General features: G+C 56.5%; 39 protein-coding genes, 1 other RNA gene, 23 pseudogenes, 1 riboswitch and 1 other annotated feature. Of the genes and pseudogenes, 44 read left to right on the top strand and 19 right to left on the bottom strand.

Annotation, left to right across the window (positions count from 1 at the left end):
• A partial coding sequence (locus JCM13995_RS03290; RefSeq protein WP_156314298.1) for a 2,3-bisphosphoglycerate-dependent phosphoglycerate mutase occupies nt 1-302 on the top strand: 302 nt, incomplete at its 5' end.
• Nucleotides 303-363: 61 nt separating this feature from the next.
• Here the strand turns inward: JCM13995_RS03290 and JCM13995_RS03285 are convergent.
• Together JCM13995_RS03285 and JCM13995_RS03280 are read right to left on the bottom strand one after the other, a co-directional pair.
• Nucleotides 364-1,709 (bottom strand): annotated as a pseudogene (locus JCM13995_RS03285) (C1 family peptidase).
• 128 nt (nt 1,710-1,837) lie between these two features.
• Nucleotides 1,838-2,128 (bottom strand): GNAT family N-acetyltransferase, encoded by a 291-nt coding sequence (locus JCM13995_RS03280; RefSeq protein WP_054662431.1) that lies wholly within the window; start codon nt 2,126-2,128, stop codon nt 1,838-1,840.
• A 130-nt stretch (nt 2,129-2,258) separates the two neighbouring features.
• On the opposite strand from JCM13995_RS03280, the gene JCM13995_RS03275 reads away from it, so the two are divergent.
• The 9 genes and pseudogenes from JCM13995_RS03275 (at nt 2,259) to JCM13995_RS03235 (ending at nt 12,117) form a co-directional block, all read left to right on the top strand.
• Nucleotides 2,259-2,798, top strand: a complete 540-nt coding sequence (locus JCM13995_RS03275; RefSeq protein ID WP_054662428.1) for a dCTP deaminase/dUTPase family protein — start codon at nt 2,259-2,261, stop codon at nt 2,796-2,798.
• Nucleotides 2,799-2,830: 32 nt separating this feature from the next.
• Nucleotides 2,831-4,207: pseudogene (radA, locus tag JCM13995_RS03270) on the top strand (DNA repair protein RadA).
• Nucleotides 4,204-5,391, top strand: coding sequence for a PIN/TRAM domain-containing protein (locus tag JCM13995_RS03265; protein WP_054662425.1), 1,188 nt, complete (start codon nt 4,204-4,206; stop codon nt 5,389-5,391). The pseudogene radA and the gene JCM13995_RS03265 overlap by 4 nt, the downstream one beginning before the upstream one ends.
• Before the next feature lie 137 nt (nt 5,392-5,528).
• A pseudogene (gene gltX, locus JCM13995_RS03260) lies at nt 5,529-7,020 on the top strand (glutamate--tRNA ligase).
• 120 nt (nt 7,021-7,140) lie between these two features.
• Nucleotides 7,141-8,907 (top strand): annotated as a pseudogene (recQ, locus tag JCM13995_RS03255) (DNA helicase RecQ).
• Nucleotides 8,908-8,996: 89 nt separating this feature from the next.
• Nucleotides 8,997-10,401, top strand: a pseudogene (gene cysS, locus JCM13995_RS03250) (cysteine--tRNA ligase).
• Nucleotides 10,398-10,826, top strand: coding sequence for a Mini-ribonuclease 3 (locus tag JCM13995_RS03245; RefSeq protein WP_054662422.1), 429 nt, complete (start codon nt 10,398-10,400; stop codon nt 10,824-10,826). Before cysS ends, JCM13995_RS03245 begins: the two are co-directional and overlap by 4 nt.
• Nucleotides 10,798-11,632 (top strand): annotated as a pseudogene (rlmB, locus tag JCM13995_RS03240) (23S rRNA (guanosine(2251)-2'-O)-methyltransferase RlmB). The gene JCM13995_RS03245 and the pseudogene rlmB overlap by 29 nt, the downstream one beginning before the upstream one ends.
• Nucleotides 11,593-12,117, top strand: coding sequence for an NYN domain-containing protein (locus tag JCM13995_RS03235; protein ID WP_054662419.1), 525 nt, complete (start codon nt 11,593-11,595; stop codon nt 12,115-12,117). Before rlmB ends, JCM13995_RS03235 begins: the two are co-directional and overlap by 40 nt.
• An 88-nt stretch (nt 12,118-12,205) precedes the next feature.
• Here JCM13995_RS03235 and JCM13995_RS03230 read toward each other — a convergent pair whose 3' ends face one another.
• From JCM13995_RS03230 to JCM13995_RS03210, 6 genes are all read right to left on the bottom strand, one after another.
• Nucleotides 12,206-13,174, bottom strand: coding sequence for an aliphatic sulfonate ABC transporter substrate-binding protein (locus JCM13995_RS03230; RefSeq protein WP_054662416.1), 969 nt, complete (start codon nt 13,172-13,174; stop codon nt 12,206-12,208).
• Nucleotides 13,164-13,466, bottom strand: coding sequence for an AMP-binding enzyme (locus tag JCM13995_RS17485; RefSeq protein WP_369385592.1), 303 nt, complete (start codon nt 13,464-13,466; stop codon nt 13,164-13,166). Before JCM13995_RS17485 ends, JCM13995_RS03230 begins: the two co-directional genes overlap by 11 nt.
• A gap of 87 nt (nt 13,467-13,553) precedes the next feature.
• Nucleotides 13,554-14,693: an AMP-binding protein gene (locus tag JCM13995_RS03225; protein WP_369385591.1), complete on the bottom strand. Its 1,140-nt coding sequence runs from the start codon at nt 14,691-14,693 to the stop codon at nt 13,554-13,556.
• Nucleotides 14,690-15,874: an acyltransferase gene (locus tag JCM13995_RS03220; protein ID WP_225350687.1), complete on the bottom strand. Its 1,185-nt coding sequence runs from the start codon at nt 15,872-15,874 to the stop codon at nt 14,690-14,692. The genes JCM13995_RS03225 and JCM13995_RS03220 overlap by 4 nt, the downstream gene beginning before the upstream one ends.
• Nucleotides 15,867-16,592, bottom strand: coding sequence for an ABC transporter ATP-binding protein (locus tag JCM13995_RS03215; protein ID WP_054662410.1), 726 nt, complete (start codon nt 16,590-16,592; stop codon nt 15,867-15,869). Before JCM13995_RS03215 ends, JCM13995_RS03220 begins: the two co-directional genes overlap by 8 nt.
• Nucleotides 16,585-17,346, bottom strand: coding sequence for an ABC transporter permease subunit (locus tag JCM13995_RS03210; protein WP_054662407.1), 762 nt, complete (start codon nt 17,344-17,346; stop codon nt 16,585-16,587). The genes JCM13995_RS03215 and JCM13995_RS03210 overlap by 8 nt, the downstream gene beginning before the upstream one ends.
• A gap of 547 nt (nt 17,347-17,893) precedes the next feature.
• On the opposite strand from JCM13995_RS03210, the gene JCM13995_RS03205 reads away from it, so the two are divergent.
• A complete protein-coding gene (locus JCM13995_RS03205) occupies nt 17,894-18,436 on the top strand; it encodes a sigma-70 family RNA polymerase sigma factor (protein WP_082397691.1) in 543 nt (180 codons plus the stop codon).
• Nucleotides 18,437-18,485: 49 nt separating this feature from the next.
• Here the strand turns inward: JCM13995_RS03205 and JCM13995_RS03200 are convergent, their stop codons facing one another.
• The 4 genes and pseudogenes from JCM13995_RS03200 to JCM13995_RS03185 form a co-directional block, all read right to left on the bottom strand.
• Nucleotides 18,486-19,463 carry a polyprenyl synthetase family protein gene (locus JCM13995_RS03200; RefSeq protein ID WP_054662401.1) on the bottom strand — a complete coding sequence of 326 codons (978 nt, stop codon included), beginning with the start codon at nt 19,461-19,463 and terminating at the stop codon, nt 18,486-18,488.
• A complete protein-coding gene (locus JCM13995_RS03195) occupies nt 19,460-20,023 on the bottom strand; it encodes a Gx transporter family protein (RefSeq protein WP_054662397.1) in 564 nt (187 codons plus the stop codon). Before JCM13995_RS03195 ends, JCM13995_RS03200 begins: the two co-directional genes overlap by 4 nt.
• Nucleotides 20,020-20,431 (bottom strand): annotated as a pseudogene (locus tag JCM13995_RS03190) (NusG domain II-containing protein). The gene JCM13995_RS03195 and the pseudogene JCM13995_RS03190 overlap by 4 nt, the downstream one beginning before the upstream one ends.
• Before the next feature lie 142 nt (nt 20,432-20,573).
• Nucleotides 20,574-22,472, bottom strand: a pseudogene (locus JCM13995_RS03185) (FAD-dependent oxidoreductase).
• Between the two features lie 318 nt (nt 22,473-22,790).
• Between JCM13995_RS03185 and pplA the strand changes: the two are divergent.
• The 18 genes and pseudogenes from pplA (at nt 22,791) to rplL (ending at nt 34,808) form a co-directional block, all read left to right on the top strand.
• Entirely contained in the window at nt 22,791-23,714 is a 924-nt protein-coding gene (pplA, locus tag JCM13995_RS03180) for an extracellular electron transfer flavoprotein PplA (protein ID WP_054662394.1), read from the top strand.
• Between the two features lie 105 nt (nt 23,715-23,819).
• Nucleotides 23,820-24,894 (top strand): annotated as a pseudogene (locus JCM13995_RS03175) (FAD:protein FMN transferase).
• A 15-nt stretch (nt 24,895-24,909) separates the two neighbouring features.
• Complete coding sequence (locus JCM13995_RS17985; protein WP_439645194.1) at nt 24,910-25,071, top strand: hypothetical protein; 162 nt, start codon at nt 24,910-24,912, stop codon at nt 25,069-25,071.
• Nucleotides 25,053-25,856, top strand: coding sequence for a UbiA family prenyltransferase (locus JCM13995_RS03170; RefSeq protein ID WP_439645195.1), 804 nt, complete (start codon nt 25,053-25,055; stop codon nt 25,854-25,856). Before JCM13995_RS17985 ends, JCM13995_RS03170 begins: the two co-directional genes overlap by 19 nt.
• Nucleotides 25,853-26,846: pseudogene (locus tag JCM13995_RS03165) on the top strand (UbiA family prenyltransferase). Before JCM13995_RS03170 ends, JCM13995_RS03165 begins: the two are co-directional and overlap by 4 nt.
• Nucleotides 26,847-26,899: 53 nt before the next feature.
• A complete protein-coding gene (gene rpmG / locus JCM13995_RS13605) occupies nt 26,900-27,028 on the top strand; it encodes a 50S ribosomal protein L33 (protein WP_225350686.1) in 129 nt (42 codons plus the stop codon).
• A gap of 12 nt (nt 27,029-27,040) precedes the next feature.
• Nucleotides 27,041-27,208: pseudogene (secE, locus tag JCM13995_RS13600) on the top strand (preprotein translocase subunit SecE); the annotation flags it as partial.
• Nucleotides 27,209-27,310: 102 nt separating this feature from the next.
• Nucleotides 27,311-27,590, top strand: a pseudogene (locus JCM13995_RS17480) (transcription termination/antitermination NusG family protein); the annotation flags it as partial.
• 36 nt (nt 27,591-27,626) lie between these two features.
• The gene (locus tag JCM13995_RS17475; protein WP_369385593.1) at nt 27,627-27,857 is read left to right on the top strand and encodes a KOW motif-containing protein; all 231 of its coding nucleotides are present in this window, start codon (nt 27,627-27,629) and stop codon (nt 27,855-27,857) included.
• A gap of 1 nt (nt 27,858) precedes the next feature.
• Nucleotides 27,859-28,683, top strand: coding sequence for an alpha/beta hydrolase (locus tag JCM13995_RS03150; RefSeq protein ID WP_054662388.1), 825 nt, complete (start codon nt 27,859-27,861; stop codon nt 28,681-28,683).
• A 128-nt stretch (nt 28,684-28,811) separates the two neighbouring features.
• Nucleotides 28,812-29,237, top strand: coding sequence for a 50S ribosomal protein L11 (gene rplK, locus JCM13995_RS03145; protein WP_054662385.1), 426 nt, complete (start codon nt 28,812-28,814; stop codon nt 29,235-29,237).
• 89 nt (nt 29,238-29,326) lie between these two features.
• Nucleotides 29,327-30,015, top strand: a pseudogene (gene rplA, locus JCM13995_RS03140) (50S ribosomal protein L1).
• A 179-nt stretch (nt 30,016-30,194) separates the two neighbouring features.
• A pseudogene (locus JCM13995_RS03135) lies at nt 30,195-31,406 on the top strand (betaine/proline/choline family ABC transporter ATP-binding protein).
• Nucleotides 31,399-32,039, top strand: a pseudogene (locus JCM13995_RS03130) (ABC transporter permease). The pseudogenes JCM13995_RS03135 and JCM13995_RS03130 overlap by 8 nt, the downstream one beginning before the upstream one ends.
• Nucleotides 32,036-32,960 (top strand): annotated as a pseudogene (locus tag JCM13995_RS03125) (osmoprotectant ABC transporter substrate-binding protein). Before JCM13995_RS03130 ends, JCM13995_RS03125 begins: the two co-directional pseudogenes overlap by 4 nt.
• Nucleotides 32,960-33,619 (top strand): ABC transporter permease, encoded by a 660-nt coding sequence (locus tag JCM13995_RS03120; RefSeq protein WP_054662379.1) that lies wholly within the window; start codon nt 32,960-32,962, stop codon nt 33,617-33,619. The pseudogene JCM13995_RS03125 and the gene JCM13995_RS03120 overlap by 1 nt, the downstream one beginning before the upstream one ends.
• 92 nt (nt 33,620-33,711) lie before the next feature.
• Nucleotides 33,712-33,831, top strand: a sequence feature (ribosomal protein L10 leader region).
• A gap of 33 nt (nt 33,832-33,864) precedes the next feature.
• Nucleotides 33,865-34,370, top strand: a pseudogene (gene rplJ / locus JCM13995_RS03115) (50S ribosomal protein L10).
• A gap of 66 nt (nt 34,371-34,436) precedes the next feature.
• Entirely contained in the window at nt 34,437-34,808 is a 372-nt protein-coding gene (rplL, locus tag JCM13995_RS03110; protein ID WP_054662376.1) for a 50S ribosomal protein L7/L12, read from the top strand.
• 87 nt (nt 34,809-34,895) lie between these two features.
• Here the strand turns inward: rplL and JCM13995_RS03105 are convergent, their stop codons facing one another.
• Nucleotides 34,896-35,705 carry a hypothetical protein gene (locus JCM13995_RS03105; protein ID WP_054662373.1) on the bottom strand — a complete coding sequence of 270 codons (810 nt, stop codon included), beginning with the start codon at nt 35,703-35,705 and terminating at the stop codon, nt 34,896-34,898.
• A 187-nt stretch (nt 35,706-35,892) separates the two neighbouring features.
• Here JCM13995_RS03105 and mprF point away from each other — a divergent pair.
• The 4 genes and pseudogenes from mprF (at nt 35,893) to ffs (ending at nt 39,685) form a co-directional block, all read left to right on the top strand.
• Nucleotides 35,893-38,474 (top strand): annotated as a pseudogene (mprF, locus tag JCM13995_RS03100) (bifunctional lysylphosphatidylglycerol flippase/synthetase MprF).
• A pseudogene (locus JCM13995_RS03095) lies at nt 38,471-39,066 on the top strand (class I SAM-dependent methyltransferase). Before mprF ends, JCM13995_RS03095 begins: the two co-directional pseudogenes overlap by 4 nt.
• A 9-nt stretch (nt 39,067-39,075) precedes the next feature.
• Nucleotides 39,076-39,582 (top strand): tRNA adenosine(34) deaminase TadA, encoded by a 507-nt coding sequence (gene tadA / locus JCM13995_RS03090; RefSeq protein ID WP_054662370.1) that lies wholly within the window; start codon nt 39,076-39,078, stop codon nt 39,580-39,582.
• A 16-nt stretch (nt 39,583-39,598) separates the two neighbouring features.
• Nucleotides 39,599-39,685, top strand: an RNA gene (ffs, locus tag JCM13995_RS13595) — signal recognition particle sRNA small type.
• 64 nt (nt 39,686-39,749) lie between these two features.
• Here the strand turns inward: ffs and JCM13995_RS03085 are convergent.
• The 3 genes from JCM13995_RS03085 to JCM13995_RS16645 are packed head-to-tail and all read right to left on the bottom strand — an operon-like array spanning nt 39,750 to nt 41,411.
• The gene (locus JCM13995_RS03085; protein ID WP_054662367.1) at nt 39,750-40,403 is read right to left on the bottom strand and encodes an ATP-binding cassette domain-containing protein; all 654 of its coding nucleotides are present in this window, start codon (nt 40,401-40,403) and stop codon (nt 39,750-39,752) included.
• A gap of 41 nt (nt 40,404-40,444) precedes the next feature.
• On the bottom strand, nt 40,445-40,840 hold the full coding sequence (locus tag JCM13995_RS16650; protein WP_054662364.1) for an ABC transporter transmembrane domain-containing protein: 396 nt from the start codon (nt 40,838-40,840) through the stop codon (nt 40,445-40,447).
• A 40-nt stretch (nt 40,841-40,880) separates the two neighbouring features.
• Nucleotides 40,881-41,411: an ABC transporter transmembrane domain-containing protein gene (locus JCM13995_RS16645; RefSeq protein ID WP_054662361.1), complete on the bottom strand. Its 531-nt coding sequence runs from the start codon at nt 41,409-41,411 to the stop codon at nt 40,881-40,883.
• A gap of 598 nt (nt 41,412-42,009) precedes the next feature.
• Here JCM13995_RS16645 and dnaX point away from each other — a divergent pair.
• The 10 genes and pseudogenes from dnaX to JCM13995_RS03025 all read left to right on the top strand — a co-directional run bounded on the left by dnaX (nt 42,010) and on the right by JCM13995_RS03025 (nt 48,927).
• A pseudogene (gene dnaX, locus JCM13995_RS03070) lies at nt 42,010-43,688 on the top strand (DNA polymerase III subunit gamma/tau).
• 17 nt (nt 43,689-43,705) lie between these two features.
• The gene (locus JCM13995_RS03065) at nt 43,706-44,011 is read left to right on the top strand and encodes a YbaB/EbfC family nucleoid-associated protein (RefSeq protein ID WP_054662434.1); all 306 of its coding nucleotides are present in this window, start codon (nt 43,706-43,708) and stop codon (nt 44,009-44,011) included.
• Nucleotides 44,012-44,019: 8 nt separating this feature from the next.
• A pseudogene (gene recR / locus JCM13995_RS03060) lies at nt 44,020-44,617 on the top strand (recombination mediator RecR).
• 12 nt (nt 44,618-44,629) lie between these two features.
• Nucleotides 44,630-44,890 (top strand): YaaL family protein, encoded by a 261-nt coding sequence (locus tag JCM13995_RS03055; RefSeq protein ID WP_054662358.1) that lies wholly within the window; start codon nt 44,630-44,632, stop codon nt 44,888-44,890.
• Between the two features lie 109 nt (nt 44,891-44,999).
• Nucleotides 45,000-45,644 (top strand): dTMP kinase, encoded by a 645-nt coding sequence (gene tmk / locus JCM13995_RS03050; protein ID WP_054662355.1) that lies wholly within the window; start codon nt 45,000-45,002, stop codon nt 45,642-45,644.
• 49 nt (nt 45,645-45,693) lie between these two features.
• A complete protein-coding gene (darA, locus tag JCM13995_RS03045) occupies nt 45,694-46,023 on the top strand; it encodes a cyclic di-AMP receptor DarA (RefSeq protein WP_054662352.1) in 330 nt (109 codons plus the stop codon).
• Nucleotides 46,023-46,997, top strand: coding sequence for a DNA polymerase III subunit delta' (gene holB, locus JCM13995_RS03040; RefSeq protein ID WP_054662349.1), 975 nt, complete (start codon nt 46,023-46,025; stop codon nt 46,995-46,997). Before darA ends, holB begins: the two co-directional genes overlap by 1 nt.
• A 4-nt stretch (nt 46,998-47,001) precedes the next feature.
• On the top strand, nt 47,002-47,337 hold the full coding sequence (locus JCM13995_RS03035; protein ID WP_054662346.1) for a DNA replication initiation control protein YabA: 336 nt from the start codon (nt 47,002-47,004) through the stop codon (nt 47,335-47,337).
• The gene (rsmI, locus tag JCM13995_RS03030) at nt 47,337-48,206 is read left to right on the top strand and encodes a 16S rRNA (cytidine(1402)-2'-O)-methyltransferase (protein WP_054662343.1); all 870 of its coding nucleotides are present in this window, start codon (nt 47,337-47,339) and stop codon (nt 48,204-48,206) included. The genes JCM13995_RS03035 and rsmI overlap by 1 nt, the downstream gene beginning before the upstream one ends.
• 13 nt (nt 48,207-48,219) lie before the next feature.
• The gene (locus tag JCM13995_RS03025) at nt 48,220-48,927 is read left to right on the top strand and encodes an acyl-[acyl-carrier-protein] thioesterase (RefSeq protein WP_054662340.1); all 708 of its coding nucleotides are present in this window, start codon (nt 48,220-48,222) and stop codon (nt 48,925-48,927) included.
• A gap of 65 nt (nt 48,928-48,992) precedes the next feature.
• Here JCM13995_RS03025 and JCM13995_RS15580 read toward each other — a convergent pair whose 3' ends face one another.
• The 3 genes and pseudogenes from JCM13995_RS15580 to JCM13995_RS03015 all read right to left on the bottom strand — a co-directional run bounded on the left by JCM13995_RS15580 (nt 48,993) and on the right by JCM13995_RS03015 (nt 50,599).
• Complete coding sequence (locus tag JCM13995_RS15580) at nt 48,993-49,361, bottom strand: hypothetical protein (protein WP_225350684.1); 369 nt, start codon at nt 49,359-49,361, stop codon at nt 48,993-48,995.
• On the bottom strand, nt 49,361-49,612 hold the full coding sequence (locus JCM13995_RS15575; protein ID WP_225350683.1) for a hypothetical protein: 252 nt from the start codon (nt 49,610-49,612) through the stop codon (nt 49,361-49,363). Before JCM13995_RS15575 ends, JCM13995_RS15580 begins: the two co-directional genes overlap by 1 nt.
• 16 nt (nt 49,613-49,628) lie before the next feature.
• Nucleotides 49,629-50,599: pseudogene (locus JCM13995_RS03015) on the bottom strand (asparaginase).
• A gap of 288 nt (nt 50,600-50,887) precedes the next feature.
• Nucleotides 50,888-50,985: riboswitch (THF riboswitch) on the top strand.
• 34 nt (nt 50,986-51,019) lie between these two features.
• On the opposite strand from JCM13995_RS03015, the pseudogene JCM13995_RS03010 reads away from it, so the two are divergent.
• A pseudogene (locus JCM13995_RS03010) lies at nt 51,020-51,540 on the top strand (folate family ECF transporter S component).
• The last annotated feature ends 580 nt before the right edge of the window (nt 51,541-52,120 follow it).

Here is a 52,120-nt window from a genome sequence, read left to right as displayed (position 1 = left end):
CGCGGCGCAGCCGGGCCTACCAGAGCTTTCCGGTGACCATCATTCCCCGGGGTGAAAGCCTCAAGGACGCGGAGCGGCGGCTCATTCCGTACTGGCTGGATGAAATCGCCCCGCGGCTGCTTGCTGGAGAAAATCAACTGGTGGTCGCCCACGGGTCCACCCTGCGGGCACTCATCAAGTACCTGGAGCAAATCTCCGACACTGGGATCGACCGCGTCGAGGTCGCAAACGCCCAGCCCATTATTTACACGCTGGACGCTCAGCTGAACATCTTGGCCAAAGACATTCTGACCGTCTCATGATTTTAGGCAAAGAAAAACTGCGAACACATTTAAAGTGTTCGCAGTTTTTTGGTGGGTTGGCTTACTTGGAAGCCAAAGCGCCCATCGGATCCCAAGGCTTCAGGACGGTTGGGTGATCGTATTCAGCCTTGATTGTGGCCTGTTCGTCAGCGGACAAATACTTCTTGTTGACGACGACTTGGTAAACGAATTCGGAGAACCATTCGTCGGAAGCAACGAAGTAGCCGTTTTGGCCGGCTTTTTCGCCCCAAGAGTTTTCGACCTTCCACTTTGTCGGCTTGCCGTCAACGATGTCGACACCAGTCAGGACCATCGCGTGGGTCATCAGGCTTTCGCCGTAATCCAGACGCTCAGCCTTGGTCATGTCAAAGCTGGTGTTGAAGAGGGCGTTCTTGTCGTACAGCTTTGGATCCATGATGCCAAGCTTGCTATCAGAAGACTTGCCGACATCAGAGCCGAACCAGACCGTTTCGCCGGCTTCAAGCTGCTTGATGGCCAGTCGCTTCATTTCTTCGGAAGTAACGTTGAAGTGACGGACTTCGCGGCCGCCGACAACGTTGCCGAGCATTTCGACCGTGTACAGGTGGTTAAATGGCTTGTCGGCGGTTGGGCCGTTGATCAGTGACTGGTAGGAATCAGTGTCCCAGCCCACGTACTTGGCGAAGAACGCCTTGGGAGTCAGGTCGCGGTCGATGTGGTAATTCTTGTCATCGTCGCGGTACTCGAAGTCGAACTTGGTCGGTGGCACACCCAGCGTGTAGGCCAGGATCCGGTAGTCTTCGGACAACATCTTGTCCTTGGCTGATTCGATGTCGGCGTCGGAAGCCTTGTCTTTCACCAACTTGCGCAGGGTGACAGCGTCTTTGCGCAGCTTCAGGTTCAAGACCGAATTCATTTCGTTGGACTTGCTGGAGGAGTATGTTTCAGGCATCACAGACTTCGGCACGATCCCGTATTTGTCGATGAGGCCGTCAGCATATCCCACTGACCGCCATCGCCCTGAGGGTTGGCCATCAGCCAAGCCACCTTGCGTGAATCGATGTCCTGGTCGGCCGTCTTGATGACATTTTCATAGAAGTAGTTCGACTTTTCAAACTTGTCCCAGAAGAATGTGTAGTTCTGGGAAAGCTCGAAGTCCTTAATCTTGAACTGCTTTTGAATGCTGTGGCGCATGGTGTTCAGCGCGGCAAACATCCAGCAGCGCCCAGACTGTTTCTGGTCCGCAACCTTGCCAGTACTCAAATCAATGGAGAAGGTCTGAGTCATCGTGGTTTGACTTGCAGTGTTCTCGGCACTTTTCAACACCCCATTGTTCATGACCGCTTTTTGAATCGCGGCAGAAGCGGGGGTCTTTTCAAGATCCTGTTGGTACTTTGCGAGGTCTTCAGCAGTAACTGCCTTTGACATATGCACTTCACTCCTTTTTCATTAGAAAATGATGAAATATTAACAGACTTCCACATTTTAGCATAACGCCCTCACAGTTTGAAGAGGGGCACTCAAGAAAAGGCCGACCACCGCAGCGGTCGACCTGATCAATCTGTCGGGGTGGGGCGCAGGACGTCAGCGTACGCCTCTTTGGTGGCGAACTCGTGGCGGGCAAAGGTGCACAGGGGTTCAATTTTCTTGCCTGTGGCCCGCGCCTCGTCGACGACCGCCCGCACGAGCTTACCGGCGATGCCTTGGCCGCGCAGCACCGGATCCACAAAGGTGTGGTCGATCACGAAGTTCTGGCCATCGTCAATCTCCTGGTAAGTGACTTCAGCAATCAGTTTGCCGTTTTCGTCGTTCATGAAATACCGGCCTGGTTCATGTTGAAACGCCATTTTGCCACTCCTCTCTTAATGACAATAATTATATCAATTCCTTAGGATTAAGCCAAGAAACCGCTTCAAAAAGCCGCCGAGGCGACGTAAGGTGGTATGATAGATTCACACTGAAAAAATGGAGGGGACTATGCGCACTCGAGGATTTGAGATTGTTTCAGCCTACCAAAATGCCGGGGTCAAGTTGCCCGCACGGCAGACAAAAAACGCGGCGGGGTACGACTTTTTCGCGCGTGAAGACTTTGTGCTGAAAAGCATTTGGCGCTACGACTTTATTCGACTGTTTCGGCTGATCAAAAACGAGCATCCGCTGACGGATAGTGACTTGCAGCGGGCAGGCAAGATTCTGAAGCCCCTGCTCGTGCCGACTGGCGTTAAGGCTTACATGCAGCCCAATGAGGTGTTGATCCTGGCCAATCGCTCCAGCAATCCGCTGAAGCGCGGACTGGTGATTCCCAACGGGATCGGCGTGATTGATGCGGACTATTACGGGAATCCCGACAACGAGGGCGAAATTTTTATCCAGATGGTGAATTTTTCTCCGCGCGACGTCGTGATCGAGCAAGGAGAGCGCATCGGCCAAGGCATATTCATGCCGTATTTGCTTGCCGATGGGGACACCGGCACCGGCGCTAAGCGAATTGCCGGGTTTGGGTCGACTGGGCGATAAGCGGCTCACAAAGAATAGGAAGAAGGCGGCCCATGGCCAAAGTTAAAACTCAGTACGTGTGCCAGAACTGCGGTTACATTTCAGCCACCTTTCTTGGCCGTTGCCTAATTGCGGGGCCTGGAACTCTTTAGTGGAAGAAACCCAAAGTCAGACACCGGCGAAGGCCGCCGCGACGCCGCGCCGGACCAGTGCGGGTGACAAGGTCAAGCCGATGCTGATGAGCGCAGTGTCGATGCAGAAAGAGCCGCGAGTCAAAACAGATCTCGGGGAACTCGACCGCGTGCTGGGCGGTGGCATCGTGCCTGGGTCATTGATTCTGATCGGCGGCGATCCTGGCATTGGCAAGTCGACGCTGCTGACTCAGGTCTCTGGTCATCTTGCCAGCAAAGGCGCCAAGGTGTTATACGTTTCCGGGGAGGAAAGTGCCGCCCAGATCAAGCTGCGCGCGACGCGGCTGGGCGTGGGTAATTCAGGCATGTACCTGTATCCGGAAACGGACATGCCAAGTATTTCCCAGGCAATAGACGACATGCAGCCGGATTACGTCATCATTGATTCCGTGCAAACCATGAACGTTCCCGAGATGAATTCGGCAGTCGGCTCAGTCAGCCAGATCCGCGAGGTGACGGCAGAGCTGATGAAGATTGCAAAGACCGAGCAGATTACCATTTTCATCGTCGGCCATGTCACTAAGGAAGGCGCGATCGCCGGGCCCAAGATCCTTGAGCACATGGTAGACACGGTGCTGTACTTTGAAGGCGACATGCATCACACTTACCGGATGATCCGCTCGGTGAAAAACCGTTACGGGTCCACCAACGAGATCGGCATTTTCGAGATGCACCAAGACGGGCTGGAGGAAGTTGCCAACCTTCGGAGCTGTTCTTGGACGAACGGCTGCCCAACGCAACGGGCTCGGCCGTGGTGGTGTCGATGGAAGCACCCGGCCGATCTTGGTAGAGATTCAGGCACTGATGACGCCAACCATGTATGGCAACGCCAAGCGGACGAGCAGCGGCCTGGATCACAACCGGGTGTCGCTGATCATTGCAGTGCTGGAAAAGCGGGCCAATTTAATGCTCCAGAATCAGGACGCCTACCTGAAGGCGACCGGCGGGGTGCGGCTGGACGAGCCGGCCATCGATTTGGCCATGGCCATGGCAATCGCCAGCTCGTACCGGGACAGCGAGATTTTACCCACTGATTGTTTCGTCGGGGAGATTGGGCTGACTGGCGAGGTGCGGCGCGTGAACCGCATCGAGGATCGCATTAAGGAGGCTGCCAAACTCGGGTTCAAACGGATTTTTATCCCGAAGAATAACCTGCAGGGGCTGCCGACGCGTGATAAAATCAAAGTAATCGGTGTGGCGAGCGTTGCTGACGCGCTGGACCGCGTGTTTATAAAATAAAAAGAAAGGAGGAACGATATGAAAAAAAACGTGTAATCAACATTCTGTTCGCGTTGATCGGGATCGGCGTTGGGGCCAGCGTAATGCCACTGCTGTGGGGGCTGGTCAAGCTCGATCAGATCGCGTGGTTGAATAATGTCATTGTTGACAGTTTGATTGGCATTGTTGTGTTCTTGATGCTCTCTGAGCTGCTTTCCGGCTGGATTCTGCGCAAGCTTGACCAAGCCGAGAAAGCCATGAACGCAAAGTCACCATCGTTCCTGTTGTTTGGCAGTTTAGGTACCATCATTGGCCTCGTGTTTGCAGCCATTATTTCGCTTTTCTTTTCCAGACTTCCTGCGCCTCTGGGCACCATCCTGCCGCTGATTTTGATGCTGATTTTCGGCTACTTCGGGTTTCGCATCGGCACGACGCGTCGTGAGGAATGGCGCCGGTTGTTCGGTGTGCGCAACCGGGACAGAAAGCCGGATGACAACAGTCAGTCCGTACTGGATCGCAAGGCCGGGGAAAACTTTCACAAGTATAAGCTCCTTGACACCTCGGTCATCATCGACGGTCGGGTGCAGGCCATTGCCAAGACGGGCTTTTTGGAAGGCACGTTGCTGGTGCCGACCTTCGTTGTGCACGAGCTGCAGCTGATCTCCGACTCCGCCGACGCGTTAAAGCGCGGCCGCGGCCGGCGCGGCCTGGACATCATTAACTCGATGAAGGAAGATCCTGAGATCAACGTCGAGATGTACGACGGGGATTTTGAGGACATGACCGAAGTCGATTCGAAGCTGTTGAAGCTGGCCAAAATGCTGGACGGGGTGGTCGTCACCAACGACTTCAACCTGAACAAGGTTGCCCAGTTCCAGAATGTGCCAGTGTTCAATATTAACGAGCTGGCTAACGCCTTGAAACCCGACTTAATTCCTGGTGAAGGCATGACCGTCACTGTCATCAAGTCAGGCACTGAGCGTCAGCAAGGGGTCGCCTATCTAGAGGACGGCACGATGGTCGTCGTTGAGGACGGCCAGTACTTCATGAATAAGCCGCTGGAGGTCATCGTGACCTCGGCCATTCAGACCGCTGCCGGCCGGATGATTTTTGCTAAACCTGCCCATCAGCAGCAGTCGCTGAAAGCTGAGGATGAAAAGCACGAGGCGAAGTCTGGCTCTAAGAATGGTAAGGGCAAAAAGTAAACTGAAAGTCCGCCTGGCGCGGGCTTTTTAAGTTGGTGCACTGAAAGGCCCTGCGCCTTGTGGTACACTAGCAATGCATGTTCTGGGCGCAAACTCGGGACGGTTACAAGACACACAAAAAATGGAGGCATCATATTTTGTCAGATCGACCAATTCGGGTGCGTTACGCACCAAGTCCAACCGGCCACTTGCACATCGGCAACGCCCGCACGGCGCTTTTCAACTACTTGTTCGCCCGTCACTACAACGGGACAATGGTGCTGCGGATCGAAGACACCGACACCAAGCGCAACATTGCGGATGGTGAAAAAAAGTCAGATCGATAACCTGCACTGGCTTGGCATTGATTGGGACGAAGGCCCTGACAAGGGCGGCGACTTCGGCCCGTACCGGCAGTCTGAACGCAAGGACATTTACCACAAGTACATCCAAGAGCTTGTGGCCAAGGGTGACGCCTACGAGTCCTACAAGACTGAGGAAGAGCTGCAGGCCGACCGCGACGCCCAAAAGGCCGCTCACGAGGCTCCGCATTACGTTTACGAATACGAAGGGCTGACTGAGGCCGAAAAGCAGGCCAAAATCGCCGAGGCGAAAGCCAAGGGCTTGAAGCCAGTGATTCGCTTCCACATTCCAGCGGATCACACGTACGAGTGGAACGACATCGTTAAGGGTGACATTTCGATCGATGGCAACACTATTGGCGGCGATTTTGTCATCGAAAAGGCTGACGGGATGCCGACCTACAACTTTGCCGTGGTCATCGATGATCATTTGATGCAGATTTCCCATGTGCTGCGCGGCGACGACCACATCGCCAACACGCCAAAGCAAATGGCGATTTACGAAGCTTTTGGCTGGCAGCCACCAGTCTTTGGTCACATGACGTTGATCATCAACGGGGCCACGGGCAAGAAGCTCTCCAAACGCGACGAGTCTGTGCTGCAGTTCATTGAGCAGTACAAAGAACTCGGTTACCTGCCAGACGCGATGTTCAACTTCATCACCCTGCTTGGCTGGTCGCCAAAAGGTGAAGATGAGATCTTTACGCGCAAGGAGTTCATCAAACTGTTTGACGAAACTCGCCTGAGCAAGTCGCCTGCCCGCTTCGACCAAAAGAAGCTGGAATGGGTCAACAACCAGTACATCAAGAAGACCGATCCCAACGAGCTGACGGCGCTGGCCGTGGATAACTTAATCGAGTCCGGCCGCCTGGCTAAGGACCCGGATCCTTCGACCATTGAGTGGGCACGTCAGCTGATTTCCTTGTACATCCCGCAAATGAGTTACACCGGGCAGATCAGTGACCTAGCGACTATTTTCTTCGAACAGCCGAAGGAACTGGATGAGAAAGACATGAAGGAGCTTGCTGACGACAATGCTCTTCAGGTGCTCAAGCTGACACAGGAGAAGTTGCGTGCTTTGCCGACGTTCTCCGCTTACTACATTAACCAGGCCGTCTACCACGTGCGGCTTGAAACCGGCGTGAAGGGCCGCAAGCTTTACATGCCCGTCCGCATCGCCACCACGCGCGAAATGCACGGGCCGCAGCTCGCCGAGACCATCGAACTGATGGGCCGCGAGAAAGTGCTTGCCAACATGGATTACGTCATCAACGCCCTGGAAAAATAAGTTTTGGCTTTGCCGCTTGCCCACGGGTGAGCGGTTTTTGCGTGCAATGACGGAATCTGTCAGGTGTACAGGGCCACTTTTCACGGGTAAAATGGTGAGATACGAACAGGGGGATGGACCATGGCAGCGGCAACTCCGCAAAGCATTTTAAAAGAAAAATTCGGGTATGACGACTTTCGCCCGGGCCAAGGCCGCGCGATCAAGCGGGTGCTCAACCATGAAAACACGCTCGTGATTATGCCGACAGGTGGGGGCAAGTCGCTGTGTTACCAGATCCCGGCGCTGCTGCAAGACGGCCTCACGGTGGTGGTGTCGCCGCTGATTGCGCTGATGAAGGACCAGGTCGACGCGCTGAACGCAAACGGGATCCCGGCCACTTACATCAACTCGACTGTCGATCCGCGCGAGGCGGATTACCGGTTAGACCTTGCGGGGCGCGGGGAGTACAAGCTGCTCTACGTGGCACCGGAACGGCTCGAGCTCAGCGGCTTTTTGCAGGAGCTGGGCGGGCTGCGGATCGACCTGCTGGCGGTGGACGAGGCGCACTGCATTTCGCAATGGGGTCACGCTTTCCGCCCCAGCTACCTGGAACTGACGCGTATCGCGCAGGAGCTGCCGTCACACCCCACGGTGATCGCGCTGACGGCCACAGCCACGACCCGCGTCGCAGAAGATATTGGCCAGCGACTGAGCATTCCACCGGCCGGGTTCATCAACACCGGGTTTGCGCGGCCCAATCTCAGTTTTCAGGTGGTCAAGGGGCAGGATAAGGACGCTTACCTGCTCGATTATCTGAAACTGAATAAGGACCAAAGCGGCATTGTTTACTGCGCCACGCGCAAGGAGGTCGAGCGGCTGTACCTGCTATTGGACCGCCACGGCATCAGCGTGGCCAAGTACCATGCGGGCATGCCGGAAACTGAGCGCAACGACAATCAGGAGGATTTTCTGTTTGACCGCAAGCTGGTGATGGTCGCAACGAACGCGTTTGGGATGGGCATCGACAAGAGCAACGTGCGTTTTGTGATCCACGCGCAGGTGCCTGGCGACTTGGAATCCTACTATCAGGAGGCCGGGCGAGCCGGTCGTGACGGCCTGGACTCTGAGGCCATTCTGCTATACGCGCCCAACGACTTGGGCATTCGCCGATTTTTCATCGATCAAAGTGACGGCGACGAAGACTATAAGCAAAATGAGTACCGCAAACTCCAGGTGATGAACCAGTATGCCAACACCGGTGATTGCCTGCAGCAGTTCATCCTCCGCTACTTCGGTCAGGCCTCTGAGCCGTGCGGGCGCTGTTCGAACTGTTTGGACACGCGCGAGGCGGTGGACGTCACCGAGTCCGCACAAAAAGTCCTGTCCTGTGTCGTGCGGCTGCACGGCCGTTTTGGTAAGGGCATGGTCACCGACGTTCTGGCTGGCTCGAACAATCAGCGCATCCGGCAGTTTGGCTTTGCCGAGTTGTCCACGTACGGGCTGATGGCCAGCATGCGCAAAAAGGACATTGCCAGTTTTATCGACTTTCTGACCGCAGGCGGGTACCTGGAAGCGCAAGGCGGCCAGTATCCGACGCTCGGGGTCACCCAGCTCGGTGCCGATGTGCTGCGCGGCGGCGCCAAAGTCTCGCGCAAGCAGGCAGTGAAGGCGCGGGCGAGCGTCGCCGTGGATGACGACCTGTTCCAGAAACTGCGGGCACTGCGTTACGAGTTGGCGCAGAAGCAAGGCGTACCGCCTTACGTCATTTTTTTCCGATGACACACTGCGGCAGTTGGCTCTGCTTCAGCCGCAGGACGAGGCCCAAATGCTCAACGTGAAAGGGGTCGGCGAGGCTAAGCTGAAAAAAAATACGGCAAAGTCTTTCTCCAGGCGCTGGCGGCAAGCTAGTCACACCAAGGTTTATCGCGTAGAATAAAGAAGGCTGCTCAAGCGAGCGCAGCGCTGGCTTGAGCGCGACTAAAGGAAGGGGCCATTTTATGCTTCAGCTCTACAACACATTAACGCGGCACAAAGAGCCGTTTAAACCGCTGGTGCCAGGGGAGATCAAAATGTACGTCTGTGGCCCCACGGTATACAACTACATCCACATTGGGAACGCCAGAAGTGCGATCGCGTTTGATACGATCCGCCGCTACTTTGAGTACCGCGGCTACAAGGTAGATTACGTCTCAAATTTCACCGATGTGGATGATAAGATCATCAATGCCGCGCACGAGACCGGCGAGGCGCCGCTGGCTTTGGCGCAGCGCTTCATTGACGCGTACATGGCAGACACGGCCAAGCTGAACATCGAGCCGGCGACGGCACACCCGCGCGCCAGTGAGATGATTCCTGAGATCATCACGTTTGTCGCAGACTGATCAAAAAAAAGGGTACGCGTACGAAGCCGATGGTGACGTCTACTATCGTGCGCGGAAATTTGCCCGTTATGGGGAGCTCTCAAACAAGAAAGTCGATGAGCTGGAGCAGGGCGCCTCGCAGCACGTGGCCGATGAGGAAACCGCACGCAAGGAGGATCCCATCGACTTTGCCCTGTGGAAGGCGGCCAAGCCTGGTGAGATCTCCTGGGATTCTCCCTGGGGGGCTGGGCGGCCGGGCTGGCACATCGAATGCTCGGTGATGTCCACGACGCTGCTCGGCAAGACCATTGACATTCACGGCGGCGGTCAGGACCTGGAATTTCCCCACCACGAAAACGAGATCGCCCAAAGCGAGGCCGAAACCGGTCAGAAGTTCGTTAATTACTGGATGCACAACGGGTTTGTGACCATTGGCGAAGACGACGAGAAAATGAGCAAGTCGCTGGGCAACTTCATCACGGTGCATGACATTGTGAAGACAGTCGACCCCCAGGTCCTACGCTTTTTGATGGCATCAACGCAGTACCGGCGGCCGATTCGTTACTCCGAGGCCGGGCTGAAAGAGGCCGAGCGCAACTTGGAGCGGCTGAAAATCGCGCGCGATGCGGTCAGCTACCGGCTCAAAAATGCCGCGGCTGGCACCGATGCCGCGCTGGAGGCCAAGCTGAACGGGCTGGAAAATGATTTTGTCGCGGCAATGGATGACGACATCAACGTGCAAAATGGGCTGGCCGTGGTTTACGAGCTAGCCAAGTTGATGAATGAAACAGCGGCTGCCAATACGGTCGCCCAAACGACGCTTCAGCACATGTTGGCCAAGCAGGCCGCGTGGCTGGCCATTTTCGGGATCGCGTTCAAGCAAGACCTCCTGGATGCCGACGTCGAAGCGCTGATCAAAGCCCGCAATGACGCGCGCGCGGCCAAGGACTTTGCCAAGAGTGACGAAATTCGCGATGAGTTGCAAGCGCAGGGCATTTTACTAGAAGATACCGCACAAGGAACGAGGTGGCGCCGCAAATGAGCGCAGATGCAAAACAATTGAACGGGATCGCCCTGGCTTACCTGGGGGATGCCGTGTGGGAAGTTTATGTGCGCCAGCACTTGCTGGACCGCGGTTTGGTGCGGCCCAATCAGTTGCAAAAGGCGGCGAAGTCCTTCGTGTCGGCCAAGGCCCAGGCTAAGCTGATCGATGGCATGGAAGCGCAGTCGCTGCTGTCGGAGACGGAATGGGACTATTACAAGCGTGGGCGCAACGCCAAAAGCTATACGCACGCCAAGCACACTGACGTGGTGACTTACCGTATTTCGACCGGCTTTGAGGCGCTGTTCGGCTACCTGAAGCTAACCGGGCAGGCCGACCGCATTGAGCAGCTGGCGGTTTGGTGCATTGATTACGTTGAAGAAGGAGGCACTGGCCATGGTCAAATCAAACCCGCGGAAAAATGATCCGCGCCGCGATCAGCCGACCGATGAGGCGCACCAGGACGAGTTCGTGTTCGGCCGCCACGCGGTCGAAGAGGCACTGCGCGAGGGGTCGAACAAGACCATCAACAAGTTGTTTGTGCAAAAGGATCTCAATTCTGATCCCGTGCGCGTGATCGTCGAAAAGGCCAAAAAGCAAAAGATTCTGGTCTCGCAGGTGCCTAAAGTTAAGCTGGACCTGCTGACGGATGGCGGTAATCACCAGGGCGTGATGGTGGCCATGGCCCCGTATGCGTATGCGACCATTGATGAGCTGTTCGCGCACGCCGAAGGCCACGACCCGTTTTTCTTGATTCTCGACAATCTCGAGGACCCGCAGAACCTGGGGTCGATCCTGCGCACCGCCGATGCGGTGGGCGTGGATGGTATCATTATCCCCAAGCACCGCGCGGTCGGGTTGACCAGCACAGTCGCCAAGGTCTCTACCGGCGCAATCGAGCACGTCCCGGTGGCTCGGGTCACAAACTTGGCGCAAACCATCAAAACGCTCAAGGAGCGCGGCCTGTGGATCTTTGGCACCGCAATGGACGGCCAGGACTTTCGGCAGTGGAACGCCAAGGGAAAGGTCGCCTTGGTGATTGGCAACGAGGGCAAGGGCATCAGCGGGCCTGGCCAAGCTGATGGATGCGACACTGACCATTCCGATGGTGGGCCATGTGCAGAGTCTCAACGCTTCAGTGGCGGCGGGGATCCTGATGTATCAGGCTTTACCAGCCGCGGAGGCAAGTAGATGCGCCGGCACCTGCTGCTCGTGGACGGGTACAACGTGATCGGCAACTGGCCTGAGCTCGCCAAGCTCAAGGCTACCGGTCACTTTGACGCCGCGCGCGACCGGCTGCTGGACATTCTGGCGGAGTACCGCGCCCATGAAAATGCGGACATGATCGTGGTGTTTGACGCCATGTACGTACCAGGCATCGGTGAGAACTACTCGAAGTGGAACCTCAAAGTGGTGTTCACCCAGCAGGACGAAACTGCCGATTCCTACATCGAGCGGCTGGCCAACGACCTGAATGGCCCGCTGGTGCAGTTGTCGGTGGTGACCTCGGATCAGGCGGAGCAGTGGACCGTGTTTTCTCGCGGGGCGCTGCGGATCTCCTCGCGCGAATTTTACCAGGAGATTCGCCGCTCGGAGCGCGAGTTTAATCACTCCACTGACCCGTTCATCATGCGTGAGCCTAAGCGTAACCAAATCTGGAGCAAGGACCAGCTGAAAAAAACTCGACCACGCCCGGCGCAAACTGACGCGCCGTGAAGCCGAAGACAAAAAGAATGGCCATAAATAACAATGGCGGCGCCTCGCAATCGCGAGGCGCCGCCATTTTGCATCAGTTGGGCGAGCGTTATTTCAGCAGCGCGTCCTTGACCTGGATCTTCTTTTTGATCAGGCCTTGTTCATAAAAGACGTCGGCAATCTTTTGCTGTTCCTTGACGATGTCGTCGGTGACCGGTGTCATGGAGTAGGTGCGCCGCTCGACGTCCATCTTGATGATGGGTTTCGAGAGCTTGAGCGTCTTGCTCAGCATGTTGATCAGTTGAGTGTGATGGGTGCGGGCCCATTTCATGTCCTGGCTCATGTACTTGATCAGCGCCTTGGAAATCGCCGTGTGTTTGGTGGCGTAGCTGCGGGTGGAAACCACAAAGTCGCGGTTTTTCGCCAGGCCCTTGGCATTGGTCAACAGCTTGGCGTTTTGCTGCACCTGCGCGGTGGCGGTGTAAGGATCCCAGGTGACCCAAGCGTCGACGCTACCCTTGGCAAACGCGACTGAGGCCGCGCCCTGGTCCATGTTGACGAGTTTGACATCGTTCAGGGATAGCCCGGCCTTGGCCAACGTTTGGATGATGGCGAACTGTGCCGCGGTCCCCTTGGCGTAGGCGATGCGCTTGCCTTTCAGGTCGGCCAGGGTGTTGATGCCGCTATTTTTCTTGACCAGCACGCCGGTCCCGTACTCTTTCGAGGCGCCGGCGCCGATGTAGACGAGGTCGAGTCCGTTGGCCTGGTTGACGACCGGTGGGGTGTCACCAAGCCGTGCGTAGTTGATGTTGCCGGACTTTAAGGCGGTCATGAGCGCGGCCCCGTCCTGGAACTCCTTGAAGACGACCTGGTAGCCGTCAGCCTTCATCTTCTTCGCTAACTCACCGTGCTGACGGGAAATGTCAGCGGGATCGGCTTTCTGGTAGCCGATGACGACCCGGGTGAGCTGGGTCTTGCTGCTGCTGGGGCGGGTTTGGGTGTAGCCGTAGCCGGCCACGCCCAGCCAGGCCGCGAGCAGCACCAGCAGAATACTGACTTTGACACGTTTAGATTTCATGCTTACCCTCCGCGATCCATTGCTTCAGCTGCGGCCGCAAGACCTTGCCAGTTTGATTGCGCGGAAAATCATCCAGGAAAATGACCCGGGTCGGCGTTTCAAATTTAGCCAGGTGGTTGCGGCCATAGTCGAGCAGGGCTTTGCGCTGGGCGTCCTCATTGGCCCCAGGCGTGGTGGACACGATGACTGCGGTCACTTCTTCACCGTAGAGCTTGTCCGGCGTGCCGATGACGCAGAGCTGGGCGATAAAGTCGAGTTCGTCGAGCACGTTTTCCACGTGCGCAGGGGCCACTTTTTTCACCGCCGTGGGAAATGATTTCCTTGGTGCGGCCCTTCACGAACAGGTAACCGTCTGCGTCGAACTCGCCCAAATCGCCCGTCAGGAACCAGCCATCCTTAAAAGAATCCGGATGCGGGTCAAGGTAGGCATCAATGACGTGATCGCCGCGGATCGCGATTTCACCCACTGTGCCGGGAGCGGCGGAAAAGCTGCCATCGGCGTGGTGAATGGCAACGTCGGTGCCGACTGGCTTGCCGGCCGAGCCGATTTTGGCGCGTCAAACGGGTTGATGGTGCACTGACTGGAAGCTTCGGTCATGCCGTAGCCTTCGATAATGCGCGTGTTAAACCGATTCTGGAACTCGACCAGCTGATCTTCCGGCAAGGCAAATGAGGAACAGCGGACAAACTCGAGTTTCACCTGGTCCTTCAGCTCCTGGTAGGCCGCGTTGGCCTTGTCGTTCAGCAGCAGGATCGAGATCATGGTCGGCACCACAGCCGTCCAGGTCACGCCGTCTTGCGCCATCCAGCCCCAGTAACGCGAGGCGGAGAACTTCGGTGCGACCACGATCTTGGCGTCTGCGTACCGCATTGACAGACCGACCATGACCTGGGAGTTGATGTGAAACAGCGGCATGGTGATGAGCGCGACGGACTTTTCGCTCATGCGATTGCTTGGGGCATCGTGGCTGGCCGCGTTGTACACGATGCGCTGCGACAGGCCAACGCGCTTCGGCTTGCCGGTGGTGCCAGAGGTCGACATGATCAGCGCAACGTCCTCTTCAGTCGGCGCACTTTGATCCGGTTTGTCCTGCAGCTCGGCCGGCAGGGTGATCAGCACGAGGCTTGGGAAAGTGAGCAGAGACAGGGCTGTTTTGCGGTAGCGAGCGCCGTGCAGCTGCTCAGCCATGGCCGGCTCGACCAGCATGGCCTGGTAGTCGTGGCTGGTTTGGTCGGCAACCAGTTCGGATACTGGGGTGGTCGGGGATAACGGGTGGACGGCAATGCCTTTTTGCCAGGCGGCCTGGTCGATCGTGAAGTAGGCTGCCGAGTTAGCCAGCGACACCGTCAGCACGTCGCCGCGGCCCAGGCCGGCTGCAGCGAAGGCCTGCTGAAGGGTTTCAATATCCTGATCTAAATCGGCACCGGTGAACCACCGGTCCAAAGTCAGATCTTTCAGAATGGGGTCTGCGCTGTGGCGCTGATTCTGTTGTGCAAGTAAGTCATTGACACGAGTCATTTTGCGATTGCTCCTTTAGGTTTACGATTCTTTTTCAAAATGTGCCACTGCGGCCGGCCAATCAGGATGCCAAACGGCGGCACCTTGTAGAAGAACCAGGCCAAGGCAAACGAAATGCCTAACACCAGTGCGTAGCCCACCGGGATCAGGACCAGGTAGCCCCAATCGGGCAGGTGAAGAAACGGCATCAGGTAGCCCAGAATCGTCAAGCCAATGGTCTGATCCAGGTATATCCCAAAGGAGACTTTTGAGCCGTTTTTGACGAAGGTCTCGACGCCCTTGGGGATGCCGTGTTTGCGCCAGTCCGCGTACTTCAGGCCGATGAAGAACACCGTCAGGATCATGAAGGTGTCGTAAACGAACATGTACGGCTGATGCGGCGAAACGGCATAACTGTGGGCATAGCCGAGTACGTCGCGGTTCCAGAAGTAGTACGGCACCGTGCCAAAGGACATGGCAATGGTGATGCCGATGACCCAGCGGTGCCACTTGCGCAGCCATGCTAGCACGGCATTGTAGTGCAGCGAGACGTAGGTGCCGAAAATGAAGTAGAACTGGTAGGTGAACACATTAATGCCGTAGGAAGCCACCCACCACGGCAAGTTTGAGCGGTCCATAAACTGGTAGCGGTACTTGATGAAAGTCACAATGGCCAGTTGAAGCAGCGCCGAGACGGCCAGGATCGCATTATGGTTCTTGACCTTTTTAAACAGCAGCACTATGAACGGAAACAAGACGTAAAGCTGCAGAGTCACCACGATATAGTACAGATAGAACTGGTCGCCGTGGAGAATCGCTGAGGTCAGCGTCGGCCAGAAGGTCTTCCAGGTAAACGGCGGCAAACCGAGCAGACAGCTACCGACCAGCAGGATGATGTTCCAAAGCAGGTACGGCCAGCCGGAGCCGGCAAAGCGCTTCTTGAAAAACGTCGGCCAATCGTCACGGTGGTAGTAATTTAGGGTCAGCACCAGCCCGGTGATGAACATGAACCCCATCCGGGTAAAGTGGATCAGCAAATGGGTGGCCAGCAGTGACGTGTGCGCCCAGCCGGTGGCGTCGGTCATCGCGTGGGTGAAGGCGGTCGTCGTGTGGTTGAGTAAGACCCCGAAGATGAAAATGATGCGCATGATATCAACTTCGTACAGGTATTTACGTTTCTTCTTGGGGGCCGTTTCAGCCAAGCCGTTCACCTTCCTTTGCTTCTTCGTCTGGGGCCAGGATCACTTTCAGGACCTGGTCGGCCACGCGGGCCACTGTTTCGGGAGTTTGACCTTTGGCGCCAGCCGTTTCGTAAACTGCACGGCCATTTTTGACCACGATCACGCGGTTGGCCATGCGGGCGGCCTCGTCAACATCATGGGTGATCAGCAGCGTGGTCAGGTGACTGTCATCGCAGATTTTTGTGATAAAGGACTGCATGTTGCGCCTTGTCAGGGCGTCCAAAGCGCCCAGCGGTTCGTCAAGCAGCAGTAGCTCTGGGTCCGCCATCAGCGCGCGGGCCAGCGCCAGCCGTTGCTTTTGACCGCCTGACAGTTCTGTCGGGTAGGTCTGTTCAAAGCCTGCCAGGCCCACGGCGGCCAGCGTCTTTTGGGCGCGGGCCTGGACCTTGGCGTCGTGGGACGCAAAGGAGACGTTGTTGAGGGTCGTCATCCACGGGAGCAGCCGGCCGTCCTGGAACATGACCCTGGTCACAAGGTTTTCGTCGGCGTACTCGATCGTTCCGGCAGTGGGCAGCTCGAGCTGGGCAATCAGCCGCAGCAGGGTGCTTTTGCCGCCGCCGGACATGCCGACCAGCGCGACAAATTCACCGGGCTGCAGGTCAAAGGAAACGTCGCGCAGTGCATGATTGTCACCGTATTGCTTGTAAATGTGGGAGAGTTTTACCACTGGCTTAGTCATTGACGGCACCGCCCTTCTTTTGCCAGTCGAGGCAGATGTCTTCAAGCGCCTTGGCAATCAAATCAGAGACCTTACCCAGTAGCGCGTAAATCACAATGCACAGCAGGACGGTTTCCATGTCCATGAATTCCTGGGCGTTGCTGGCCATGTAGCCGATTCCGGAGTTTGAGGAAATAGTCTCGGCCACGATCAAAGTCGTCCACATGACCCCGAGGGCGTAGCGGACGCCGACCAGAATCGTTGGCAGGGCGCCGGGAAAGATGATCTTGGTGAACAGCTGACGCTTGCTTAGGCCGTAAGACTTACCCATTTCGATTAGATTCGGGTCGACGGTGGAAATGCCGTGAAACGTGTTGATATAGATAGGGAACATCACGCCAATGGTCACCAGCGAAATCTTGGCCGTTTCCCCGATGCCCAGCAGGATGATCACCAGCGGAATCAGGGAGAGGTGAGGGATGTTGCGCAGCATCTGAATGGTGGAATCAAACAGGAGCCGACTGATTTTGGATAAGCCGTTGGCCAGGCCCAGAATGAAGCCGGCCAGGCCACCGATCACAAAGCCGGTCGTGGCGCGGTAAAGTGAAATACTGATGTTCTTCGGCAGCTCACCCGTCTGCCACAAGTGCACGCCGTCTTGGACCACGGCTAGCGGTGAGGGCAACAGCTTCGAGTTGACCCAGCCGGCGGATACGGCCAGCTGCCAGAACAAGATCAGAATCACCGGAATCAACCACGCAGCAGGTTCCGCCATTTAACAGTAAAAGACCGCGGGTTTCCCGCGGACGAGTCGGACGTTTGGTCCATGAATACATCCCCCTTAAGACTGATGAAGCAATCTTACCGATGAAAATTGAATATTATGTGAAAATATTAAGAGTTAGCTAAGTTAGCACTGATAAAAATCATTTTAGGCCTTCTAAAAAATGATTGTAAATGCTTTGGAGCCGGCGTTTTCAGGTCAGCCAAGGGCTCATACTTAAAATGTGTTGGCCTGCTCAAAATCACTCAAAGAATGAAAACGCTAAATTGTGCGGCCTCATCAGGGTGTGTGTCCTCCCAACGGCTTTCCTGAAGTCCAATCATTTCGTGCTTATCTCTGCAATCATGTAAAAATTGAAAATGTTTTTGTGAAATGGTTAGCCCAAGCGGATCGACCGTTCCCTAAAAGGCCGCCGCACGAAGATTTTTGCTTGCACAGCATTTGCTCACAAGCAATGGCAAACTCCCGTTTCGTAGGCAATCAGTTAACCCCTTGATATAATGAAAGCGCTTTTAAAAAGTGAGGGGGAGTGCAGATCATGACACCAGAGGAGATACTGATGATCCACCAGGCAGCCACCGATTCGGATTTGTTTGCACAATTGTTTGCGCAGTACAAGCCGCTGGTGCTGACTGTGTTGAAGTCTTATTACATTCGGGATTACACGCGGGATGACTGGCTCCAGGAGGCGAGAATCGCGATGCTCAAGGCCATCGCACGGTATGATGGGACCGCAGGCTCCAAGTTCGGCCCGTTTTATCGGTTGGTCTTGCTGTCCCACATTCGCTCGTTGCTGCGCAAACACCTGGCGCAAAAGCGGGCCGCGGATACGACTGCGATGGTCATGGCCAATCCTGGCGCCATCCTGCCGCCCAGCTTTGCGTCTGGGCAGCGGATCGAGGATAACCTCGTGCTGCGTTCAGAACTGGCGGGCTATGTTGACGGGTTGAGCCCGTTGGAGCGGCGAGGGCTACTGGTGGTCCTGGAGAACTCAGACCAGGCCACCAGGCAAGCCTACCGGCGGGCCATTGAACGCAGCAAGGTGAAACTGACCCGGTACTTTGATGAGCAGCTGAACTAGCAAACGCCCCTGCGATTTTAAAAAGTCGCAGGGGCGTTCGTTTAGCCGCTCAGTTTTGACGGGTCAGCAGTTGCTTGGTCAGACGAATCAAGGTGGCGCGGGCGGGCATGGCAGGCAGGGTGCTCAGGCCAGCCACTGCCTTTTTTGTGTACTGCTGGGCCAGGGCTTGCGCCTGAGGCACACCGTGGTAACGGTCGATCAGGCCCAGCACGGTTTGAACGTCCGCGTGGGTCATGGCTGCCTGTTTGGCTAGCAGTGGCGCAAACTCGGCGCGGTGATCTGCCATTGCCAGGATCAGCGGTGCTGAGTACACGCCTTGGCGGATATCCTCGTGGACGGGTTTGCCCATCGCACTGTTAGTGCTGGTGTAATCCAGAATGTCATCCATCAGCTGAAAGGCGATGCCGATATTCAGCCCGATGGTCTCGCATTTCTTGGCGAAGTGCAGCGGCTGTCCGCTTTCGTATGCCCCGATAAAGGCTGCTAAGGCGAACAGCTGGCCGGTTTTACCGGTGACCTGTTCGGTGTAGTCGCTGATTGTCATGTCAAGGTTGTAGCGGCGCGCCATCTGCGCCATTTCGCCGTTAAGAATCCGTTCCATGGAGGCCGAGTCCTGCTGGACTGAGCGCAGGTCCGAGGCGTAATGCGCGATCAGCTGGAAGCAGACCACAAACAGGTAATCGCCGGCGTACACCGCGACATCGTTGCCGAACTGAGCGGCGATAGTGGCATCGCCGCGCCGCACCGGGGACTTGTCGATCACATCATCGTGAATCAGCGTGGCCGTGTGCAGGGTTTCCACCGCGGCAGCCAGCGCGATGATTTTCTGGTGATCAACCGCATGAAACTGGCTGAAAAGCAGGCAGTAGGCGGGCCGCAGCAGCTTGCCGCCGGCGTTGATCATCTGGACCAGCGCCTTAGCCACTTTCGGGTTGTCGGGATGGATGTTTTGATCAATCAAATCAAGCGTGGCAGTCAGGTCGGGGGCAAGCTCCGGGTAGTCCTGCCACATGGCGTGGATCTTCATGTGTGACTCCTTTTTTTGGCGTGGTCAAAGCGTAATCGTCTCAGCGTGTCGATGTGTTCGAACAGAAAGTTGGCGGCGATACCAACTGCCAGCCCGGCGAGGATCCCCATGAACGACAGCACAGGCAGGTACAGCATGACCGTCCAGCTTTGGGCAATCAGGCTGGCGACGAGCAGCTGGCCGACGTTGTGCAGGATGCCGCCGGCCGCGGAGATTCCGATCATCGACACGCGCTTTTCGCCAAGTTGCTTGAGCAGCAGCATGCCCAGCCAGGACAGCAGCGCGCCCGCCCCGCTGTACATGAAAGTCGAAAGGGTGCCGCCAAGCAGCGTCGTCAGCAGCAGCCGCAGCACCATCAGTAAAAAGCTGTCCGACACGCTCATGGTGTACAGCGACACAATGGTGATGAGGTTGGCCAGGCCCAGCTTGGCGCCAGGCGCAAAGGCAAACGGAAACGGGATCATGCGCTCCAGCAGCCCAATGATAACGCCTTGCGCGCAAAGGAGCGCGATGTAAATGACTTGGCGGGTGCGCTCTGGACGGTACTCGCGCCGCCTCATTCCGTCACCATCCCGCCGCCGTTAGTGCCGCTGCCGGTGCTGGACTTGATTTCGACCAGCAGCTTGTGCGGCAGGCACACGATGGTTTGACCGGGCTTCGAGATCCTGCCTTTTTTTCACGCAGACCTGGTCCGGACAGTTGGCGTCAATGATCTGAATCTGGTCGCCGGTCGTCACAATGTCGTTATACTCGCTGCCGGCCTGATAGTGGTAGCGGCTGGTGCCGCGGTGGCCGGTGAGGCGAATTTTGTACACTTGCTTGCCGTCATGAGTGACATAGGCGGTCAGAACGCGGGTGCCGGCGGAAGGCCCCTGCGCTTTTGCCTGCTGGCGCGCAAAGACCAGGTAGGGAATGAACGAGGCGGCCAGCAGAAGCACGATGATGATGATGTCGCCTGGGCGGATCATTTTTAAATACTTGTTGTGCTTCACGCTGACTGCCTCCTTTCTGCATCTTCAAAAAGCAACGGAGCCGGCCGCAGTCGACTCCGCCAAATAAAAAGGTTCCGAGGCTAGTCTACCCCAGAACCTTCAGCCCTGGCAACGTCACCTATTTCGGTGTATCGCTGCCGTACAAGGCCTTTGGTGTGCCGTACCACCACTTGCCGAAGGTCTTCTGCAGGTAAGGCACGACCCACTTGTCCAACCCGAAGGCCCGACCGGAGCCGTTCATAACGGCGATGGCCATTGGGATCATCCAAATGTTGACCCAGTAGAACATGCCGCTCAGGCAGAAGATGACGGTGAACGCGACGGATACCGCACCGCTCAGCCAAGTGAAGAGGCCGGCGACCAGTGCCAAGCCGATCAGGATCTCAATGATCGTCATCGACTTTTGCATGAAGAAGGCCACGTTTTGGTTTGGAATCATGGCTTTGGTGATCGTGTACATCCAGTTTGGCATCTTGTCAAAGACCATCATCGGTTCCTTGCCGTACTGATAAGAAAGGGAGAAGACGGTTTTGGCTGCCGGTGCCGCAGCTTTGGCAGCACCACTGGCAGCGGAAGTCGCGTCGGCACCGGCGGCTGAAGCGCCACTGGTCGTGGCCGGCTGCAGCCAGTCAAACGGCAGGCGCAGCTTGTCGAGGAACCAGGACTCTTTGCCTGAGACCTTACCGGCACAATCGACCAGCCACATGAGGCCCAGGAAGATGCGGGCGGGCACTGCCCACAGCACGTTGCCTTGACGAGACGTGTGACCGCGCATCAGGTTGCGGTCGTTCTTGGTGCGGAAGAATTCGTGCATCAGGTACTGGAAGAAGTAGTACCCACTATAGTTCTGCAGGAAGTACAGCATGTTGACGAGGTGTTTCATCAGCATGGCGAAGAAACCGGACAGATGGAAAATGTTCATCAGGTTGGCAACGCCGTAACGAGAACCCAGCGAAACCATGAAGCCGGAGTAAGAGGCTTTGTAATCCACATCGCCGGGCTTGCCAGCCATTTTGTTTTCAATGTTGGTCAGCGCAGTTTTAGCGCTGGCTTCGGCGCCTTGGACGATTTGTGGCTCGCCGCGGTCGGAGTTGCCCCCGAAGAAGGAAACATCGCCGACAACGTAAACGTCCGGATCGTCCTGGCTTTCCATGTGCGAGTTGACGACAATGCGGCCGGCGCGCGCCTGGGTCAGGCCAAACTTGGCAGCTTCGTCGGTGGCCTTGACGCCGGCGGTCCAAATCAGCGTTGAGGTCGGGTAGGTCGAGCCGTCTTTCAGGTCGACATGGTCTTCGTGAACGCCGACCACGCCGGTGTTCTTCATGACCTTGACGCCTTTTTTTAAGCAAATAGCGCTCCGCTTTGTTGGCATCCGAGCGGTCGAGCATGTTCATGATCGTCGGGGCCATTTCCATCAGCGTGAACGTGATCTCACTCGGGTCAAGCTTGTTTTCCTTGGCCAAACTGTCACGCCAGTCGCGCAGTTCACCGATCGTTTCAGTGCCGGTGAAGCCGGAGCCGACGACCACGATGGACAGTAGCGCCTTGCGCTTGGCCGGGTCGTGTTCTTCGGCACCGCGCCGGACCACGTCTTGAATGTGCTTTTTCAGCGCGATGGCGTGTTCCCAGGAGCCAGGGTAAAGCCGTAATCCTTGACGCCAGGGGTCCCGAAGTCATTCGGCTGAGAGCCGATGCCCAGCATCACATAGTCGTACGGGTATGCGCCGTGCTTGGTTTTGACCAGCTTTTTTTCTCGGTCGATGGTCGTCGCGGTATCGGTGACCAACTTGACGTTCTTACGCCGCGCGAACAGCCGCTGCAGGTCATACTGAATCGCGTCTTCCGGCACCCGGTCGGCGGCGACCTCGTGGAGTTCGGTCATGTAGGTGAAATAGGAGTGACGGTCGATCAGGGTGATCGTCACGTCCTTATCCTTCTTAAAATGTTTGGCTAATCGCTTCGTCGCGTAAACACCGGCAAATCCGGCACCCACGATGACGATATTTTTTTGCGCCATGAGTAACACTCCTTAGATGTGAATAATTCCGCAAAACAATTAAATTGCAACACCGATTATACATTTAAAACCCGGTTGTTGTCTATGCATTCGCGTCCGACTGGTTATCAGTTTTGAACGGTGTCACGACATTAAAAAGGCGGGAAAATAGCACTTCCATCACTGATAGTCAAGCAATGCAAACGGATTCCTAAAAATATGAGAAAGCGCTCATAAATGTTCGGCTTTTGTTGCATTTTACGACTCGGGTGTTTACACTTGGTTTGTGTGAAATGTAACACAAAGTTCGCCAATTTTATTCAAAAGGGGTATCGGAAAATGAAATTATCTAAGACTTTGGCAAGCATCTCCATCATCGCGCTTTCTGCCTTGACGTTGGCCGCTTGCGGCAGCAGCTCCAGCAGCAAGGACTCCTCGTCTAGCAAGACGACGTCGTCCAAGACTGCCAAGAAGTCTTCATCCAGTGCCAAGGCCCAAAAGCAAACCGCTGGCGCACCGCTTAAAGACGGGGATTACACGCTTGATGAAACCGGCTACGACCACGGCTACAAGGTTGAAATGGGCATGACCGTTGCCAATGGTAAGATCACCAAGACCACCTATGATTACGTGGACAAGAATGGTAAGTCCAAGACCAAGGACACTGAATACGAAAAGACCATGAAGAAGCAGGCCGGCGTTGGCCCTAAGGAATACATTCCGGCACTGAACAATTCCTTTAAGAAGAACGGGACCAACACGAACGCCATCGACGTGGTTTCCGGTGCCACTGATTCCAGTTTGACCTTCAAGAACTACGCGCAGCAGCTGGTTCAGGCGGCCCAGGCTGGCAACACCAAGAAGATCGAAGTTCAAAACACTGCAAAGATGAAGGATGGCACTTACACGCTGGAACAGGAAAACTACTCCCACGGCTACCGCACCGTTTTCTCCATCGTCGTTTCTGGCGGCAAGATTACGCAAAGCAAGTACGACAACGTGGACAAGAACGGCAAGTCCAAGACCCAAGATGCTGAGTACGAAAAGAGCATGAAGAAGGTCAACGGCGTTGGGCCTAAGGAGTACACCAAGAAGCTCAACGACGCGCTGGTCAAGACGCAAAAGCCTGCCGAAGTCGATGTGGTTTCCGGTGCGACTGACAGTTCCGATACCTTCATCCTCTACGCTGAACAGCTGATCAACGCGGCTCAGGCCGGCAATAAGACCCCAATCAAGGTTTCGAACATCGTGTACGCTGAATAAGTTCACTCAACCGAGTGCGAAAGCAGTGTCCTCGCGGATGCTGCTTTTTTATTGGCTGGTTTCTGTATCTCTGTATAATAGAAGAAAACGTGAAGGGGGCGCATCATGAAAAAAAGTGTTAAGGCGCTGCTTGTACTGCTGGCGCTGGCCTTGCCGCTTGCGGCGTGCGGTCAAAAGACCACGCCCAAGCCAAAACTGGCAGCAGTGATCCAAACACCGCACCAGTCGACTGAGTTCCTGATGGGGACTGTGGTGACGCTCAGTGTTTACAATAAGGGCAAAGCCGGCGCGGTGGCCGACGGCTTCGCGCGGGTCAGGAGCCTGGCGAAGAAGATTACCGTCAACCAAAAAGGCTCTGAGGTCGACGCCGTGAACAAGGCGGCCGGGGAGCGCCCGGTGAAGGTCTCCAAGGACGTTTTCCGGCTGATTCAATACGCCAAGTCGTACAGCCAGCGCTCGCAAGGTTCGTTTGATCTAGCGATTGGGCCGGTCACCAGCCTGTGGCACATTGGCTTCCCCGATGCGCGCAAGCCAAGCCAGGCCGAGATCGACCGCGTCCTGCCGCTGGTGCACTACGCTGACGTGACCCTAGATCCCAGCAAGCAGACCGTGTACCTGAAAAAGAAGGGGATGCAGTTGGACCTGGGCGGCATCGCCAAGGGCTTCATCACCGACGAGGTCGTGAAGGTCTTCAAAAAAAGACGGGGTCAATACGGCTATCATCGACCTGGGCGGCAACATTTTTGTGATGGGGCACAGTCCCAAGGCGGAGAACCGCCCGTGGACCGTGGGCATTCAGGACCCCAAGAAGCCGCGCGGCACCTCAATCGGCACGGTGCCAGGGGCGAATCTGACGGTGGTGACCTCGGGAATCTACGAGCGGCACCTAGTGGTGGACGGTCACAACTACTCGCACCTGATGAACCCGCGCACCGGCTACCCGTTTGAAAATAATCTGATGGGCGTGTCGATCGTCACTAAAAAGTCAGTCGACGGGGACGCGCTGTCCACCGCGACCTTCGACAAAGGGCTGCGTGATGGCATGGCCTTCATCGAAAAGCAGAAGGACGCCGAGGCAATTTTCATCACTAAGGACAAGAAGGTTTACGTCTCCAGTGGCTTGAAGAACAGGTTCCAGCTGCTGAAGAATTCGGGCTATCAGCTCGCGACACTGAAATAACACTGGGGGAGTTTGATGTCTGTCCAAGAGTTTTTGACGCTGGTGGAAGCGCGCACCAAACTGGCGAGCATTCTGCCGTTCGGCGTTGGCACGCTGTTCGCGCTGGCATATTATCACCAGCTCAACTGGGTGAACACCGGGCTGTTTTTTTTGTGGCCATGCTGGCGTTTGACATGATGACAACGGCGCTGAATAACCTGATGGATTACCAGAAAGCCAAGGATGACCACTACCGCCGCACCGTGAATATCATCGGCAAGGCCCATTTGTCAGTCGGCCTAGTCCGCGGCATCGTGCTCGCGCTGTTGATCCTGGCCACTGGGCTGGGTCTGGTCCTGAGCGCCCGCACGGACTGGCTGCTCCTGCTGATCGGCGTGGTATGTTTTGCCATCGGGATCTTCTACACGTTTGGTCCGCTGCCGTTGTCGCGCCTGCCGCTTGGCGAAGTGTTTTCCGGCCTCACGATGGGACTGGGCATACCGCTGATTGCGACCTATGTGAACGTCGATGCCAGTCGGCTGCTAAACCTGCAGCTGGCGTGGCCGACGCTGAGTCTGAGCGGCAACTGGCTGGCGCTGCTTTCGCTGGGGCTGGTGTGCATCACGCCGATGGCTACAATTGCGAACGTGATGCTGGCCAACAACATGTCTGATATCGAGGAGGACAAGCGCAACCACCGGGTGACGCTGCCCATGTACCTGGGGCCAAAATATGCGGCTTGGCTGTACTTGGTTCTGGCGCTGGTGGGGTTTGCGGCGGTGCTGGTGGCAGCTGTGCTGCGGCTGCTGCCGTGGCCGATCCTGCTGGCGCTCTTGCCACTGCCGCTGGTGTGGCGCGATGCGCGGCGCTTCACTGCACACCCTGATAAGGCCACCACGTTTAGTCTGGCGCTGCGGACGATGACGGTCGCCAATCTGGCGCTGATGCTTGGGCTGGCCGTCTGCTGGGGGGTGAGCCGATGAGTAAAGAGGTTCACGGTGCGTATCGGCCGCTGACCTGGCCGCTGTTTTTTTGAGCTGATTCGGCTGCCGGCCAAGCTGTGCAGTTTTCTGCCTTACCTGTTTGGTGTGTTGTACGCGTGGTGGGGGTTCCACCAGTTCAACTGGGTGAATTCGCTGGTGTACTTTGTCGGCCAGATGAGCATCGCTTTGTTCGTCACCGGGTTTAACAATGTCCAGGACTTTTACAAGGCTAAAGACGAGCACTACCGGCAGACGCAAAACATCATCGGCCGCGAGCACCTGTCGCCGCGCCGGGTTTTGGCCCTGATGGGGCTTTTCCTGACCATCGCGGTTGCCGCGGGGCTGATCTTGGTGTGGCGCACGAACCTCAGCCTGCTGCTGATTGGCGGGCTAGGCATTTTCGTGGCAATTTTCTACACTTTCGGGCCGGTGCCGCTCTCGCGGATTCCTTCCGGCGAGGTGTTGTCAGGCACGGTGGAAGGATTTGGCGCCGTGTTCATCGCGGTGTTTGTCAATATCGTGCCCCAGCCGATCGTGCTGACGCTGACTGGGAATCGGTTTGTGTTGAGCGGCAATGTGCCGTTGGTTCTGGAACTCTTTTTCCTCGCGCTGCCGATCGTCATCCTCGATGGAACCATCATGTTTGCGGACAATATATGCGATCTGGCGCAGGACCAGCGCAACCAGCGCTTCACCCTGCCGTATTACTTGGGCAAGGCACGCGCACTGAAAATTTACCCGTGGCTGCCCGCAGCCGCTTACCTAGCCATTGTGCTGGCCGTGGGTCTGCGCTTGCTGCCGTGGCCGATCCTGCTGGTGGTGTTCATGTGGCCGCGAGTGCGGCAGAACATCAACGCTTTTTTAGCGGTGCAAGATAAGGGGAAAACATTCAACACGGCGGTGGCCAACCTGCTGCTGACGTTCGGCAGCGAAACCGTGCTGCTGCTCATTTGCATCGCGGTCGACCTTGCAGTGCCTGGCTTTTTCTGATAACATGGTTTGAAGCTAGGAGGGGTGCTTCATGTCCGTTAAAAAAAGTCGCCTTGGCGTGTGCCGTTTGTGGCCACCGGAATTATTTTGTTCCGGAGAACCCGCGGCGGACCGAGCGCCTGGTGTTAAATAAGTATTGCAAGTACTGCGGGCGCCAGACAGAGCACCGCGAGACAAAGTAGGAGGTACCAGCGATGAAATTTATCAAAAGTGTGATTCATGAAATGACCCTGGTTACCTGGCCGACCGCCAAGGAAACCCGGCGCGACACCACCACCGTCATCATCACGTCGCTTCTGTTCGCTGCCTACTTTGCTCTGGCAGACTGGGTCATCCTGTTGATCCTGAAGGCGTTCATTTTTTTAATCTTGATATCAAGGCTGGCTCTGGCGTATACTGGACTCAGCGCAAAAACCGAAGCCTTCTGGCGACGGTTTTATTTGTCATAAAAAAGGAGAAAAACAATGGCTGAATCAGCTGAAAAGCTCTGGTACGTGCTGCACACTTACTCTGGTTACGAAAATAAGGTCAAGGCGAACCTTGAGTCTCGGGTCACCTCGATGAACATGGAAGACTACATTTTCCAAGTGATCGTTCCTGAAGAGGAAGAGCACGAAAAAAACGGACGGCAAGGACAAGGTCAAGATGGAAAAGATTTTCCCCGGCTACGTGCTGGTCGAAATGGTCATGACCGACGAATCCTGGTTCGTCGTGCGTAACACGCCAGGCGTCACCGGCTTTGTCGGCTCTCACGGCGGTGGCTCCAAGCCCAATCCGCTGATGCCGGACGAAGTGGCCAGCATTTTGCACTCACAGGGCATGGCCACCACGCATTCCACGCTATCCTTTGAAGTGGGCGAGACGATCACCATCATCGCTGGCGCGTTTGCTGGCATGAAGGGCAAAATCACGGCCAACGATCCGGACAAGCAGAAGCTGAAGGCGACCATTAACATGTTCGAACGTGAAGTGTCCGCCGACCTGGACTACGATCAGGTCGACAAACTTTAAGATGATTTGGCTCATTGTGATCGGGGGCGGGGCGTTGATCGCCTTCGCCCTTGATTTGTACTCGCTGGGGCACCCGGACAAGCAGCGCAAGGTGGCGGTGGCGGATCACATCCCCACGCTGTTTGTGCCCGGCTACTTCGGCACCCGTTACACCTTCGGGCACATGCTGCGACGTCTTCCAGTTGACAAGCAGGTCGTGGCAATCGTTCGGCGCAATGGCGCCGTGCATTTGCGGGGCCGGCTGGCGTTTGGTCCGCACGTGGCCGTGCAGGTGCTCTTTGTCGACAAGCAGATCCGCCCCCAGCAGCAGTTCGCCGGTTTGACCAACGTGATCGCAGCGCTGCAGCAGCAGGCAGCTTTTCCGGCGATCAACCTGGTTTCACACTCAATGGGCGGGATCACGGCGTTGCTGTACACGGTCAGCAGGCCGAAGGTGCCTGTGGCGACACTGATCTCGCTGGCGGCGCCGTACAACGACCGGGAAGTGGCCAAGAATGGCAAGATCTTCAATTGGCCGCTGGGCCCGGCTGGGCCGACTCAGACGGCGCCGATTTACGACTTTTTCCAGGCGCATGCACAGGACCTGCCAAAGACGCTGCGCTGGCTGAACGTGGCCGGCGATTTATTTAACGGGTCGCAGCACGACGGGGCGGTCGGCGTGAATTCCGCGCTGGCGATCCGCTACCTGGCGCAGAACCGGGTGGCGCGGTACGCCGAAGTCGTGATTCGCGGCCCCCGGGCGGCGCACAGTTTATTGCACGAGAACCGACTGGTCGATGCAGACGTGGCCACGTTCCTGTGGCCGCTGCACGAGACAGCAGGTTAGGCGCGATTCATCTTGCTTTTAGGGCTGAATCATGGTAACTTAGTCGAGTATGTTCTGGCATACGCGTGGGAGGGCAAAATTACCTTGCCCATCATGACCACATCACGGACTTAAGGAGGTTATGTTTCGTGGCTAAAAAAGTAGCAAACATCGTTAAACTCCAGATCCCTGGGGGCAAAGCAACTCCAGCTCCGCCTGTTGGCCCTGCTTTGGGTCAAGCTGGGATCAATATCATGGGCTTCACCAAGGATTTCAACGCGCGGACCGCAGACCAAAATGGGATGCTGATTCCAGTTGTCATCACCGTGTACGAAGATCGTTCCTTTGACTTCGTCACCAAGACCCCGCCGGCAGCGGTTCTTCTGAAGAAGGCCGCTGGCGTAGAGCACGGCTCTGGCGAACCGAACACCAAGAAGGTTGCGAAGGTCACCAAGGACCAAGTGAAGCAGATCGCGGAAACGAAGATGCAAGACCTTAACGCCGCAGATGTAGAAGCTGCGATGCGCATGGTTGAAGGGACAGCACGTTCCATGGGCTTCGAAGTCGAAGACTAATGCATGTCCGGATCTTCAGCGAAAGCTGAATGAATCAAGTGGAAGGGCTTCGGCCCGCTGACCACATTTGCAAGGAGGAAAATTCCAGTATGGCTAAGAAAGCAAAGAAGTACCAAGACGCTGCCAAGCAGGTAGATGCCACCAAGGCATACACCCCTGAAGACGCAGTTGCTTTGGTCAAGAAGATCGATTTTGCCAAGTTCGACGCAACCGTTGAAGTGGCATACAACCTGAACATTGACGTTAAGCAGGCTGACCAGCAGATCCGTGGCGCACTTGTGCTGCCTAATGGGACTGGTAAGACGCAGCGCGTTATCGTCTTCGCCGAAGGCCCGCAAGCGCAGGCTGCCAAAGATGCCGGTGCCGATGAAGTCGGTTCCGACGACTTGGTTAAAAAGGTCCAGGACGGCTGGCTCGACTTTGACGTTGCCGTTGCGACACCGCCAATGATGGCTAAGGTTGGTCGTTTGGGCCGGGTCCTCGGGCCAAAAGGCTTGATGCCTAACCCGAAGACCGGCACTGTGACGATGGACACTGCTAAGGCGGTCAACGACGTCAAGGTGGGCAGGTCGCATACCGCGCCGACAAGGCCGGGATCGTGCACGCCCCGATCGGCAAGGTTTCCTTCGACGACGCGAAGCTCCTCGAGAACTTCAAGGCGCTCAACGAAACCATCGTGAAGGCTCGCCCTGCGTCAACTAAGGGTGTTTACATCCAAAGCTTGACGCTGACATCAACCTTCGGCCCTGGGGTCAAGGTTGACGTTTCGGCATTCTAAACAAGCACATCAAACTGCACTGACTTCTTCTTGAAGTTGGTGCTTTTTTTTCTGAAAATTTTGGCTGTCAAACTTGGTCAAAGTGGCGGTAGGGCCGCGGTTGCGCACAATGAAAACGGTCATTTGAAATGTTCATGATAAGGTGAGGGTGTATAAATCGGGAAAACGGGAGGTTCAACATGGCAACTGAGAAGACACCCATCGTCCAGTATCAGGACGTCAACAAAGTGTACCGCGGCGGCAACGTGGCGGTCGAACACATCAATTTAACCATCAATCAGGGCGAATTTGTCTGCCTCATCGGCACCTCCGGATCGGGCAAAACGACCACGATGCGGATGATCAACCGGATGCTGGAGCCGACCGGTGGCACCATTTTATTCAAGGGCCAGGACATCCACCAGCAGGACCCGGTCAATTTGCGGCGGCACATCGGTTATGTCATTCAAAACATCGGCTTAATGCCCCACATGACCCTGTACGAGAACATCACACTGGTGCCCAAGCTTCTGAAGTGGCCGGAGAAAAAAGCGCCGGGCCAAGGCCGAGGAGCTGATTAAAATGGTCGACTTGCCGGTCGATTATCTTGATCGATACCCGGCCGAGCTCTCCGGGGGTCAGCAGCAGCGCATTGGGGTCATTCGAGCGCTGGCGGCGAATCAGGACTTGATCCTGATGGACGAGCCGTTCGGGGCCCTGGATCCAATCACCCGTGAAAGCCTGCAAGACCTGGTCAAGAACCTGCAGCAAACGCTTGGCAAAACGGTGGTGTTTGTTACCCATGACATGGACGAGGCGCTCAAGCTGGCCACCAAAATCGTGGTCATGGACGGTGGCCACATCATTCAAACCGCGACGCCAACGGCACTGTTGCAGCACCCGGCGACGCCATTTGTGCGGGAGTTGATTGGCGAGGAACGCCTGATCCAAGCCCGTGCGGATGTCACGACGGTGGGCGCGATCATGCTGAAGGATCCAGTGTCGATCACGCCTGGGAAGTCTTTGGTCGAGGCAATCAAGCTGATGCGTGACCGGCGCGTTGACACCCTGCTGGTGGTTGATGACAATGGTTACCTCAAGGGCTTTATCGACATTGAGTCCCTTACGCGCCAGTACGCGAAGTCGACTGCCGTGGCCGACATCATGCAAAAAAAAGCTTTTTTTACGTTCAGGAGTCTGCGCTCCTGCGTGATTCGGTCGACCGCATTCTCAAGCGCGGATTGAAGTACGTCCCGGTGGTCGACCAGGATAACAAGCTGAAGGGCATCGTTACCCGGGCGGCTTTGGTCGACATGGTATACGACACCATCTGGGGGGAGAGCGCCGATCACAGCGAGCAGGCGCCGAAAGCCGATGCCGAGCCGCAGGTGGGAGGCGACCAGAATGGTTAACTTTTTGGCGCAGCACGGTACCGAACTGCTTGTGAAAACCTGGGAACAGCTGTACATTTCTGGCATTTCGCTGGGCTTGGGTATTCTGGTCGCGGTGCCGCTGGGTGTGGTCCTCACGCGCTTTCCGCGCACGGCCAAAGTGGTCATCGCCATTGCCTCAATGCTGCAGACGGTGCCGAGTCTGGCACTGTTGGCGCTCATGATCCCGCTCTTTGGGATCGGCCGCTTGCCGGCGATTGTTGCGCTGTTTATTTACTCGTTGCTGCCGATTCTGCGCAACACGTACATCGGGATGGAAGACGTTTCCCCGGCACTGTTGGATTCGGCGAAAGGCATGGGAATGACCGCCGTGCAGTCGATCACCCAGGTCGAGCTGCCAATGGCGATGCCGGTGATCATGGCCGGCATTCGCCTGTCAGCCGTGTACGTGATCGCCTGGCGACGCTGGCCTCCTATATTGGGGCCGGCGGTTTGGGCGACCTGATCTTCAGCGGGCTGAACCTGTTTCAGCCGGATCTGATCATCGGCGGCACCATTCCCGTCACGCTCCTGGCGCTGACGGTCGATTGGCTTTTGGGCAAGTTGGAAAAGCGGCTGACCCCGCGGACCAGTCGGAAGGAGGCCGAGCAATGAAGAAGTTCACCAAACTTTTTCTCGTGCTGGCGACGGCTGTTCTGACGCTTTCTGGCTGCGGGTTTCCCGGCATTGCCGGCACCGACCAGGACACAATCAAGATCGCGGCGCTCAGCTCCACGGAAAGTTCAGTCATGGCGAACATGCTGGCGGAGCTGATCACCCATGAGCTGGGCTACCCAACGACCTTAGTGGCCAATCTTGGGTCAACCACGGTCACGCATCAGGCGATGCTCCGTGGGGACGCCGACATTGCCGCGACGCGCTACACCGGCACCGACCTGACCGGGACTTTGAAGATGCCGGTTGAAAAAAATCCCCAAAAGGCCAGCTGGATCGTCAAGCGCGTTTTCAAGCAAAAGTACCACCAGACCTGGTTTCCCACATATGGGTTCGCCGATACATACGCGTTTATGGTCACCAAGCAGTTCGCTGCTCAGCACCACGTGTCGACCATCAGTCAGCTGCAGCCCCTGGCGAAGGGCATGGACGCCGGGGTGGATTCGTCCTGGATGAATCGCAAAGGCGACGGCTACGCGGATTTTAAAACCGGTTACGGGTTTGACTTCAAGCGCGTCTACCCGATGCAGATCGGACTAGTGTACGACGCGGTCGAGGCCGGCAAAATGCAAACCGTGCTCGGGTATTCGACGGACGGCCGCATTAAGTCTTATGATCTGACCGTGCTGAAGGACAACAAGCACTTTTTCCCGCCGTACGATGCGTCGCTGGTCGTTAACGACAGCTTACTGAAAAAAATACCCCAAGCTGGCACCAGTGCTGCATCGGCTTGACGGCAAGATCAGTATGAAGGCGATGCAGGCGCTCAACTACCAGGTGGATGACCAGCTGAAAGAACCATCAGTCGTGGCCCGCGAGTTTTTGGTCAAGCATCATTATTTCAGAGGAAGTGAACACTGATGGCGAACATGAATACGTGGCAGCAGTTTTGGTATTACATGACGACGAACGGCAGTTATGTGCTGAGTCAGTTCACCCGCCATTTTCTGATTTCGATATATGGGGTGTTGATCGCGGCTGTGATCGGGATCCCCATTGGGCTGTTTATCGCCCGCAACCGCAAGCTGTCCAGCACCATCATCGGCATTGCCAACGTCATTCAAACGATTCCCAGCCTGGCGATGCTCTCGATCATCATGCTGGGCCTTGGGCTCGGGGTGAACACCGTCATCGTCACCGTCTTTCTGTACTCACTGCTCCCAATCATCAAAAATACGTACACGGGCATGATCAGCGTTGACCCGACGGTGATCGATTCCGCCAAGGGGATGGGGATGACCTCGTTTCAGCGGCTTTACCTAGTCGAGATCCCGCTGTTGATGAGTGTGATCATGGCCGGCATTCGCAACGCGCTGGTCGTTGCGATCGGCATCACCGCCATCGGGGCCTTTGTTGGCGCCGGCGGGCTCGGGGATATCATCATCCGTGGGACTAACGCGACCAACGGCGGGGCCATCATCCTTGCCGGCGCGCTGCCCACGGCGCTGATGGCGATTATCGCGGACTTGGTGCTGGGATTTGTGCAGCGCCGGTTGGAGCCGAAAGAATCCAGCCGTTAAGAAAATTGAGGCACCCGCTGCAGAGGGGGGGCCTTTTTTCGGTTTCTGGAAGTATTTCTTGACGCTGGGGGCCGTTCATGATACGCTTCTCGTTGTGATAATTCACTCTGCCTAAGACTCAGGTGGCGCAAGCCTTAATATCCTGCCGAGGTGGTATCAGTACGTCAGATACCTCTATGTCTTGGTAGACATGGAGTTTTTTTATTGGAAAAAACTTCAACCAAACTACAGGAGGTGAAAAATCTATGAGTGAATCAATTATCGCTGCTAAGGCTAAGGTGGTTGACGCCGTCGTTGAGCAGTTCAAGCTGCAAAAAGCGCCGTTGTTGTGAACTACCGTGGCCTGACTGTTGATGAAGTAACGCAGGTGCGCAAGGAATTGCGTGACAATGGTGTCAAGATGGAAGTCATCAAGAACACCTATCTCCGCCGTGCCGCTGACGCTACTGGTTACAAGGGTTTGGACGATCTGTTCAAGGGCCCGACCGCGATTGCCTTTTCAAACGACGACGCCGTTGCCCCTGCCCGCATTATGACCAAGTACGCCAAGCAGTTTGATGACCTCGTTGTCAAAGGCGGGATCATCGAAGGCAAGGTTGCCAGCCTGGAACAGATCACAGAACTGTCCAAGCTGCCAGACCGCGATGGGATGCTGTCAATGCTGCTGTCTGTTCTGCAGGCACCAGTGCGCAACGTCGCATACGCCGTCAAGGCCGTTGCCGACAGCAAGGACGAAGAACCAGCTGCGTAATGTGGCTGAGGCTGCCTAGTCGAACCGTAAATCAAACAATCACACTATAAATTGGAGGATACAAACATGGCTTTAGATACAAAGGCTATTGTCGACCAGTTGAAGGATGCTTCCATCCTTGAACTGAACGACCTCGTTAAAGCAATTGAAGATGAATTCGGCGTTTCCGCCGCTGCCCCTGTTGCAGCTGCCGGTGCCGCTGGTGGCGACGATGCAGCCGCTGCTAAGGATACCTTCACCGTTGAACTGACCGAAGCCGGCCAGGAAAAGGTTAAGGTAATCAAGGAAGTTCGCACCATCACAGGTCTCGGCCTGAAGGATGCGAAGGGCTTGGTTGACGCTGCACCTTCCAACATCAAGGAAGACGTTTCCGAAGACGAAGCTAACAAGCTTAAGGAAGAACTCGAAGCCGTTGGCGCAACCGTTACCCTCAAGTAAGGATTGCCCAATGCCGGATGCCCATCGTGGGTGTCCGGTATTTTTTGGCCAAAATAAGGCCGGCCAGCATTGGTCGACCAAGGGTTGCTATTCAGTGGTGGCGGCAAAAAGCAGCGGGTCTGACATGTTTGGGCCGTGGTAATCCAGCTGCACATCAATGCCCTTGCCGACGACGACTCCGGCGTTGCCGAAGTAGGCCCAAAAAGTGGTACTGGCATAGCCGCCGGGCAAGAGTTTAGTCGTGCCCTGCTGGTTCGGCAGCACGGTTGCCGGCGCGAGGAACGGACCGGTGATTTCAAACTGACTGGGGGTCGGTGCGAAGCCGGCCTGATCCGTAAAGTTGGCGTACTCCACGGTGATTTGAATGCTCAGGTTTTTACGCAGCTTGCCACTTGCCACCAGCTTCTGGCCCTCTGCGTTCAGCTGGTGGGTGACCTGGGTCACGCGCAGCCCATACGTGTCGTTGGGGCCAAGGCCGAGTTTATTGACCTCGAGAACGCGTGAAGCGGGGCCGGTGCTGGGCACCACGCTCAGTGTCTTGGTCGCGGTTTTGCCGTTGAGCGTCGCGACCAGATCAAGCTCACCTTCGTCGATGGCCCCATTGATCGTGGTGGTTTTGCCGCTGCCTTCACCGCTGACCAGGACCTTGTTGTTGGCGTCGCGGTCGCGCAGCGTGAACTTGGCGTTGTTGCTGAGTTTGAATTTGAGCTTGGTTTTGCCGTTGACGGATTTAAACAGTGTGGTGGGCGCGGTGATCTTTGGCCCAGGCAGGTTCTTGCTGCTGGCCTTTGCGTTGTCACTGCCGGGTTGGCTGCTGCCGGTCTGATTGCAACCGCCCAGCATGCCAGCAGCCAGCAAGACCGCCAACGCGGGTAGCACTTTATTGAGTAATTTCATGTTCGGCCTCCGTATGAGTCTAATTGTAAGGAATAGCGTCAAAGATGTAACGACGCCTAACGTTATTGTTATCTTAAGCGCGAACCCGCGCCACCTTCGCTATACTAGAAGCATTGAACTAATTGCAAAAGTGGAGGATGAACATGAAAAAAGCGGCCAAGGCGACATTTAAGTGCTCAAGGCGCACATGACGCAGATTAAGGTCCTGTTTATTTTGTCAGTGCTGGTCTTTGTCGTGATCGAGCTGGGCCGGATCGGGCGCGAGCTCTCCGGCGCCGAAATCCAGGCCAGTCTGACCAGTCAAAGTCCGTGGTCCCTGCTGGCCATGGCCGCGCTGGGGCTGCTGGCGGTGACACCAATGCTGAACTACGATTTTACGATCGCACAGATGCTGCCGGGTGATTTCAAGCCGAGTTACGTTGCCCGCTCCGGCTGGGTGGTCAACACCTTCACGAACATCGCCGGCTTCGGCGGATTCTTAGGGGCCAGTTTGCGAGCCAACTTTTACCACAAAGGGGCGACCAACAAGGAAATTCTGGTCGCCATCTCAAAAATCGCCCTGTTTTTGCTCGCCGGGCTTTCGCTGTGGTCGATGATCGCGCTGGTCATGATTTTTGGCCTTGGCATCGGTAAAATGTTCACCGATTACTGGGTTTGGTTGATTGGCGGAGCGGCGTACTTTCCCTTGGTCATGCTGGTGACTCATGTTGCCGATAAAGGTATTTTCGCTGGCATACCACTACGACGGCAGCTGCGGCTAGCCTGGGGTCCTTCCTGGAATGGGGCGGTTGCGCGCTGTTCTTTTTGGCAATTGGCGCTTTTCTACGTGTGCCGATCGCGCTGAGCCACGTGCTCCCGCTGTTCATGGTGGCCAATGTGCTGGGCGTGATCTCGATGGTGCCAGGGGGCCTGGGATCGTTTGATGTGTTCATGCTGCTGGGACTGTCACAACTCGGCGTGAATAACAACGTCGCTGCGGTTTGGCTGCTCTTTTACCGGTTGTTTTATTACGTGATCCCGTTTGTCCTCGGCATCGCCTTGTTTCTGCACGATGCCGGGGAGCGGCTTAACCGTCAACTTGACGGGCTGCCGCTTCAGCTCGTGCAAAAAGTGGCCCACAAAGTGTTAGTCGCCTTTCTGTATTTTTCTGCGATCATGCTGCTTTTGCGCGGCGTTGTGCCGGTTTCCGCGATGGCGAACCACGTCTTTGTCCGGCTTTACCCGTTCACGTTTTTGTTCTTGAGCCGGGTGACCAACATCCTGATGGCCTTCATCATTTTCGGCTTTGCGCGCGGCATTGCCGGCAAGGTGAAAAAGGCCTTTTGGCCGACGCTGATGGTGCTGGTGGTGGCCTTTGTCGGTTCCTTGACGCGCGATTTCAGTTTGCGGTTTGTCGTTTTTCTGCTGGTGATCTTGCTGACCGCCGTGCTGGCGCGCGGGGAGCTGACACGTGACCGGCTGGACTTTCCGTGGGGCAGTCGGCTGATCGACGGGGGCATTTTCGGCCTGACGGCACTGTTTTACGCGCTGGCGTTGTTCTACAATCTGCCGACGATCCACCACCGGCACCCAGTGCCGGTCGCGTTTCTGTTTCCCTCTGAACGCATGTGGTTCACGACGTTCGTTGGGGTGCTGGTCGCCGCGCTGACGTTGAGCATTATTTACCGGTACCTGAGCACGCCGAGAGCGCCTTTGGGCGAGGCATTAAACGCAAGCCGCGTCAAGGCCGTGCTGGCCAAATGGGGCGGCAATGAGATCTCCCACCTGGCCTTCTTAGGCGATAAGCGTGTGCGCTTTTTCCAAGTTGATGGGGAGGACCGGGTGTTCTTCCTGTTTCGAAAGAAAACCGATAAAATCGTGATCCTGGGCGAGCCAATCGGCGACCCCGAGCAAATCGGGCCTGCCATCGCCGACTTTATGGCGGCCGCGGATAAAGAAGACCTGTCGCTGGTGTTTTACGAAGTTTCCGAAGCGTTAACGATGTTGCTGCATGAGTACGGGTTCGACTTCATGAAATTCGGCGAAGAAGGGTATGTCGACGTCACGCAGTTCACGCTGGCCGGCACTAAGCGCAAAGGGGAGCGCGCCCTGATGCACAAGTTCGAGCGCGAAGGCTACACGTATGATTGGCTGAAGCCGCCCTTTGCCGATGCCACTTTTGATGCCTTGAAACAGATTTCCGACAGTTGGCTGGCAGGCCGGCCGGAAAAGGGGTTTAGCCTGGGGTACTTCGACCGGGACTACCTGAATACGGCGCCAATTGCTGTCATCAAGGATCCAGAAGGCAAAATCGTGGCCTTTGCCTCGGCGATGCCAATGGCGACGCAGGAGGCGACCTCGATCGACCTGATGCGCCACAGCGAAGACGCCCCCAGCGGGATCATGGACGCGGTGTTTGTGAACCTGTTCCAGCAGGCCAGTGCCGACGGCTATCACTATTTCAACATGGGCATGGCGCCGTTGGCCAACGTGGGGACCTCGAGCTATTCGTTCTTTGAAGAAAAAATTGCGCACCTGGTATACGAATATGGGTATCGCTTTTATGGCTTCCAGGGGTTACGCTCGTATAAGAACAAATACGTCACCAAGTGGGTCCCAAAGTACGTGGCCTACCGCAAGCGCAATTCACTGCTGTTTACTTTGCTGCAGATTCTTCTGCTGGTGAACCAGCGGGTCGAAAAGCGCGAGCCGTTTGTGCTGCACGGCCGCCTTGCCAGACTGGGACGCGCGGTGGTTTTCTTGAGTCGTAATGAAAGGAATACGCAATGAGCCATTACTATACGAATGATCCGGATCTGCCTCATGATGAACAGACTTTTTCCTATGAATTGGCCGGCAAACGGTTGCAGTTTACCGCTGACAACGGTGTTTTTTCCAAGCGGACAATTGATTTTGGCAGTCGCACGATGATTGCAACGGTGGTCGACCAGGCACTGCCAGCTGGGCCAATGCTGGATGTCGGCTGCGGTTATGGGCCGATTGGGTTGGCGCTGGCCAAACGGTTTCCGGCGCGCCAGGTGACCATGTCCGACGTGAACGAACGCGCACTGGCGCTGGCTAAACGCAACGCCGAAGCCAATCAGATTGCAAATGTGACGATTATCGAGTCGTCGGTTTACGAGCAAATTGATGGTCAGTTTGGCGTGATCGTCACCAATCCCCCGATTCGCGCGGGTAAGGCAATTGTTTCGGCAATCTTGGCCGGTGCCCATGAGCATCTGCTGCCAGGCGGCCAGCTGTACTGTGTGATCCAGAAAAAGCAGGGGCCCCGTCGGCGTTGAAGTTGATGCAGGCAACGTTTGCCAGTGCCGAGAAGATCAAAATGGAACACGGTTACTATATTTTGCGGGCAACGAAGTAAGGAGGAGCTATGGCTGAACTAACACCTGATGATTTTATGGCAGCGGCACTGGATGAGGCCAGGGCTGCCGGTGTGATCGGCGAAGTTCCCATTGGCGCCGTCGTGGTGAAAAGTGGTCAAATTATTGGCCGTGGTCACAATTTGCGTGAACACGCGCAAGACAGTACGTTGCATGCGGAAATCCTGGCCATTCAGGAGGCCTGCATGACACTGCACACTTGGCGGCTGGAAGAGTGCGATTTGTACGTGACGCTAGAGCCTTGCCCCATGTGCGCTGGTGCGATGATCAACGCGCGGGTGCGGCGGTGTTTTTACGGCGCGAAGGACCCCAAGGCCGGTGCGGCTGGCTCGCTGGTCAATCTGCTGACCGATTCCCGCTTCAATCACCAAGTTGAGGTGGTGCAGGGGTTGCGGGCCCACGAGAGCGGGGACCTGCTGGCGGCGTTCTTTCAGAACATCCGCGCCAAACGCAAGGCGGCAAAGCGGGCTGGCCAAAGCGCGGACAAACAGGTATAATGAATCTTGCCGAAAGGCCTTGAGGCAATGGCAGCCTTTCGAATTGTGTCAGGTCCGGAAGGAAGCAGCACTAAGGATCGTTTGTCATGTGCCTTAAGTTTTTGAGCAAATAAACAAGGACGTACCCCAGCGGGTGCGTCCTTTTCATTACTAGTCTTTAGGATCGATCAATGCAGTGCCAGACTGTCGAGTGCGGCGGCCACTTGTGGGTCACGCTGGGTCCCGGCGGCAACGATCCGGCCGGCCGCCATGACGAAGATTCGGTCCGCCTTGGCGAACGTGGCCGCGTTGTACTGGTGCGTGATCATGACGAAGCCCTGCTTCATGTTGAAGATGTCGGCCTGCAGGCGGTCGGCGATTTGCGGGTCTAGGCCCGTGGTCATTTCGTCGAGCACCATGAATTGATAATGACGCAGCAGCAGGCGGGCCAAGGAGACCCGCTGCTTTTCCCCACCCGAAAGCAGGGGACTGGTGCGGTCAACCACGGTGTCCAGCCCGTGCGTCGCTAGCCAGTCGGTCATGCCGGCTTGGCGCAGGGCAGCTGCCACCTGATCATCGGTGTAATCTTTGCTGAATAAGGTGACGTTCTCGCGAACCGTGCCGGCAAAAATATCGGCCTGCTGTTCCAGTTCGCCGATCAGGCCGAAGACGGAAGCGGGCGCCAGCTTGGCCGCTGGCTGGCCGCTCAGCGTGACCCGACCGCTGGTTGGGGTCAGCTCGCCCAGCAGTAGTCGCATCAGGGTCGTTTTGCCACTCCCACTGGCACCGACCAGCAGGTACTTCTGGTCGGGTTCAAGCCTGAGCTCGATGTCGTGGAGCACTTTCTGATAGCTTGCCTGGTGCGCTTCAATCAGGGGATTCGTCAGTTTGAGTTTTTCCGGGTCGCAGTGGGGGTGGTGGTCGCAGGCCGAGCTAGCCCGGCCAACTGCTTGGCCACTTTACGCGCACCGTAAAATTGAGCCAGCATTTCGGTCAGCAGCGCTAGGGGCCAGTTAAAGAAGCTGGCCAGCTGCGAGAAGGCAACCAGCTGGCCCAACGTGATCTGCCCTTGCCGCACAAAGTAGGCACCGACGAGCCAGGTGCCTAGGTACATGATGTCGCCAAGAAAATCGGACATCCCGCTGGTGATTTTTTGAATCTGTTGCTCGCGGGTCGAGGTCAGGCGGACATCGCGGCTGACTTGCTGGTGCAGTCGGTGAAATGGCGGCTGTGCCAAAGCGTGGGCAATGGTGGTAAAACCGCTCAGCGAATCGGTCACCCGACTGGTGTACCGCTCGATTGCCGAAACGACCTGATCTTTAGCATGTTCTAGCGGTTTTTTTCACCAGAAAGGGGAAAATCAGCGCGGGCAAACTAAGCAGCACGACCGCCAAAGTGATGACCGGATCGATCAGCAGGGTGCCCGCCGCGGCAAACACCAATAGCATCAGCAGGTAGAAGGCGCGCAGGATGACGTGAAAATAGCTGCTGGTGACAATGTCGACTTGTTTGGTCAGCTGGGTCACATAGTTGCCGACGGGTTGCTGGCCAAATACGTTTGGTCGCTGCGCCAGGTCGCGGCTGAAAAGATCACGGCGCAACTCATCTCCCAACTGCAGTGGCAGTGCCTCATTGACATACTCGCTGGCTGAATTGGTCACGGCCTGGATTACGAGATAGCCAACAATTAATGGGACGGCGATTGAGAAGGCCAAATTCACCCGCCCGGTCGCGATATCAGTGATCAGTTGCAGCACATAGGAATAGGCGACCAGCACGGCTGCGGCAGCGACGCTCAGGCCAATCGATAATGTCACGCGCCAGGGGTGGCGTTGTAAGTAATGAAGCATTTTTCTCCTCCAATTCTAATCTTTCACAGCGTAGCACTTCAGTTGCGCCGAAACAACGCGAAAATGGGCGGGCGGATTCCGCTAAAAGCGTCCCACTACGGGCCAGGACCTCGAAGCCCAAGAGCGGCTTCAAGGCCCTTACCTGGGCTGGCCATCCTGCTAAGTTCGCCTCACTTCGCAGCCTGTAGTTGCGCTCAGCGGGCCAACGCGGGCATGTCTAGCTACGGCAGCAGCCTCGCCGCCCAGGTGCGGCGTCAATGCCGCTACCTAGCTGGCCATCCTGCTAAAAGCGTCCCGCTTCGCAGCCTGTAGTTGCGCTCCGTGAGGCGACGCAGGCGTGTCCAGCTACGGCCAGGACCTCGAAGCCCAAGAGCGGCTTCAAGGCCCTAACCTAGGCTGGCCATCCTGCTAAGTTCGCCTCACTTCGCAGCCTGTAGTTGCGCTCAGCGGGCCAACGCGGGCGTGTCTAGCTACGGCAGCAGCCTCGCCGCCCAAGTGCGACGGCAATGCCGCTACCTAGGCTAGCCATCCCGCTAAAAGCGTCCCGCTTCGCAGCCTTCATATGTTAAACTAGAACAGTTAGAAAGGATGAGGACGCGTGGCTTATCAAGCGCTATACCGGGTCTTTCGGCCCCAGCAATTCAAAGATGTGATCGGCCAAGATGCCATCACCACGACGCTGAAAAATGCCCTGATCGAGCAGCAAACCAGCCACGCCTATCTTTTCTGTGGACCGCGTGGGACGGGGAAGACCAGTGTCGCCAAAATTTTGGCCAAGGCGCTGAACTGTCGCCATATTGAAGCTGGGGAACCGGACAACACGTGTGATTTGTGCGTGGCGATCAACAACGGCAGCATGACCGACGTCATCGAAATTGATGCGGCCTCGAACAACGGCGTTGACGAGATTCGTGATATTCGTGACAAGGCGAAGTACGCGCCGACTGAAGGTAAAACTAAGGTTTACATCATTGATGAAGTCCACATGTTGTCGACCGGCGCCTTCAACGCGCTGCTCAAGACGCTTGAGGAACCGCCGGCCCATGTGGTCTTCATCCTGGCGACGACCGAACCGCAAAAAATTCCGGCGACGATCATCAGCCGGACCCAGCGGTTTGATTTTCGCCGGATCACTGCCGATGACATCGTCAAGCGCATGCAGTTCATCTTGGACGATAAGAAGATCACGTACGACGATCAGGCACTGATGGTCATTGCCAAGGCGGCGGAAGGCGGTATGCGCGATGCGCTGTCCATCCTCGATCAGGTGCTGGCGTTTGGTCAGGATCACGTGACAGTGGAAAATGCGCTTGATGTGACCGGCGGAGCGGCTGTTGTCCAGCTGGGCGAGTATCTTCAGCACGTGGCGGAAAACGACACAGCGGCAGCGCTGACGACCATTGAACAGCTACTGGCTTCCGGCAAGGACGCCGGGCGGCTGATCGATGACCTGATTGGCTACTTGCGTGATCTGCTGGTTTACCAGCAGGCGCCGGCGCTGGTCAACGACACCGCCAGTGCGCTCCAAGATAGCCACTTTAAGGCACTGGCGGATCAGTTTAAACCCACCCAGCTGTACCACATGATCGCGGTGCTGAATGCGACGCAAGGCCAGCTGCGGCTGACCAACAGTCCGACTTTGTACTTGGAAGTGGCAACGGTGCAGTTGGGTCAACCGGTGCCTCAGGTGGTCCCGGCGCAAGCGCCAGTGGCCAGTGCCGAAGTGAAGCAGCTGGAACAAACCGTTGCAAAGCTGGCCAAACAGATTCAAACCCTGCAGCAAGGCGCACCAGCGGCTACTGTTCCGCAATCGAAGCCGACCACACTGGCTCACCAAGCGTCAAGGTGCCCAAGGAAAAGATTTATCCGATCCTCGGCGCCGCGACGAAGAAAGATCTTGAAGCGGTCAAGGAGATTTGGCCGGACCTGTTGTCGATGTTGTCCGTGCCGGATCAGGCGATGATGAAAATCTCTAAGCCAGTGGCGGCGAGCCCCACCGGCGTGATTGTCAGCTTTGCCTATGACATCCTAATTGAGCGGGCGAACAGCGACTCCGCGCTGATGACCGGGCTGAACGAGGGCCTTAGCAAGCTGATGGGCGGCCCGCGCCAGGTCGTGCTGGTCCAAGAACAGGCGTGGCCCGTTGTCCGCAAGCAGTACTTGGTCGAACACGGCGCACCGAAGCCCAAGCAAGCGGCCAAGGAAGAATCCCCGGTGGTCAAGCCGATCACCGATTTGTTCGGTAAAGAACCCAATATTACAGTCAAAAATGACTAGAAAGCGTGATTGATATGATGCGTGGCGGCAATATGGCTGGCATGATGAAACAGATGCAAAAGCTGCAAAAGGAAATGACCCAGGCCCAGGAGGAGCTGAACAAAAGCGAATTCACGGCGACTTCGGCCTCAGACATGGTGACCGTGACCCTTGCCGGGGACAAGACCCTTAAAGACATTCAAATCAAGCCCGAGGCCATCGACCCTGACGATCCCGACATGCTTCAGGATCTGATCATTGAAGCGATGAACGCAGGCCTAAAGCAGGTCGACGATGCAACCAAGCAGAAAATGGGCAAGTACACCCAGGGTCTGCCGCGCTAGGAGGCACCATGCAATATCCACAACCGATTGAAAAACTGATCGACAGTTACATGAAATTGCCGGGGATCGGCAGCAAAACCGCAACGCGGCTGGCGTTTTATACGATCGACATGAACAAGGACGACGTCGCCAGTTTTGCCTCGGCGCTGACGGCGGCCAAGACGCAGCTTCACTACTGCAGCATTTGCGGCAACATTACCGATGATGACCCCTGTGAAATTTGCCAGGACAAGAGCCGCGACCAAAGCACCATCCTAGTCGTTGAACAGCCCAAGGATGTGATGAGCATCGACCGCACCAACGATTACCACGGCTTGTATCACGTGCTTCACGGGGTGCTGAGTCCAATCGAAGGCAAAGGGCCAGAGGACCTGAATATCGAGAGCCTGATCAAACGGCTTCAAGATCACCCCGAGGTCAAGGAGGTCATCGTGGCGACTAACGCCACGCCTGAGGGCGAGTCCACCGCGCAGTACCTGGCTCGCCTGATCAAGCCGGCCAAGATCAAGGTCACGCGCCTGGCACACGCTGGCAGTCGGCTCGGACATTGAGTACGCCGACCAGATGACCCTGCTCAAGGCCGTGGAGGGCCGGACGGAACTTTAAGGAGGCGGCGTCATGTTTTTTTGGCAAAAAAAGCCGAGTATCAAGGACGCGGCGGATCGGCAGTTGATGGAAGAGATTTACCGGGTACGCGATCGCATGGCCAGCCAGCGCAAGCTCGTCGGCTCTTTTCGCGAGGTCGATGAGGTCACCAAGGCTCAGCTTGATCTGCAGGCGGCCTTGTTCGACTTTCTGCACAGGGAGGCGCGGGAGCGTCGGGTTTCCGGGCAGCTGGTCGAGCAGATGGCGGCGCGTTACCTCGAGGAGAATCAGTAAGGGCCCGGCTTGGCCGGGTTCTTTTTTTGCATGAAGGATTGGTCGTGGTTTAATTCCCTCGGCTTTTCAAGTAAACTAGACTCATTAACAGATGAAAGAGTTGAAACCAGTGGCAGGCAGATTCATTACGTTTGAAGGCCCGGATGGGGCAGGAAAGACTAGCGTGCTTAACGCGCTGATCCCTATGATTGAAAAACACGTGGCGATGCCTGTGCGGCTGACCCGTGAGCCCGGTGGCGCAGAGATCTCGGAAAAGATCCGCAGTCTGATCCTTGATCCCCAAAATACCGCCATGGACGCGCGCACCGAGGCGCTGCTTTACGCGGCATCGCGGCGGCAGCACCTCGTGGAGGTCATCGACCCCGCGCTGGCCGCCGGCGATTTGGTGATCTGCGACCGGTTTGTTGACTCCTCTGTTGCGTACCAAGGCGGCGGGCGGCAAATCGGCGAGGCGGCGGTCTTGGCAATGAATCAGTTCGCCACCGACGGCCAGGCACCGGAGTTGACGCTGTACTTAGACATTGAAAGTGCGGCAGGCTTGGCCCGAATCCAGGCTCACCGGCAGTCGCGCCAGTACGACCGCCTGGATCGCGAAAGCCTCGCCTTTCATCAGCGGGTGCGCGCGGCGTACTTACGCCTGGCTCAGGCGGAACCGACGCGGATCAAAACCGTGGATGCCAGCCAGCCCATCGAAGCGGTCGTTGCGCGCTGCGCCGCTATTTTGGCTGAACACTTGGGCGCCACTTGGCAGTAAACTAGACGTAAAGCAGGATTTTGGCAGCCACTCACAGGGGGAAAAACATATGAAGTTGATCATGGCCATCGTTCAAGATAAGGATTCGAACCTGTTGTCCAGCGAGTTCATCGATGCAAACATCCGGGCGACTAAGCTGAGTTCCACCGGCGGCTTTTTGAAGTCCGGCAACACCACCTTCATCATCGGGGTGGAAGACGAGCGCGTGGATGAGGTCCTGCAGATCATCAAGGAATCTGCGCAAACTCGGCGGCAGTTCATGACCCCGCCGGTCAATCTGGACGCGACGTCTGATTCCTCGATGGCGTATCCCGTCGAGGTTCAAGTCGGCGGTGCGACGGTCTTCGTGCTGCCTGTCGACGCGTTCCACCAGTTCTGATGAACACGATCGAAACCCTGCAGCCGGTATTGGTGCGCCAGTTTAGCCAAATCATCGGTGCCGGCAACTTGAGCTCGGCGTACATTTTTGCCGGGGCTGACGGCACTGGAAAGGCGGCGCTCGCACAGTGGATCGCGATGCGCCTCTTTTGTCAGAACGTGCAGGCGGGTAAGCCATGTGGCAAATGTCCGGAGTGTCAGCGGGTGCTGTCCGGCAATCACCCCGATGTGGTGTGGCTGAACACCGACGCCAAAAGCATTAAGGTCGACGATGTGCGGGCGATGCGCCAGGAAATGAGTAAGACTGGTGTCGAAGGCAACCGGCGCGTGTTTGTGATCGAAGACGCTGAAAAGTTGACCGCCGGCGCCGAAAACAGTCTTTTGAAGTACTATGAGGAGCCGGTGCCAGGGATGACCATCATCCTGACGACGGCGGCTAAAAATCAGCTGCTACCGACGATTCGGTCGCGGGCCCAGGTGATCAGTTTTCCGCAGCCACCTGCTGCTCGCGTTAAGGAAGCGCTGGTGGCAGCCGGGGCGGATGCACGCCTGGCGACCGTTGCCGCTAACCTGACGGCCGACACCGATTCGGCACAGGTGCTGGTTGCCGACGAGCAGTTTGAAAAGCGGGTCACAGCTGTTTTGCAGCTGGTCACCCAACTGAGCAAACACGACGCGACCGCGTTTGTGGCCGTTCAAACGACTTTGTTGCCGCTGGCCAAGACGCTGCAGGAGCAGACGCAGACGCTGGCACTGCTTGGGCTTGCCTATGCGGATGCACTGAACCAGCATTACCATGTCCAGGCGCCGCGCACCTTCGGCAACGACCTGGCGATTCTTGCGCTGGCCGAGCAGACAGGCGCGCGCCTGAGCGCTGGCCTGTCCGCAGTGCTGACGGCGGAGATCCGGCTGGGTCAGAACGTCTCGTTTCAATCGGCGGTCGAGGCCTTGGTTTTGCAACTTTTAGAAGGGTGATTTCGTGGAGAAAAAAGATCTGTACGACAACTTCATTCAACTTGAGCATGACGCCCAGGGGCTGCTTACGCGCGTGACCGGGCTCAAAAATGATGTGGCTAAGGCCCTAGAGCGCAATGCCGAGCTGGAAATGGAAAACAAACACCTGCGCGAGCACCTGGCCGCATTGGACGCGGCGCATGCCCAGTCCACCGGAGCCACTGAGCTGACGAAGTCGAAGGCCAACCTGGAGAGTCTGTACAACGAAGGCTTCCACGTGTGCCCATATATGTACGGCCAGCGCCGAGTCGACGACGAGCCTTGCGCCTTTTGCCTCGACGTCATCTATGGTGAACACTGATGGCGGCGCGGCAGATGGCCAGCTTTGCCAGCCACGACACCGGCACCTTGTACTTGGTCCCGACGCCGATCGGCAACCTGGACGACATGACCTTTCGCGCGGTCAAAACGCTGAAGGCCGTTGATTTGATTGCGGCCGAGGACACGCGCAACACACAGAAGTTGCTCAACCACTTCGAAATTGAAACTAAGCAGATCAGCTTTCATGAGCACAACACTCAGGCCCGCATCCCCGAGCTGCTTGAGCGACTCAAGCAAGGCGAGTCGATTGCCCAGGTCTCGGACGCGGGGATGCCGTCAATTTCCGACCCTGGCAAGGAGCTGGTCAAGGCGGCCATCGATGCCGAGATTCCGGTGGTGCCGCTGCCTGGTGCCAACGCCGCACTGACGGCCCTGATCGCCAGCGGCATCGAGCCGCAGCCGTTCATGTTCTACGGCTTTTTACCGCGCAAGGCCAGCGAGCAAAGGACGGCGCTGCAGGCGCTTGCTGAAGCCCGGCAAGCGGTCATTTTCTACGAATCGCCTTACCGCGTGGCCAAAACGCTGACCACCATTCGCGAGATTTTCGGCGAACGACAGGCGGTGCTGGCCCGTGAGCTGACCAAGAAATTCGAGGAATTCATCCGCGGCAGTCTGTCTGATCTGATTGATTACGCCACTGCCAGCGCCCGCGGCGAGTTCGTGATCATCGTGGCGCCGGGAGAGAAAAAGGTCCCGACCCCAAGTGAGGTGCCAATTGACTCGCAGGTGCAAACACAGATTGACGCCGGCTTGCGCCCTAATGACGCCATCAAGGCGGTCGCGAAAGCCAACGGGTTGAAGCGTCAGCAGGTTTACAACACGTTTCACGGCATCAAGGAGGATCAATGAAGTACACTGAAGAATTGACGGTGCCTTTTTTTTCCTGGGCACGCAAACTGGCACTTTGAGTTTAGCCAATATGGCCAACATCATGTTGCTGGTGTCCGAGCACCAGCTGGATAAAGTTGATGCCGGCATTGCCGGGCTGGCCAAGCACGGCGCTGGCTGGGTGATCACCCAGTACCACATCGACGTCACGCGCATGCCGAAAATCGACGAGCACCTGATCGCCGGCACTGAGGCGACCTCCTATAACAAGCTGATGACTTACCGCGAGTACTGGCTCGAAGACGATGCGGGCCAGCGGCTGGTGACGATGCGCGGCGCGTGGGTGATGATGGATCTGGAAAAGCGCAAGATCATCCCGATTATCCCTGAGTTTGCCGAAAAGGTCGGGGCTTCGTTTGACAGCAAGGTTGAGCGGTTCCCCCGGCTGCCCAAGCAAGGCGACTTTGACCTTACCGTTCCTTACCGCGTTCGGTACTTCGACATCGACGGCAATGGGCACGTCAACAACGCGCACTACATGGAGTGGATGGAGGACGTTCTCGGCGAACAGTTCCTGTTAACTCACCGGCTGGTCGAAGCCGACATCAAGTACGCGCGAGAGGTGGCTTACGGGACGACGGTTGACTCGGCCGTGCGGAGCGAAGGGGATGCCTCTTACCACCTTATCGCCACCGACGGCGTGGCGAACGCCGAGGCAAAGCTGCGCTGGGCCGCCAAATAAGCGACAAAAGATGCCAGAGCGAAAATAGCAGCCTTCTTCACACACTGGTGAGGAAGGCTGCTATTTTAATGGGCGAGTGCGAGCTTCAGTCCGGCGAGCGGACTGTCATTAAAATTTTCTTTTTGCTTAACGGTTTTGCCAAAATTATCGATGAGGCCGTGGAACTCCTGGGCGTCTTTCAGTGCCCAGGTCGCCACTTCAGGCAGCCGGCGGTAAAGCGCCTGATAGGTCTTCGTCGGCACCCCAAGCCAGCCAAATAACCTGCGTGAGTAGTTGTCTGCGATGAAGGTCGGCTGGTCAAACACGTAGAGGCGCAGTGCATCGGCGGTCTCCTGGCCGATTCCAGGCAAAGCCAGCAGCTGCTGGCGCAACACAGTGGGGGCGGTCAGTCCGATGGCGCCCAAATCAAAGTTGCGGACTTGCAGCCAGGCCATCAGGCGACCAAGGCGCGGCTCTTGTTTTGGTAAAATCCGCTGGGCCGAATCAGTGGGATCAGTTCTGCCTGCGAAAGTGCGGCAAGCGCAGTCGGGGCAAATTTGGTGGCCGCGCGCAGGTTTGCCAGGCCGCGATCGACGTTGCGCCAGTTGGTGTTTTGGACCAAGATCGCACCGACCGCGATTTCGAGCTTGGAATCGGCCGGCCACCATCCGGAAGGCCCCAGTAGCTGGCCTAACCGCTGATACAAGGCCCAGGGTGTGACCTTAGCTGACGGCATTATTCACGTATTCGGCCAACGCCTGGCCGCTCAGTCCCGATGACAGGCCAACGATCAGTTTGATGCGAGCTTTTTGACCGTTCAGTCCCTGACAGAACGTGACCCCCATCTGCTTGAGGCCCACCCCGCCGCCTTCGTAGTCGTAAATGTCCTCGGCCATGCCGTTGAAGCAGCGTGACACGAGGACGACCGGCACGCCGCGTTGCAACAAGCGCTGCAGGGCCGGCAAGGTCGCAGGCGGCAGGTTGCCTGCACCCAGCGCCTCAATCACCAGGCCAGCGGTTTCTTTCGGCAGCGCGTCGAACAAGGTGCCATCCATCCCGGCGTACGCTTGAGCAGATAGACGTTCGCCACCACGTGATCGATCGGGGCCATCCCTTTTTGCAGCAGTTTTTCAAAAAAAAGCGGGGGCCATTTTTAGTGACCAGGCCAATGGGACCGAACGACGGCGTGCGAAATGTCGACACGTTGGTCGTGTGAGTCTTGGTGACAAAGCGCGCCGTGTGGATCTCATCGTTCATCACGACTAGGCAGCCCATCCCGCGGGCCTGGTCGCTTGCCGCCACCCGCACGGCGCTGAGAAAGTTGTAGTTGCCATCAGCGCCGATTTCATTGCTGGAGCGCATGGCGCCGGTCACGACAACCGGAATCGTTGAAGGCGTGGTCAGATCCAGAAAAAAGGCCGTTTCTTCCAGCGTGTCGGTGCCGTGGGTGACGACCACCCCATCGATGCCAGCCACCTCAGCCTGGCGGATGCGCTTGCTGAGGGTCAGCATTTTTTTCGGGCGTGACGTGCGGAGACGGCAGGTTGAAAATTTCCTCGGAGGATACGGTGATGTCTTGAAGCTGGGCGGGAACGGCCATCATGGGATTATTGGTGCTGGGGACCACGGCGCCGGCAGCGTTTTCGGTCATTGAGATCGTCCCACCGGTATGTAAAGCCAGAATGTGTTTCATGAGCTGCCTCCTAGAATTGATAGTTTCAGCTTAGCGGCCGGGCGGTGGGAATGCAACCGGAACAAAAAAAACACCGCCAGGGCAGGCGGTGTTCTAGCCTCTGGGCGGAGGCCTGTAACGCTTGGTTACAATCAAGAATGTTACGCCGAGCCGGTTAAAAGTGTTTTGGTGGCAGGCAGGAAAGCGTGAAGAGTTCGGTGTGAGTCTTCTCATCTCACCGCCACGTGAAAGTTCACACGTTGTTGCATTTTTCTGCAAACAGGCTAGACTTATGCTCGTACCATAAATCTAGGAGTAGGCATCAACGCGTTAAGTGCCACCGGAACGGAATGTGAACGGTGGACGAAGGTCATGTGGGCCGCGGTGTTGGTGCCGCATTCGCCTGATCGTTAGGCGTCTCCAATAAAGGAGATTGTCACTATGCAAGTCTTGTCTTTTTCTGGCCCCAAGATGAAAGCGACGCGTACTGTCGTTTTGATGGGTCTTTTTTTTGGCGATGGATATCGTCCTGCAGCGGTTCTCGTTTGGCCCTGCGTTTCTGAAGTTTGGGGTGGGCTTTTTCGCCACTGCGCTGATGGGCTATTACCTTGGTCCGTGGGTCGCGGCGGTTGACGCGGCCATGGCCGACCAGGTCGGGGTGCTGCTTTCCGGGGGCCCGAACATCCCGCTTTACACCATTAGTGCAGCGGTGGCGGCGTTTATCTACGGCGCGTTTTTTCCACAATCACAAAGTCACTCTATGGCGGGTGCTTGTGCCTGTGACCATCGTGTTGATTTTTGTCAACATTGGCCTGGGCACCTGGTGGCTGGCGCTGACTGGGTTTAAGTGGCAGGTGATTCTGCCGACTCGGGCGGTCAAGAACCTGATCATGATCCCGATTCAGACGGCGTTGACCTACGCCGCGCTGCGTGCAGTCGAACGGATCCGGCCGCGACTTTAACAAGAATTGGCTGAGGCGCTCATCGCGAGCGCTTTTTGATGCAAAGATCAGGGATTGTCCAAAAAAAAGAAAAACGGGGTACGATGGACTTGTATATACGAGCGTTAATTTTTTAAAAAGTGATTGGCCAATCCACTTGATGAGTATCACGGGGCACGACTTGCATATTAGTAACGCGGCAAGGCGGCAATGATTCTTTTTCAACAAATGGCCATTTTTTGTCCCCTAAAGCATGACAGAACTCGGGGAGGGGTGCTGGCGTGCGAATAAAGGCGTGAACTGACTCAGGCGCAGGGTCGGCTCACGCCTTTTGTTGTGTCAAGGGGCCGCGAGACAACGCTGGCGAATAGCGGACGATGAGGATTGCTGATGGCAAAAAAAATTTTAAAAAAAATAGTTGACAGCGTTTGCATTGTGTGCAATACTATCTTTGGATGATGGGAGGGCGAGGAAGGAACAACCTCGTCAGAACCACCCGGAAACTTCCTGGCGATCCGACCTGAACTTTAGGGTTGACCAGGCATGCTGAGCCTTCCGATCGGTTTGGCGATGAAGACTGCGTGAGAAGCGCAGGGCCCTT

Source organism: Lacticaseibacillus camelliae DSM 22697 = JCM 13995 (assembly GCF_001311195.1).
Taxonomy (GTDB): domain Bacteria; phylum Bacillota; class Bacilli; order Lactobacillales; family Lactobacillaceae; genus Lacticaseibacillus; species Lacticaseibacillus camelliae.
This window is presented reverse-complemented; position numbering and strand designations above follow the sequence as displayed.

Coding starts and splice junctions, on each gene's coding strand:
- JCM13995_RS03280 (WP_054662431.1), bottom strand. CDS start 2,128: ATGGCGTTTCAACATGAACCAGGCCGGTATTTCATGAACGACGAAAAC.
- JCM13995_RS03275 (WP_054662428.1), top strand. CDS start 2,259: ATGCGCACTCGAGGATTTGAGATTGTTTCAGCCTACCAAAATGCCGGG.
- JCM13995_RS03245 (WP_054662422.1), top strand. CDS start 10,398: ATGAGCGCAGATGCAAAACAATTGAACGGGATCGCCCTGGCTTACCTG.
- JCM13995_RS03235 (WP_054662419.1), top strand. CDS start 11,593: ATGCGCCGGCACCTGCTGCTCGTGGACGGGTACAACGTGATCGGCAAC.
- JCM13995_RS03230 (WP_054662416.1), bottom strand. CDS start 13,174: ATGAAATCTAAACGTGTCAAAGTCAGTATTCTGCTGGTGCTGCTCGCG.
- JCM13995_RS03225 (WP_369385591.1), bottom strand. CDS start 14,693: ATGACTCGTGTCAATGACTTACTTGCACAACAGAATCAGCGCCACAGC.
- JCM13995_RS03215 (WP_054662410.1), bottom strand. CDS start 16,592: ATGACTAAGCCAGTGGTAAAACTCTCCCACATTTACAAGCAATACGGT.
- JCM13995_RS03210 (WP_054662407.1), bottom strand. CDS start 17,346: ATGGCGGAACCTGCTGCGTGGTTGATTCCGGTGATTCTGATCTTGTTC.
- JCM13995_RS03205 (WP_082397691.1), top strand. CDS start 17,894: ATGACACCAGAGGAGATACTGATGATCCACCAGGCAGCCACCGATTCG.
- JCM13995_RS03200 (WP_054662401.1), bottom strand. CDS start 19,463: ATGAAGATCCACGCCATGTGGCAGGACTACCCGGAGCTTGCCCCCGAC.
- JCM13995_RS03195 (WP_054662397.1), bottom strand. CDS start 20,023: ATGAGGCGGCGCGAGTACCGTCCAGAGCGCACCCGCCAAGTCATTTAC.
- pplA (WP_054662394.1), top strand. CDS start 22,791: ATGAAATTATCTAAGACTTTGGCAAGCATCTCCATCATCGCGCTTTCT.
- JCM13995_RS17985 (WP_439645194.1), top strand. CDS start 24,910: ATGTCTGTCCAAGAGTTTTTGACGCTGGTGGAAGCGCGCACCAAACTG.
- JCM13995_RS03170 (WP_439645195.1), top strand. CDS start 25,053: ATGCTGGCGTTTGACATGATGACAACGGCGCTGAATAACCTGATGGAT.
- JCM13995_RS17475 (WP_369385593.1), top strand. CDS start 27,627: ATGCCGGACGAAGTGGCCAGCATTTTGCACTCACAGGGCATGGCCACC.
- JCM13995_RS03150 (WP_054662388.1), top strand. CDS start 27,859: ATGATTTGGCTCATTGTGATCGGGGGCGGGGCGTTGATCGCCTTCGCC.
- JCM13995_RS03120 (WP_054662379.1), top strand. CDS start 32,960: ATGGCGAACATGAATACGTGGCAGCAGTTTTGGTATTACATGACGACG.
- rplL (WP_054662376.1), top strand. CDS start 34,437: ATGGCTTTAGATACAAAGGCTATTGTCGACCAGTTGAAGGATGCTTCC.
- JCM13995_RS03105 (WP_054662373.1), bottom strand. CDS start 35,705: ATGAAATTACTCAATAAAGTGCTACCCGCGTTGGCGGTCTTGCTGGCT.
- tadA (WP_054662370.1), top strand. CDS start 39,076: ATGGCTGAACTAACACCTGATGATTTTATGGCAGCGGCACTGGATGAG.
- JCM13995_RS16645 (WP_054662361.1), bottom strand. CDS start 41,411: ATGCTTCATTACTTACAACGCCACCCCTGGCGCGTGACATTATCGATT.
- JCM13995_RS03065 (WP_054662434.1), top strand. CDS start 43,706: ATGCGTGGCGGCAATATGGCTGGCATGATGAAACAGATGCAAAAGCTG.
- JCM13995_RS03055 (WP_054662358.1), top strand. CDS start 44,630: ATGTTTTTTTGGCAAAAAAAGCCGAGTATCAAGGACGCGGCGGATCGG.
- darA (WP_054662352.1), top strand. CDS start 45,694: ATGAAGTTGATCATGGCCATCGTTCAAGATAAGGATTCGAACCTGTTG.
- holB (WP_054662349.1), top strand. CDS start 46,023: ATGAACACGATCGAAACCCTGCAGCCGGTATTGGTGCGCCAGTTTAGC.
- rsmI (WP_054662343.1), top strand. CDS start 47,337: ATGGCGGCGCGGCAGATGGCCAGCTTTGCCAGCCACGACACCGGCACC.
- JCM13995_RS15580 (WP_225350684.1), bottom strand. CDS start 49,361: ATGGCCTGGCTGCAAGTCCGCAACTTTGATTTGGGCGCCATCGGACTG.